Annotated in this window: 68 protein-coding genes, 1 rRNA gene, 2 pseudogenes and 2 other annotated features; all 71 genes and pseudogenes read right to left on the bottom strand. The window is 42.8% G+C overall.

The annotated features are described in order from the left end of the window. Positions 1-256: 256 nt before the first annotated feature. Positions 257-1,000 carry a tRNA pseudouridine(38-40) synthase TruA gene (truA, locus tag CZ434_RS15505; RefSeq protein ID WP_077623993.1) on the bottom strand — a complete coding sequence of 248 codons (744 nt, stop codon included), beginning with the start codon at positions 998-1,000 and terminating at the stop codon, positions 257-259. An 18-nt stretch (positions 1,001-1,018) separates the two neighbouring features. Then, a complete protein-coding gene (locus tag CZ434_RS15500; protein WP_077623992.1) occupies positions 1,019-1,816 on the bottom strand; it encodes an energy-coupling factor transporter transmembrane component T family protein in 798 nt (265 codons plus the stop codon). Further along, a complete protein-coding gene (locus CZ434_RS15495) occupies positions 1,809-2,681 on the bottom strand; it encodes an energy-coupling factor ABC transporter ATP-binding protein (RefSeq protein ID WP_077623991.1) in 873 nt (290 codons plus the stop codon). Before CZ434_RS15495 ends, CZ434_RS15500 begins: the two co-directional genes overlap by 8 nt. Then, positions 2,657-3,496 carry an energy-coupling factor ABC transporter ATP-binding protein gene (locus CZ434_RS15490; protein ID WP_077623990.1) on the bottom strand — a complete coding sequence of 280 codons (840 nt, stop codon included), beginning with the start codon at positions 3,494-3,496 and terminating at the stop codon, positions 2,657-2,659. The genes CZ434_RS15495 and CZ434_RS15490 overlap by 25 nt, the downstream gene beginning before the upstream one ends. Before the next feature lie 371 nt (positions 3,497-3,867). Next, complete coding sequence (rplQ, locus tag CZ434_RS15485) at positions 3,868-4,221, bottom strand: 50S ribosomal protein L17 (RefSeq protein WP_077623989.1); 354 nt, start codon at positions 4,219-4,221, stop codon at positions 3,868-3,870. Between the two features lie 48 nt (positions 4,222-4,269). Next, on the bottom strand, positions 4,270-5,214 hold the full coding sequence (locus CZ434_RS15480; RefSeq protein WP_077623988.1) for a DNA-directed RNA polymerase subunit alpha: 945 nt from the start codon (positions 5,212-5,214) through the stop codon (positions 4,270-4,272). 235 nt (positions 5,215-5,449) lie between these two features. Then, positions 5,450-5,839 (bottom strand): 30S ribosomal protein S11, encoded by a 390-nt coding sequence (gene rpsK / locus CZ434_RS15475; RefSeq protein ID WP_077623987.1) that lies wholly within the window; start codon positions 5,837-5,839, stop codon positions 5,450-5,452. Positions 5,840-5,861: 22 nt separating this feature from the next. Beyond that, entirely contained in the window at positions 5,862-6,227 is a 366-nt protein-coding gene (rpsM, locus tag CZ434_RS15470; RefSeq protein WP_077623986.1) for a 30S ribosomal protein S13, read from the bottom strand. Between the two features lie 23 nt (positions 6,228-6,250). After that, the gene (gene rpmJ, locus CZ434_RS15465; protein WP_003156543.1) at positions 6,251-6,364 is read right to left on the bottom strand and encodes a 50S ribosomal protein L36; all 114 of its coding nucleotides are present in this window, start codon (positions 6,362-6,364) and stop codon (positions 6,251-6,253) included. A 29-nt stretch (positions 6,365-6,393) separates the two neighbouring features. Beyond that, positions 6,394-6,612 (bottom strand): translation initiation factor IF-1, encoded by a 219-nt coding sequence (infA, locus tag CZ434_RS15460; RefSeq protein WP_003464670.1) that lies wholly within the window; start codon positions 6,610-6,612, stop codon positions 6,394-6,396. Next, complete coding sequence (locus CZ434_RS15455; RefSeq protein WP_077623985.1) at positions 6,590-6,925, bottom strand: KOW domain-containing RNA-binding protein; 336 nt, start codon at positions 6,923-6,925, stop codon at positions 6,590-6,592. The genes infA and CZ434_RS15455 overlap by 23 nt, the downstream gene beginning before the upstream one ends. A 16-nt stretch (positions 6,926-6,941) precedes the next feature. Continuing rightward, on the bottom strand, positions 6,942-7,688 hold the full coding sequence (gene map / locus CZ434_RS15450) for a type I methionyl aminopeptidase (RefSeq protein WP_077623984.1): 747 nt from the start codon (positions 7,686-7,688) through the stop codon (positions 6,942-6,944). Beyond that, a complete protein-coding gene (locus CZ434_RS15445) occupies positions 7,685-8,338 on the bottom strand; it encodes an adenylate kinase (protein ID WP_077623983.1) in 654 nt (217 codons plus the stop codon). The genes map and CZ434_RS15445 overlap by 4 nt, the downstream gene beginning before the upstream one ends. Before the next feature lie 111 nt (positions 8,339-8,449). After that, the gene (gene secY / locus CZ434_RS15440) at positions 8,450-9,745 is read right to left on the bottom strand and encodes a preprotein translocase subunit SecY (protein ID WP_077623982.1); all 1,296 of its coding nucleotides are present in this window, start codon (positions 9,743-9,745) and stop codon (positions 8,450-8,452) included. Next, entirely contained in the window at positions 9,745-10,182 is a 438-nt protein-coding gene (rplO, locus tag CZ434_RS15435) for a 50S ribosomal protein L15 (protein ID WP_077623981.1), read from the bottom strand. Before rplO ends, secY begins: the two co-directional genes overlap by 1 nt. A gap of 30 nt (positions 10,183-10,212) precedes the next feature. Then, positions 10,213-10,395 (bottom strand): 50S ribosomal protein L30, encoded by a 183-nt coding sequence (gene rpmD / locus CZ434_RS15430; protein WP_077623980.1) that lies wholly within the window; start codon positions 10,393-10,395, stop codon positions 10,213-10,215. A 13-nt stretch (positions 10,396-10,408) separates the two neighbouring features. Beyond that, a complete protein-coding gene (gene rpsE, locus CZ434_RS15425; RefSeq protein ID WP_077623979.1) occupies positions 10,409-10,912 on the bottom strand; it encodes a 30S ribosomal protein S5 in 504 nt (167 codons plus the stop codon). Between the two features lie 21 nt (positions 10,913-10,933). Beyond that, complete coding sequence (gene rplR, locus CZ434_RS15420) at positions 10,934-11,296, bottom strand: 50S ribosomal protein L18 (protein ID WP_077623978.1); 363 nt, start codon at positions 11,294-11,296, stop codon at positions 10,934-10,936. A 64-nt stretch (positions 11,297-11,360) separates the two neighbouring features. After that, entirely contained in the window at positions 11,361-11,897 is a 537-nt protein-coding gene (gene rplF, locus CZ434_RS15415) for a 50S ribosomal protein L6 (RefSeq protein WP_077623977.1), read from the bottom strand. Between the two features lie 30 nt (positions 11,898-11,927). Further along, positions 11,928-12,326 (bottom strand): 30S ribosomal protein S8, encoded by a 399-nt coding sequence (rpsH, locus tag CZ434_RS15410; protein ID WP_077623976.1) that lies wholly within the window; start codon positions 12,324-12,326, stop codon positions 11,928-11,930. Between the two features lie 29 nt (positions 12,327-12,355). After that, complete coding sequence (locus tag CZ434_RS15405) at positions 12,356-12,541, bottom strand: type Z 30S ribosomal protein S14 (RefSeq protein ID WP_026569056.1); 186 nt, start codon at positions 12,539-12,541, stop codon at positions 12,356-12,358. Positions 12,542-12,571: 30 nt separating this feature from the next. Then, positions 12,572-13,111 (bottom strand): 50S ribosomal protein L5, encoded by a 540-nt coding sequence (gene rplE, locus CZ434_RS15400; RefSeq protein ID WP_077623975.1) that lies wholly within the window; start codon positions 13,109-13,111, stop codon positions 12,572-12,574. Positions 13,112-13,136: 25 nt separating this feature from the next. Further along, a complete protein-coding gene (gene rplX, locus CZ434_RS15395) occupies positions 13,137-13,448 on the bottom strand; it encodes a 50S ribosomal protein L24 (RefSeq protein WP_077623974.1) in 312 nt (103 codons plus the stop codon). A 38-nt stretch (positions 13,449-13,486) separates the two neighbouring features. Then, positions 13,487-13,855 (bottom strand): 50S ribosomal protein L14, encoded by a 369-nt coding sequence (gene rplN / locus CZ434_RS15390; RefSeq protein ID WP_077623973.1) that lies wholly within the window; start codon positions 13,853-13,855, stop codon positions 13,487-13,489. A 43-nt stretch (positions 13,856-13,898) separates the two neighbouring features. Beyond that, positions 13,899-14,162 carry a 30S ribosomal protein S17 gene (rpsQ, locus tag CZ434_RS15385; RefSeq protein ID WP_077623972.1) on the bottom strand — a complete coding sequence of 88 codons (264 nt, stop codon included), beginning with the start codon at positions 14,160-14,162 and terminating at the stop codon, positions 13,899-13,901. Between the two features lie 24 nt (positions 14,163-14,186). Then, positions 14,187-14,387 carry a 50S ribosomal protein L29 gene (gene rpmC, locus CZ434_RS15380; RefSeq protein WP_017473656.1) on the bottom strand — a complete coding sequence of 67 codons (201 nt, stop codon included), beginning with the start codon at positions 14,385-14,387 and terminating at the stop codon, positions 14,187-14,189. After that, complete coding sequence (gene rplP, locus CZ434_RS15375; protein ID WP_077623971.1) at positions 14,377-14,811, bottom strand: 50S ribosomal protein L16; 435 nt, start codon at positions 14,809-14,811, stop codon at positions 14,377-14,379. Before rplP ends, rpmC begins: the two co-directional genes overlap by 11 nt. 17 nt (positions 14,812-14,828) lie before the next feature. Continuing rightward, positions 14,829-15,470: a 30S ribosomal protein S3 gene (gene rpsC, locus CZ434_RS15370; protein WP_077623970.1), complete on the bottom strand. Its 642-nt coding sequence runs from the start codon at positions 15,468-15,470 to the stop codon at positions 14,829-14,831. A gap of 3 nt (positions 15,471-15,473) precedes the next feature. Beyond that, positions 15,474-15,815 (bottom strand): 50S ribosomal protein L22, encoded by a 342-nt coding sequence (gene rplV, locus CZ434_RS15365; RefSeq protein ID WP_077623969.1) that lies wholly within the window; start codon positions 15,813-15,815, stop codon positions 15,474-15,476. 18 nt (positions 15,816-15,833) lie between these two features. Further along, a complete protein-coding gene (gene rpsS, locus CZ434_RS15360) occupies positions 15,834-16,112 on the bottom strand; it encodes a 30S ribosomal protein S19 (protein ID WP_077623968.1) in 279 nt (92 codons plus the stop codon). A 57-nt stretch (positions 16,113-16,169) separates the two neighbouring features. Further along, positions 16,170-17,000, bottom strand: coding sequence for a 50S ribosomal protein L2 (gene rplB, locus CZ434_RS15355; protein WP_077623967.1), 831 nt, complete (start codon positions 16,998-17,000; stop codon positions 16,170-16,172). Positions 17,001-17,031: 31 nt separating this feature from the next. After that, entirely contained in the window at positions 17,032-17,322 is a 291-nt protein-coding gene (gene rplW / locus CZ434_RS15350) for a 50S ribosomal protein L23 (protein WP_077623966.1), read from the bottom strand. Further along, positions 17,322-17,945: a 50S ribosomal protein L4 gene (gene rplD, locus CZ434_RS15345; protein ID WP_077623965.1), complete on the bottom strand. Its 624-nt coding sequence runs from the start codon at positions 17,943-17,945 to the stop codon at positions 17,322-17,324. Before rplD (CZ434_RS15345) ends, rplW begins: the two co-directional genes overlap by 1 nt. A 25-nt stretch (positions 17,946-17,970) precedes the next feature. Beyond that, positions 17,971-18,600, bottom strand: a complete 630-nt coding sequence (gene rplC / locus CZ434_RS15340; protein ID WP_077623962.1) for a 50S ribosomal protein L3 — start codon at positions 18,598-18,600, stop codon at positions 17,971-17,973. Between the two features lie 31 nt (positions 18,601-18,631). Then, positions 18,632-18,874: pseudogene (gene rpsJ / locus CZ434_RS22800) on the bottom strand (30S ribosomal protein S10); the annotation flags it as partial. 1 nt (position 18,875) lies between these two features. Then, positions 18,876-19,247, bottom strand: a pseudogene (gene rplD / locus CZ434_RS22795) (50S ribosomal protein L4); the annotation flags it as partial. A 25-nt stretch (positions 19,248-19,272) separates the two neighbouring features. Next, a complete protein-coding gene (gene rplC / locus CZ434_RS15325; protein ID WP_077623962.1) occupies positions 19,273-19,902 on the bottom strand; it encodes a 50S ribosomal protein L3 in 630 nt (209 codons plus the stop codon). Positions 19,903-19,933: 31 nt separating this feature from the next. Further along, the gene (gene rpsJ / locus CZ434_RS15320; protein WP_026569043.1) at positions 19,934-20,242 is read right to left on the bottom strand and encodes a 30S ribosomal protein S10; all 309 of its coding nucleotides are present in this window, start codon (positions 20,240-20,242) and stop codon (positions 19,934-19,936) included. Positions 20,243-20,667: 425 nt separating this feature from the next. Further along, positions 20,668-21,858: an elongation factor Tu gene (tuf, locus tag CZ434_RS15315; protein WP_077623961.1), complete on the bottom strand. Its 1,191-nt coding sequence runs from the start codon at positions 21,856-21,858 to the stop codon at positions 20,668-20,670. A 123-nt stretch (positions 21,859-21,981) separates the two neighbouring features. Beyond that, the gene (gene fusA / locus CZ434_RS15310) at positions 21,982-24,060 is read right to left on the bottom strand and encodes an elongation factor G (protein WP_077623960.1); all 2,079 of its coding nucleotides are present in this window, start codon (positions 24,058-24,060) and stop codon (positions 21,982-21,984) included. A gap of 141 nt (positions 24,061-24,201) precedes the next feature. Beyond that, complete coding sequence (rpsG, locus tag CZ434_RS15305; RefSeq protein ID WP_077623959.1) at positions 24,202-24,672, bottom strand: 30S ribosomal protein S7; 471 nt, start codon at positions 24,670-24,672, stop codon at positions 24,202-24,204. 44 nt (positions 24,673-24,716) lie between these two features. Beyond that, positions 24,717-25,130, bottom strand: a complete 414-nt coding sequence (rpsL, locus tag CZ434_RS15300) for a 30S ribosomal protein S12 (protein WP_026569040.1) — start codon at positions 25,128-25,130, stop codon at positions 24,717-24,719. A gap of 100 nt (positions 25,131-25,230) precedes the next feature. Further along, positions 25,231-25,482: a 50S ribosomal protein L7ae-like protein gene (locus tag CZ434_RS15295; protein WP_077623958.1), complete on the bottom strand. Its 252-nt coding sequence runs from the start codon at positions 25,480-25,482 to the stop codon at positions 25,231-25,233. Positions 25,483-25,680: 198 nt separating this feature from the next. Then, positions 25,681-29,295, bottom strand: a complete 3,615-nt coding sequence (gene rpoC, locus CZ434_RS15290; protein ID WP_077623957.1) for a DNA-directed RNA polymerase subunit beta' — start codon at positions 29,293-29,295, stop codon at positions 25,681-25,683. A gap of 75 nt (positions 29,296-29,370) precedes the next feature. Beyond that, positions 29,371-32,907, bottom strand: a complete 3,537-nt coding sequence (rpoB, locus tag CZ434_RS15285) for a DNA-directed RNA polymerase subunit beta (RefSeq protein ID WP_077623956.1) — start codon at positions 32,905-32,907, stop codon at positions 29,371-29,373. A gap of 510 nt (positions 32,908-33,417) precedes the next feature. After that, the gene (locus CZ434_RS15280; RefSeq protein ID WP_077623955.1) at positions 33,418-34,020 is read right to left on the bottom strand and encodes a class I SAM-dependent methyltransferase; all 603 of its coding nucleotides are present in this window, start codon (positions 34,018-34,020) and stop codon (positions 33,418-33,420) included. Positions 34,021-34,203: 183 nt separating this feature from the next. Beyond that, positions 34,204-34,566, bottom strand: coding sequence for a 50S ribosomal protein L7/L12 (rplL, locus tag CZ434_RS15275; RefSeq protein WP_077623954.1), 363 nt, complete (start codon positions 34,564-34,566; stop codon positions 34,204-34,206). A 99-nt stretch (positions 34,567-34,665) separates the two neighbouring features. Continuing rightward, the gene (rplJ, locus tag CZ434_RS15270; RefSeq protein WP_077623953.1) at positions 34,666-35,166 is read right to left on the bottom strand and encodes a 50S ribosomal protein L10; all 501 of its coding nucleotides are present in this window, start codon (positions 35,164-35,166) and stop codon (positions 34,666-34,668) included. A 54-nt stretch (positions 35,167-35,220) separates the two neighbouring features. Next, positions 35,221-35,366, bottom strand: a sequence feature (ribosomal protein L10 leader region). Between the two features lie 65 nt (positions 35,367-35,431). Beyond that, positions 35,432-36,130 (bottom strand): 50S ribosomal protein L1, encoded by a 699-nt coding sequence (gene rplA, locus CZ434_RS15265; protein ID WP_077623952.1) that lies wholly within the window; start codon positions 36,128-36,130, stop codon positions 35,432-35,434. A 160-nt stretch (positions 36,131-36,290) separates the two neighbouring features. Further along, positions 36,291-36,716 (bottom strand): 50S ribosomal protein L11, encoded by a 426-nt coding sequence (rplK, locus tag CZ434_RS15260; RefSeq protein WP_143262135.1) that lies wholly within the window; start codon positions 36,714-36,716, stop codon positions 36,291-36,293. 164 nt (positions 36,717-36,880) lie between these two features. After that, a complete protein-coding gene (nusG, locus tag CZ434_RS15255) occupies positions 36,881-37,414 on the bottom strand; it encodes a transcription termination/antitermination protein NusG (RefSeq protein ID WP_077623951.1) in 534 nt (177 codons plus the stop codon). A gap of 140 nt (positions 37,415-37,554) precedes the next feature. Then, complete coding sequence (gene secE / locus CZ434_RS15250; protein ID WP_077623950.1) at positions 37,555-37,728, bottom strand: preprotein translocase subunit SecE; 174 nt, start codon at positions 37,726-37,728, stop codon at positions 37,555-37,557. Positions 37,729-37,771: 43 nt separating this feature from the next. Continuing rightward, positions 37,772-37,921, bottom strand: a complete 150-nt coding sequence (rpmG, locus tag CZ434_RS15245) for a 50S ribosomal protein L33 (RefSeq protein ID WP_077623949.1) — start codon at positions 37,919-37,921, stop codon at positions 37,772-37,774. A 73-nt stretch (positions 37,922-37,994) separates the two neighbouring features. Further along, positions 37,995-38,642 (bottom strand): RNA polymerase sporulation sigma factor SigH, encoded by a 648-nt coding sequence (gene sigH / locus CZ434_RS15240; RefSeq protein ID WP_179107370.1) that lies wholly within the window; start codon positions 38,640-38,642, stop codon positions 37,995-37,997. 96 nt (positions 38,643-38,738) lie between these two features. Continuing rightward, positions 38,739-39,248 carry an NYN domain-containing protein gene (locus CZ434_RS15235; RefSeq protein ID WP_077623947.1) on the bottom strand — a complete coding sequence of 170 codons (510 nt, stop codon included), beginning with the start codon at positions 39,246-39,248 and terminating at the stop codon, positions 38,739-38,741. 1 nt (position 39,249) lies between these two features. After that, a complete protein-coding gene (gene rlmB / locus CZ434_RS15230) occupies positions 39,250-39,993 on the bottom strand; it encodes a 23S rRNA (guanosine(2251)-2'-O)-methyltransferase RlmB (RefSeq protein WP_077623946.1) in 744 nt (247 codons plus the stop codon). A 7-nt stretch (positions 39,994-40,000) separates the two neighbouring features. After that, entirely contained in the window at positions 40,001-40,402 is a 402-nt protein-coding gene (locus CZ434_RS15225) for a Mini-ribonuclease 3 (RefSeq protein ID WP_077623945.1), read from the bottom strand. Between the two features lie 2 nt (positions 40,403-40,404). Further along, entirely contained in the window at positions 40,405-41,805 is a 1,401-nt protein-coding gene (cysS, locus tag CZ434_RS15220; RefSeq protein WP_077623944.1) for a cysteine--tRNA ligase, read from the bottom strand. Then, on the bottom strand, positions 41,786-42,454 hold the full coding sequence (gene cysE / locus CZ434_RS15215) for a serine O-acetyltransferase (RefSeq protein ID WP_077623943.1): 669 nt from the start codon (positions 42,452-42,454) through the stop codon (positions 41,786-41,788). The genes cysS and cysE overlap by 20 nt, the downstream gene beginning before the upstream one ends. A gap of 81 nt (positions 42,455-42,535) precedes the next feature. Beyond that, positions 42,536-42,749, bottom strand: a binding site (T-box leader). Positions 42,750-42,789: 40 nt separating this feature from the next. After that, entirely contained in the window at positions 42,790-44,262 is a 1,473-nt protein-coding gene (gltX, locus tag CZ434_RS15210; RefSeq protein WP_077623942.1) for a glutamate--tRNA ligase, read from the bottom strand. A 63-nt stretch (positions 44,263-44,325) separates the two neighbouring features. Then, positions 44,326-44,808 carry a 2-C-methyl-D-erythritol 2,4-cyclodiphosphate synthase gene (gene ispF, locus CZ434_RS15205; RefSeq protein WP_077623941.1) on the bottom strand — a complete coding sequence of 161 codons (483 nt, stop codon included), beginning with the start codon at positions 44,806-44,808 and terminating at the stop codon, positions 44,326-44,328. A gap of 61 nt (positions 44,809-44,869) precedes the next feature. Next, positions 44,870-45,556: a 2-C-methyl-D-erythritol 4-phosphate cytidylyltransferase gene (ispD, locus tag CZ434_RS15200; protein ID WP_179107289.1), complete on the bottom strand. Its 687-nt coding sequence runs from the start codon at positions 45,554-45,556 to the stop codon at positions 44,870-44,872. 148 nt (positions 45,557-45,704) lie between these two features. After that, a complete protein-coding gene (locus CZ434_RS15195) occupies positions 45,705-46,799 on the bottom strand; it encodes a PIN/TRAM domain-containing protein (protein ID WP_077623940.1) in 1,095 nt (364 codons plus the stop codon). A gap of 173 nt (positions 46,800-46,972) precedes the next feature. Next, a complete protein-coding gene (gene disA / locus CZ434_RS15190) occupies positions 46,973-48,049 on the bottom strand; it encodes a DNA integrity scanning diadenylate cyclase DisA (RefSeq protein WP_077623939.1) in 1,077 nt (358 codons plus the stop codon). Further along, positions 48,050-49,429, bottom strand: coding sequence for a DNA repair protein RadA (radA, locus tag CZ434_RS15185; protein WP_077623938.1), 1,380 nt, complete (start codon positions 49,427-49,429; stop codon positions 48,050-48,052). A gap of 183 nt (positions 49,430-49,612) precedes the next feature. Beyond that, the gene (gene clpC / locus CZ434_RS15180) at positions 49,613-52,048 is read right to left on the bottom strand and encodes an ATP-dependent protease ATP-binding subunit ClpC (RefSeq protein ID WP_077623937.1); all 2,436 of its coding nucleotides are present in this window, start codon (positions 52,046-52,048) and stop codon (positions 49,613-49,615) included. Positions 52,049-52,069: 21 nt separating this feature from the next. Continuing rightward, positions 52,070-53,134, bottom strand: a complete 1,065-nt coding sequence (mcsB, locus tag CZ434_RS15175) for a protein-arginine kinase McsB (RefSeq protein WP_077623936.1) — start codon at positions 53,132-53,134, stop codon at positions 52,070-52,072. Continuing rightward, positions 53,131-53,676 carry a protein-arginine kinase activator protein McsA gene (gene mcsA / locus CZ434_RS15170; RefSeq protein WP_077623935.1) on the bottom strand — a complete coding sequence of 182 codons (546 nt, stop codon included), beginning with the start codon at positions 53,674-53,676 and terminating at the stop codon, positions 53,131-53,133. Before mcsA ends, mcsB begins: the two co-directional genes overlap by 4 nt. A 26-nt stretch (positions 53,677-53,702) precedes the next feature. Then, the gene (locus CZ434_RS15165) at positions 53,703-54,161 is read right to left on the bottom strand and encodes a CtsR family transcriptional regulator (RefSeq protein ID WP_077623934.1); all 459 of its coding nucleotides are present in this window, start codon (positions 54,159-54,161) and stop codon (positions 53,703-53,705) included. 192 nt (positions 54,162-54,353) lie between these two features. Then, positions 54,354-55,004: an MgtC/SapB family protein gene (locus tag CZ434_RS15160; protein WP_179107368.1), complete on the bottom strand. Its 651-nt coding sequence runs from the start codon at positions 55,002-55,004 to the stop codon at positions 54,354-54,356. Between the two features lie 842 nt (positions 55,005-55,846). After that, a 5S ribosomal RNA gene (gene rrf / locus CZ434_RS15150) occupies positions 55,847-55,962 on the bottom strand. Between the last annotated feature and the right edge of the window lie 9 nt (positions 55,963-55,971).

Here is a 55,971-nt window from a genome sequence, read left to right as displayed (position 1 = left end):
TCGAAATTCTTTTAATAATTTTGCTTTGCTGCAATCTATCCATAAAGCTTTGGGCGGTTATGTCTTGCAGTCAGTTGACTATAAAACAACACTCACTGTACATGCTTAAGAAAGATAGATAAACAACATCTTGATCTATTCTACACGAATTAACTTTCCGGGGCTAATCGTGGTATAGAAATAAAATGCCATTAATCATACTATAACAATTATAACCTTATGTCAAGAAAATGTTACACCAGGAACCGTTGTTTTTTTAATCATAAACAACTTCCCATAAAAACAAGCCTTGCGGCGGGGCGGTCTCTCCTGCCGCTTCCCGGTCTTTGGCCTCGATAATATTTTTCATATCGTCAGGATCTCTTTTTCCCCTGCCTATTTCCAACAAGGTTCCCACCAATATGCGGACCATATTGTACAAAAAACCGCTGCCTCTAAATACAAACACAAGCATCTCGTCTTCCTTATGACAGGAAGCGTGATAGATGGTCCGTATTTTCTCTCCCTTCAGGTCTGTTTTAGTAGAACAAAAAGAAGTGAAATCATGCTCTCCAACCAGATGTTTACAAGCAGCTTGTATAGCTTTTAAATCAACATTTCCTGTCTGATTCCAGCTGTAGTTTCGCTGGAATACATCTTTGTCCTCTGAATGGAGAACAAAGTAACGATATTCCTTCTGCCTGGCATCATACCGGGCATGAAAGTCCTGACTTGCGTTTTCTACACGCAACACTCTGACATCCTCGGGCAGCAAGGCATTGATAGCCTTCTTCCAATTAGAACAGGGAATTATCAAATCTGTATTGAAATGGAGCACCTGTCCTCTTGCATGTACTCCCGCATCTGTGCGACCGGAAGACACAACCCGGATAAGTTTACCTTTATGCATTTTAGTCAGTGCTTTTTCGACTTCTTCCTGAACAGTCCGGCCATTTGGCTGGATTTGGTAGCCAGAAAAGGCCGTGCCATCATAACTGATTATACATTTTATACGTTCCACGTTTTCAAGCCTGCCTTTTTAATTACGTGTAAGAAATAAAGCGACAATTACTGCTAGGAATAATAGGAAAACCCCTATATCCCTTTTTTCTATTTTTAACTCCCGCAGTTTCGTTCTGCCTTCACCGCCCTGATATCCTCTTGCCTCCATCGCCATCGCAAGTTCTTCAGCCCGTTTGAAGGCACTGACAAACAACGGCACAAGTAACGGTACAACCGCTTGAACCCTTTCTTTCAATGGACCCGTTCGGAAATCCACTCCTCTTGACGCCTGGGCTTTGGAAATCTTTTCCGTTTCCTGCATCAGGGTTGGTATGAACCTTAGAGAGATGGACATCATCAATGCAAGCTCATGTACAGGGAATTTAATCTTCTTTAATGGATGTAGAAGGCTTTCGATTGCATCGGTAATCTCTATAGGTGTTGTCGTCAGTGTCAACAGGGAAGTGACCATGATCAACAAAAAGAATCGTAAGGATATGGCCGTCCCTTGGGCTAATGCTCCTGAATAGATTGGATAGGAAAACACACGGAACAATACATCCCCTTCTCTTGTAACAAAGAGGTGAAGCAAAAAGGTGAACACAATTAAAAACCAGACAGGAGTCAATCCCTTTAAAATATATGGGAATCGGATACCCGTCGTCAGAGCACTAGTGATGGCAAATAAAGTCAAAACGCCATAACTCCAAAAAGAATTGGCAAAAAAGACAAAAATAACAAAAAAGAAAATAATGACCATTTTAGTGCGGGGGTCAAGACGATGAACAATCGAGTTACCGGGAACATACTGACCGATAATAAAGGAATTATTCATGTGGCTCACCCCTCTTTGCCAATTCAGCCAACTCGTCTGCGAGATCAAACAGGCTCTGTCCGTGATATGGTAACGAAATGCCGAATTTTTCTTCCGCTTTGAGAATGAATTGGATGATTTCCGGTATATCCAATTGCACTTTGTTTAATGCTTCTTTTTGGCTTAAGACAGAGGAAGGGGGTCCTTCCATATATTTAGTGCCATGGTCCATGATAATAACGTGATCTGCATAGGTAAGAGCATCTTCCATACTATGAGTAACGAGAATAGTCGTTAGCCTCTCTTTTTTGTGCAAATCATAGAACATATCCATGATATCCTTTTGCCCTCTCGGATCGAGTCCTGCCGTCGGTTCATCAAGAACCAGCACCTCCGGACGCATTGCCAGCACACCAGCTATTGCTACTCTGCGCATCTGCCCTCCGCTTAAATCAAAAGGGGAACGGCTGAGAATCTCTTCTGGAAGCTGTACAGACTGTAGAACTTCCTTAGTCCGTTTATCTATTTCCTGGTTGTCTATCCCAAAGTTCTGTGGCCCGAATGCAATATCCTTTGCTACATTTTCTTCAAAAAGCTGGTGCTCCGGATACTGAAATACGATTCCGACACGACGTCTCAGTTCCTTTATTTGTTTCAGCTTTTGATCTGGCAAGAGCTTGTATTCTCCTATTTGCACTTCGCCCTTTGTCGGACGGAGCAGGCCGTTCAAATGTTGAATCAAGGTCGATTTGCCGGAACCCGTATGGCCGACTACTGCCACAAAAGAGCCTGATTCAATATGGAAGGTAAGATCTTCAATCGCTTTGTGTTCGAATGGAGTATTGGGTTGATAAGTATATTCTACCTGTTTGAATGTAATGTCCATAGTTCCTCCAATAACTCTTCATGGTTGATTGGTTCTCCAGTCAAAACCACACCACGTTTGTTTAGTTCCTCCGCCATTTTTGCCGTAAAGGGTGTGTCCAGCCCGATTTCGCGCAATTCAGCTTTACGTTTAAAAACATCCCTTGGAGAAGCTTCAAACAAGAGTTTACCTTGGTTCATTACAATGACCCTTTCAGCCTGTACCACTTCATTCAAGTCATGTGTAATCGTTACAAGAGCCAGGTTCTTCTGTTTTTTCACTGACTGAACGGTTTTCATGATCTCCTGCCGGCCTTTAGGATCGAGCATAGCCGTAGCTTCGTCTAATATAATCACATCAGGAGAAATGGCCATCACACTCGCAATTGCTACGCGCTGCTTCTGGCCACCCGAAAGACGGTGCGGTTCATGAAGTGCATATTCTTTCATCCCGACCGCGTTCAGACTCTCTTCCATTCTCTTGAGCATTTCCTCCCGCTGTACACCTCTGTTTTCCAATCCGAATGCGACATCATCTCTTACGGTAGTACCAACAAACTGATTGTCTGGATTTTGAAAGACCATGCCGACCTTTTTACGAACTTCCCATATTGTGTTCTCATTGACAGGTAGACCATCAACTAAAATTTCGCCTTCCTGCGCAAATAAAAGTCCATTCATCAATTTGGCAATCGTGGATTTACCGGAACCATTATGCCCAATAATAGCAACCCATTCATCAGAGGCAATTTGGAAGCTTACATTTTCCAGCACCCAAGGTTGGTTTTCTCCGTATCGAAAAGATACATTCCTAAACTCAATCAAACTCTTCTCCATCTCGCTCCTCCTCTGCTGACCCGACAAATATTTCCCCGGAAATAAAAAATCTGTCGAACTTCCAGGAACACGAAAAGATAAACTAAGTTACCTTGATAGATTCGTCAGCTGCAAATATATGCAGGTCCTCGAGACCATCACAATCCACATTAGGGCTAGCAAAACAGAAGGAAACACAAATATCCTGACATAAAAAAACTTGGCGGATCGCCAAGCATTGATGGCAGAAACCTGAAGTTTTCAGCTAACCCGACAATTATATTTTGGAGACTGTTAATGACCGGAAATGTTCCCTGAAAGTACAAAAAAGGGCTGGGATTCACCTCGTGGAAGAGATTCTGTCCTGCCCTTCAAGCAATTACTTCAAAAATTTATACTAACTCGATGATCGCCATCTCTGCACCGTCACCACGACGTTGTCCTAGCTTAAGGACACGAGTATAACCGCCTTGGCGCTCCTCATAACGTGCAGCAATATCAGAGAATAACTTCTGAATTGCATCTTCGTTTTCATTAGCTTCAGCATTATAAAGGAATGCTTCAGCTTGACGACGTGCATGAAGGTCACCGCGCTTACCAAGCGTAATCATTTTATCAACAACAGAACGAAGCTCTTTTGCTTTAGCTTCAGTAGTTTCAAGTCGTTCATGAATAATCAAGTCAGTGGCAAGGTTGCGAAGTAATGCCATACGAGTATCTGTTGTACGACCTAATTTTCTAGCCATGGATTATCCCTCCCTTTTTCGGAATATCTAAAGGTGTCTATTCTTATATCAGTCTTCTTTGCGTAAACCTAGACCAAGATCCTCTAGTTTATGTTTTACTTCTTCTAATGATTTGCGACCAAGGTTGCGAACCTTCATCATATCTTCTTCAGACTTGTGAGCAAGTTCTTGTACTGTATTGATGCCAGCACGTTTCAGACAATTGTATGAACGGACAGACAAGTCCAATTCTTCAATGGTCATTTCTAGAACTTTCTCTTTTTGATCTTCTTCTTTCTCGATCATGATTTCCGCATTTTGTGCTTCATCAGTCAATCCTACGAAGATATTAAGATGTTCGGTATAAATCTTGGCGCCCAAAGACACAGCCTCTTCCGGTCTGATACTGCCATCTGTCCAAACATCCAAAGTCAGTTTGTCGAAGTTGGTAATTTGACCGACACGTGTGTTTTCCACTTGGTATGTTACACGTGATACTGGTGTGAATATAGAATCCACCGGAATCACACCAATTGGCTGATCCTCATGATTATTTACATCGGCAGGACGATATCCTCGACCACGTTCTGCAGTAATTTTCATTCGCAAATGAGCATTACTACCCAATGTTGCTATATGAAGCTCAGGATTCAACACTTCAACATCACTATCATAAGTGATATCGGCAGCTGTAACTTTCCCTTCACCCTGTACATCTATTTCTAATGTTTTTTCTTCATCGGAATAGATTTTAAGAGCCAGCTTCTTCAGGTTTAAGATAATAGTAGTTACATCTTCCACTACGCCCTCAATTGTTGAAAACTCATGAAGCACCCCATCGATTTGGATAGAGGTTACAGCAGCGCCTGGAAGTGAAGATAAGAGGATACGACGCAAGGAGTTACCTAGTGTTGTACCATATCCACGTTCTAGTGGTTCCACGACGAACTTGCCAAACTTGGCATCATCGCTAACCTCAACCGTTTCAATCTTTGGCTTTTCAATTTCGATCATTAATTAAAACCCTCCTTCAAAACGTCGAAACCCCGGTTAGACTTAACTGGTCTAACCGAAATTCCCCAGGTAGGCAGTTCCCGTTCTCTGCACTATGCAACTAAACGTTGACTTTTGTCATAACTGATGCTGCGTGAGCATTCAAGACTACAGGCAACGCTTTAGGCTTGAACGCTTTTGACTTTTAGCTATCATAACCCATTATAGACAGGGTGACAAATTATATACAGATAAATTAAACTCGACGACGTTTTGGCGGGCGGCAACCATTGTGAGGAACTGGTGTTACGTCACGAATGGCTGTAACTTCCAATCCTGCTGCTTGAAGTGAACGAATTGCTGCTTCACGTCCAGCTCCAGGGCCTTTAACAGTTACTTCCAAAGTTTTCAAGCCGTGTTCCATCCCTGCTTTTGCTGCAGATTCAGCGGCCATTTGCGCAGCAAAAGGAGTAGATTTACGAGAACCCTTGAAACCAAGTGCTCCAGCGCTGCTCCAGCTTACTACGTTACCTTGGACATCAGTGATAGTAACGATCGTATTGTTGAAAGTTGAACGGATATGAGCAACACCAGTATCAATATTCTTTTTCACACGACGTTTACGTGTATTCGTTTTACGTGCCATGGATTAATTAACCTCCTTTATCTTATTTCTTTTTGTTAGCCATTGTCTTACGCGGGCCTTTACGAGTACGAGAGTTGTTCTTCGTTTTTTGACCACGTAATGGAAGTCCTCTACGATGACGGATGCCACGGTAAGAACCAATTTCAATCAAACGTTTTACGTTTAGGGAAATCTCACGACGAAGATCACCTTCAACTGAATATTGCTCAAGCGCTTGACGAATTCTTGCAAGTTCGTCTTCTGTTAGATCACGAACACGAGTATCCTCAGATACTTCAGCTTGTTTTAAAACTTCTTGTGCAGTAGATTTTCCGATACCATAAACATAAGTAAGGGAAATGACTACACGCTTGTCACGAGGAATATCTACACCAGCAATACGTGCCATTTGGTATGCGCACCTCCTTCAAATTAACCTTGTTTTTGTTTGTGTTTAGGGTTTTCACAAATAACCATAACTTTGCCTTTACGGCGGATTACTTTACATTTTTCACAAATTGGTTTTACAGATGGTCTTACCTTCATCATCCATACCTCCTTTTGGATCGGAGCATTTATTTATAACGGTACGTGATACGTCCTCTTGTTAAATCATATGGGGAAAGTTCAACCGTCACTTTATCACCAGGCAAGATTCGAATGAAATGCATACGAATTTTACCGGAAACATGAGCTAAAACAGTATGACCGTTTTCCAGCTCAACTTTAAACATTGCATTTGGCAATGTGTCTGTAACGGTACCTTCCACTTCAATTGCATCGTCTTTCGCCATCGAGTTGATCTCCCTTCTTCAAATCAGTCACTACTTCATTGACAAATTTAGATATAGCAAAACGCAGCTTACCATTTGTTACGCGACCAGTTTCTAGAAGGCTGTTCTGGACTTCTGGAGAAATATAGTTAAATAGCTCGATATGATTCAAGTTTTTCTTCTTGGGTCGATCATATTTTCTCTTTTCTCCGTCTGCAAGCAAGACAAAACGATCATCAAGGATTTTGATGATAATCGCAAACTGACCTGCCTCACGCCCTTGTTCAATACGAACAATTTGACCTATTCGCGGACTCGACTCAGATTCATTCAACCACGATCACCTGCACTTAGGCTTTTGTTAATATTTTGTAACCTTCTTCTGTTATAGCAACTGTGTGTTCAAAGTGAGCACACATTTTACCATCTTGGGTGACAACTGTCCAATTATCTGCAAGAGTTTTTACAAACCGTTCTCCTGCATTTACCATTGGCTCAATGGCAAGGACCATGCCCGGTTTCAAGCGCGGACCTTTATTGGGAGGACCGTAATGAGGAATATTGGGATCTTCATGGAGTTCACGACCGACTCCGTGACCCACATATTCTCTTACAATGTTGAACCCCTTTGGTTCCACGTAGCTTTGAATGGCATGCGATATATTTGAAAGGCGGACACCTGGTTTTGCTTCTTCAAGCCCCTTAAATAATGAGGCCTCTGTGACCTCAAGCAAATTCATTGTATCCTCGTCAACATTCCCGACTGGATATGTCCATGCCGAGTCACCATGAAATGAATTATATTTTGCGCCAATATCAATGCTGATAATGTCGCCATCCTTCAACTCCCGGTCACCCGGAATGCCATGAACCAGTTCATCGTTGACAGATGCACAAATACTTCCACGAAATCCATTATAACCTTTAAAAGATGGAATTGCACCCCTGCTGCGTATGAACTTTTCGGCAATGTTATCCAATTCTTTTGTTGTTATGCCAGGCTGGATGTGCTCCTTGAGTTTTTGGTGGGTCAAAGCTACAATCTCGCCTGCCTCAGCCATTATCTCAAGTTCTCGTGGTGTTTTGCAAATTATCATTCAGAAAGGCCTCGAAGCTTTTTATCAATATCTTCGAAAACTTGATCAATATCCTGATCACCATCAATTTTAGCCAAGTAGCCTTTGTCTTGATAGAAGTCAAGCATCGGCTGAGTTTGTTCAATATTGACTTCCAACCGTTTTTTCACTGTGGCTGGCTTGTCATCATCACGCTGGATCAATGCTGAACCATCTTTGTCGCAAATCCCTTCCTGTTTAGGAGGATTATATTTGACATGGTAAGTAGCTCCGCATGTTGGACAAACGCGTCGTCCTGTCAAACGCTCGATAAGTTGTTCTTGTGGCACATCTACATGAAGGACATAGTCCAATGACTTATCCATATCACCAAGAAGTTCTTCTAAAGCTTTTGCTTGGGCAATTGTCCTTGGGAAACCATCCAATAGGAAGCCTTCCTGAGCGTCCCCTTTGCTAAGCCGCTCGCGAACAATACCAATTGTCACTTCGTCTGGAACGAGTTCACCTTGATCCATGTATGATTTAGCCTGTTTACCGAGCTCCGTTCCTTCTTTGATTGCTAACCGGAACATATCCCCTGTTGAGATATGAGGGATTTGGTACTTATCAACTATTTTTTCTGCCTGTGTTCCTTTACCGGCTCCAGGCAGTCCCATCAGGATTAGATTCAACGACTTTCCCCTCGCTCTCATTTCTACTGATCTGTTCAAAAAGTATGGTAAAAACAACCCTCGGTTCGTTTATGCCTCCTTTTTGAACAAACCCTTCTATCAAACATAACCTTACTTGATGAAACCTTTGTAATGTCGTTTTACCAATTGGCTTTCCAGTTGTTTCATTGTCTGTAATGCAACACCGACAACGATCAAGAGGCTAGTTCCTCCAACCTGTACAGATTGTGGCAGATTGGCTGCACTTCCCAGAATCAAAGGCAATACAGAAACAGCCGCAAGGAAAAGGGCTCCAACAAAAGTTAAACGATACATTACACGGGTAAGATACGTTTCTGTATTCTTTCCAGGTCTGATGCCCGGTACGTATCCACCTTGTTTTTTCAGATTTTCAGCCATTTGTTCGGGATTGACCTGAACAAAAGAATAGAAATAGGTGAAAGCGATAATAAGGGCTACATAAATCACCATTCCGATTGGCTGTGTATAATCAAATATTGTTTCGATTGTTTGTGCGACTGCATTACCTTCGAAGAAACCCGCGATTGTTCTTGGCGCGATAATAAATGATATTGCGAAGATAACCGGGATAACTCCAGCTGCATTCACTTTTAAAGGTAAATGCGTTGACTGACCGCCTACCGGTGAACGGTTCACTAGTCGCTTGGCATACTGTACAGGTATCTTTCTCAGTGCTTGCTGAATAAAGATAACTCCTACTACAACAGCAAGGATTACCAATACGATCAATGCGACTATGACTATGTTGATGAACAATTCATCCCCAACATCACCGCCGAAATACTGTTCGTATAATTGATTGACCCCATTTGGTATAGCAGCCACGATTCCGGCAAATATCAGAATCGAAATCCCATTTCCTACGCCGTGGGCTGTGATTTGTTCACCTAACCACATAAGGAAAGCTGTTCCACTTGTTAACACAAGGGCAATCACAGCAAATTTCCCGAACCCAGGATCGGTTATCAATTGTCCGCCGGTCATAGCATTGAATCCGACAGACATGGTAGCAGCCTGGATGAAAGCAAGAACAATCGTTCCATAGCGGGTAAACTGAGCTAATTTCTTGCGCCCTACTTCCCCTTGCTTCTTCCATTCAGCAAACTTTGGTACAACATCCATCTGCAGTAATTGCATGATGATGGAGGCAGTAATATAAGGCATGATCCCCATCGCGAAAATCGAGAAGTTCTGCAATGCCCCGCCTCCAAATGTATTCAGAAATCCAAATACACTTTGTTGGTTCATAAAGTCGATGGCGTCCCTGTCCGTAAACGGCACTGGAATGAATGTACCAAGTCTAAAAACGATCAACATCAATAAAGTGAAGACGATTTTTTGCCGAATGTCACCCACGCGTACAAAATTGGAGATTGTACGAAACATTAAATCACCTCAGTTTGACCGCCCGCTGCCTCGATAGCTTCTTTAGCCGAAGCAGAGAACTTGTGAGCTTTTACTGTAAGTTTCTTTTCAACATTACCATTTCCAAGAATCTTAACTCCTGCTTTTAGCTTGCTGACAAGACCAGTTTCAAGTAAAAGCTCAGGTGTTACTTCTGTGCCTTCTTCAAATTGGTTTAAAGCATCCAAATTTACAATCGCGAACTCCCTGCGATGAATGTTAGTAAATCCACGTTTTGGCAAACGTTGGAATAATGGCATCTGGCCGCCTTCGAACCCTGGACGTGTTCCACCGCCTGAACGGGCTTTTTGTCCTTTATGTCCGCGCCCAGCTGTTTTTCCATTACCTGAAGACATTCCTCGTCCTACACGATTACGTTCTTTGCGAGCTTGTGATGGCTTCAATTCATGAAGTTTCATGCGAGCACCTCCTCTTTGCGCTTTCGTTAATTATACTTCTTTGACCGCTACTAAGTGTGATACTTTCTCGACCATGCCGCGTAGGGCTGGAGTATCTTCACGGACTACTGTTTGACGAATTTTGTTCAAGCCTAGTGTTTTGACTGTAGCTTTTTGAGCTTCCGATCTGCCAATAACACTGCGCGTGAGGGTAATTTCTAACTTTTTAGCCATATGATTTCCCTCCTTATCCTAACAGTTCTTCTACTGACTTCCCACGTAATTTAGCAACATCTTCAGCGCGTTTCAGTTCATCCAAACCGTTGATAGTGGCACGAACCATGTTGATTGGTGTATTGGATCCCAATGATTTAGAAAGAATATCACCAACACCAGCAAGTTCCAATACCGCACGGACCGGTCCACCGGCGATGACTCCGGTACCTTCAGCAGCCGGCTTCATCAAAATGCTTCCTGCGCCAAATCCACCAGTGATTTCGTGTGGGATAGTTGTACCTACGATTGGTACATTAATTAGATTTTTCTTTGCATCATCAATTGCTTTTTTGATAGCATCCGGTACTTCTTGTGCTTTACCAGTACCGAAACCTACATGACCATTTTTATCACCGACAACTACTAATGCAGCAAAACGGAAACGACGTCCACCTTTTACTACTTTCGCAACACGGTTGATTGTTACTACGCGTTCTTCAAGATCTAATTTGTTCGGGTCAATGTTTGTACGCAATATATGTCCCTCCTTTAACGATTAAAATTCAAGACCTGCTTCGCGGGCAGCATCTGCCAATGCTTTCACACGTCCATGATATAGGTAACCACCGCGGTCGAACACCACGTTTTTGTATCCATTTTCGATTGCACGGTTAGCAAGCAATTCGCCAACTTTTTGAGCGGCTTCTACGTTACCTGTAGCATCCAAGCTAAGCTCGTTGTCTACAGTAGAAGCACTGGCCAATGTTTTGCTGTTCAAATCATCAATAAGTTGTGCGTAGATGTGTTTGTTTGAACGATATACGTTAAGACGTGGACGTTCTGCAGTTCCGAATAGGTTCTTGCGGATACGAGAATGTCTTTTCTTACGTACTGCATTCTTATCAAGCTTTGTGATCATCTAGGTCACTCCTTTCTGTTCCCTAACTAACCTTTTAAATAAGTGAAATAACTTTTCACCTATTTTACTTAGCTGTCTTACCTTCTTTACGACGTACATATTCGCCTTCATAACGGATTCCTTTACCTTTGTAAGGTTCAGGCGGGCGAATGGCTCTGATATTAGCTGCAACAGCGCCGACTAATTCTTTATCGATTCCCTTTACAGTCACTTTCGTGTTAGAAGGAACCTCGATTTCGATTCCGTCACGGTGTTCGATTTCTACTGGATGAGAATAACCTGCATTAATGATGACTTTATCGCCTTGTTTTTGTGCACGGTAACCAACACCAGTGATCTCAAGGCTTTTTTCGAAGCCTTTATGAACGCCTTCCACCATGTTTCCAAGGATACTACGAGTAGTTCCATGTAGTGAACGGTGTTCTTTATTATCACTTGGACGTTCTACGCTAAGAACGTTATCTTCGATTTTGATTGTGATGTCCTCATGGAAAGTACGAGTTAGCTCTCCTTTAGGACCTTTAACTGTAGCAGTGTTTCCATCAAGCTTGATTTCCACACCTTCTGGGATTTCCAAAATTTTTAATCCTACACGAGACATTCAAAGCACCTCCTATCTTGTCTATATAAATTACCAAACGTATGCGAGCACTTCGCCGCCTACAGCTTGCTCACGTGCTTCTTTATCGGATAAAACACCTTTAGAAGTAGAAACGATTGCAATGCCTAGTCCGTTTAATACTTTTGGTATTTCATCTGCTTTCGCGTAAACGCGCAATCCTGGTTTACTGATTCGTTTCAGGCCAGTGATTACTCTTTCTTCGTTAGTGCCGTACTTAAGGAATATACGTAAAACACCTTGTTTGTTATCTTCAATGAATTCGTAGTCGCGTACAAAGCCTTCACGCTTCAAAATGTCCGCTACCTCTTTTTTCAATTGAGACGCAGGAAGCTCAAGCTTCTCATGACGTACCATGTTTGCGTTACGAATACGAGTAAGCATATCTGCGATTGGATCTGTCATAACCATTATTCATTACCTCCTTCCCTGATCGGGGATTACCAGCTTGCTTTTTTGACACCAGGAATTTGACCTTTATAGGCAAGTTCACGGAAACAAATACGGCAAAGTTTAAATTTGCGCAATACTGAATGCGGGCGTCCGCAGCGTTCACATCTTGTGTACTCTTGCACTTTAAACTTTTGTTTGCGTTTTTGTTTCGCAATCATAGATTTTTTAGCCACTATTTTCCCTCCTTGTGTTAGCTCAAATGCTTATTTTTGGAAAGGCATGCCAAGCTGAGCTAAAAGTTCACGTGCTTCTTCGTCAGTATTGGATGTTGTGACCACAACGATGTCCATACCACGAACTTTGCTTACTTTATCGTAATTAATTTCTGGGAAAATCAATTGCTCTTTAACACCAAGAGTATAGTTACCGCGTCCGTCAAAAGCTTTTTTTGAAATACCACGGAAGTCACGAACTCGTGGAAGTGATACTGCTATAAGTTTTTGAAGGAATTCATACATACGCTCTCCACGCAAGGTTACTTTTGCCCCGATAGGCATTCCCTCACGCAAACGGAAACCTGCAATTGATTTTTTCGCTTTCGTAACTACTGGCTGTTGTCCTGAGATCAAAGCTAGTTCTTCAACTGCGTTGTCTAAGGCTTTGGAGTTTTGAACTGCATCACCAACACCCATATTGATTACGATTTTTTCTACTTTTGGTACCTGCATTACTGATTCATAATTAAATTTTTCAACCAAAGATGGAACGATTTCCTTTTGGTATCTCTGTTTTAATTCGTTCATCGAGTAGCCCTCCTTTCGTCGCTAATTATTTATCTAAAGCTTCACCGGATTTTTTAGCGATACGGACTTTTTTACCGTCGCGTTCTTCAAAACCAACACGTGTTGGCTCTCCTGTTTTAGGATCAATCGGCATAACATTGGAAACATGGATAGATGCTTCCTGGTTAAGAATTCCGCCCTGCGGGTTATCTTGAGAAGGTTTAGCGTGTTTTTTCACAATGTTGATGCCTTCTACTAATACACGATCTTTTTTAGGATATGCTTCAAGAATAGTGCCCTGCTTGCCTTTATCCTTGCCTGCTATAACCTGAACTTTATCACCTTTTTTAACATGCATGCTTGCTGCACCTCCTTACAAGGCTATCATTACAAATCTTATAGTACTTCCGGAGCTAGAGAAACGATCTTCATGAACTTGGCATCGCGCAATTCACGTGCAACTGGTCCAAAGATACGAGTACCACGTGGACTCTTGTCTTCACGAACAATTACGGCTGCATTTTCATCAAATCGAATGTAGGAACCGTCTTTACGGCGAACACCGCTTTTAGAACGGACAACAACAGCTCTAACAACTTCACCTTTTTTAACAACGCCTCCAGGTGTTGCTTGTTTCACCGTACAAACGATCACATCACCGATATTCGCTGTTTTGCGTCCTGAGCCGCCTAAAACTTTAATGGCAAGCACTTCACGTGCACCTGAGTTATCTGCAACTTTTAAACGAGTCTCTTGTTGAATCATAACGCTGTAACCTCCCTTCGGAATCCTTCCGAGCGAACTTTAATTAAATAATTACCGCTTCTTCCACAACTTCTACCAAACGGAAACGTTTTGTAGCGGAAAGTGGACGGGTTTCCATGATGCGGACAATATCGCCGATTTTAGCTTGGTTGTTCTCATCATGTGCCTTGAACTTTTTGGAATACTTAACACGTTTACCGTAAAGTTTATGGAACTTATAAGTCTCAACTAATACTGTAATCGTCTTATCCATTTTATCTGATACTACACGGCCGTTATAGACCTTACGATTATTACGCTCACTCATTTGAGGCTAACCTCCTCTCGATTATCAGTTATTAACGCTTAGTTCTCTTTCACGTACAACTGTTTTCATACGTGCGATCGACTTGCGGACTTCGCGAAGACGTGCAGTGTTTTCCAGCTGGCCAGTTGCCAGTTGGAAGCGCAAGTTGAATAATTCTTCTTTTAAAGATTTAACTTTTTGTTCAATTTCGGCAGTGGTTAGTTCTCTGATTTCGTTAGCCTTCATTGATTTCACCACCAATTTCTTCACGTTTTACAAACTTTGTTTTGATCGGTAGTTTATGAGAAGCAAGACGCAATGCTTCGCGTGCAACTTCCTCAGAAACACCAGCAATTTCAAACATGATTTTTCCAGGCTTTACTACTGCAACCCATCCTTCTGGAGCACCTTTACCGGAACCCATACGAACCTCTAGGGGCTTAGCAGTATAAGGTTTGTCTGGGAAAATTTTAATCCAAACTTTACCGCCACGTTTCATGTAACGAGTCATTGCGATACGCGCAGCCTCGATTTGACGGCTTGTAATCCATGAAGCTTCTACAGCTTGCAATCCATATTCACCAAATGCAACAGACGTTCCACCTTTAGCTTGACCACGCATGCGGCCACGGTGTTGTTTACGATATTTCACACGTTTAGGCATTAACATAATGCGTTCCCCCTTCCTTATTGATTGTTTTTAGTTGGAAGGACTTCTCCACGGTAGATCCACACTTTGACACCCAATTTACCATAAGTAGTATCTGCTTCCGCAGTACCATAGTCGATGTCAGCACGAAGAGTGTGTAGTGGTACAGTTCCTTCGCTGTAATGTTCTGCACGAGCGATGTCAGCTCCGCCAAGACGACCTGAAACTTGTGTACGGATACCTTTTGCTCCTGCACGCATAGCGCGTTGAATTGTTTGTTTTTGTGCACGACGGAAAGAAATACGGTTTTCCAATTGACGAGCAATGTTTTCAGCAACAAGAGTAGCATCCAAATCAGCTTTTTTCACTTCAACGATGTTGATGTGAACTCTTTTACCAGTCAATGCGTTAAGAGACTTACGAAGTGCTTCTACTTCAGAACCGCCCTTACCGATAACCATACCTGGCTTAGCAGTTGAGATAGAAATGTTTACTCGGTTAGCTGCACGCTCGATTTCCACACTGGAAACAGCCGCATCCTTTAGACGTTGTTCAATATATTCACGAATTTTAATGTCTTCATGTAATAGATCTGCATAATCTTTGCCAGCGTACCATTTGGATTCCCAATCACGGATGACGCCGACACGAAGTCCTACAGGATTAACTTTTTGACCCACTGATTATCCCTCCTTCTTTTCTGATACAACCACTGTGATGTGGCTGGTTCTTTTGTTAATTTGACTAGCACGACCCATAGCACGTGGACGGAAACGTTTCAAAGTAACACCTTCGTTCACGAATGCTTCGGATACTACTAAGTCGTCTGGATTCATTTCATAATTGTGTTCTGCATTAGCAATAGCAGATTTTAAAACTTTTTCTACAACTGGTGATGCACCGCGTTGTGTATGCTTTAAAATTGCAACGGCCTCTCCAACATTTTTTCCTCGAATCAAATCGACTACTAAACGGACTTTACGAGGAGCAATACGAACAGATTTCGCAACGGCTTTAGCTTGCATCAAGAGTGCCTCCTCTCATTAGCGTTTTGTTTTCTTGTCATCGCCTGCATGTCCCTTGAACGTGCGGGTAGGCGCGAATTCACCTAGTTTATGTCCAACCATATCTTCAGTGATATAAACAGGCACGTGTTTACGGCCGTCATATACAGCGATGGTATGTCCGACAAAATTAGGGAATATAGTAGAACGACGAGACCAAGTTCTTACAACTTGCTTCTTATCATCTTCGTTCAATTTTTCAACTTTCTTCATTAAATGGTCATCTGCGAAAGGTCCTTTTTTTAAGCTGCGACCCATACATAAACCTCCCTTCGCGATTGACAGACGGGCGTTTCTTCCCGCCGTTCAACCCCGTTATTTTTTACGTTTACGAACGATGAATTTGTCACTAGGTTTGTTGCGTTTACGCGTTTTGTAACCAAGTGTCGGTTTGCCCCAAGGTGACATTGGTGATTTACGTCCGATTGGAGCGCGTCCTTCACCACCACCGTGTGGATGATCGTTAGGGTTCATTACAGAACCACGTACTGTAGGGCGCTTGCCTTGCCAACGAGAGCGTCCGGCTTTACCTACATTGATAAGTTCGTGTTCCAAGTTACCCACTTGACCAACAGTTGCGCGGCAAGTACCTAGAACCAAACGTACTTCACCAGAAACCAAGCGTACTAGTACGTACTTGTCTTCACGGCCAAGGATCTGAGCTTGAGCACCTGCAGAGCGGGCAAGTTGTCCTCCGCGTCCTGGTTTTAGTTCTACATTATGAATGATAGTACCTACAGGGATATTTTGTAGTGGAAGAGCGTTCCCTACTTTAATATCAGCATCTGTTCCAGAGTTGATTTCGTTACCTACTTGCAAACCTTTTGGTGCAAGGATATAACGTTTTTCTCCATCTGCATAGTTGATTAATGCGATGTTAGCGGAACGGTTCGGGTCGTACTCGATAGTAGCAACGCGTCCAGGTATTCCATCTTTGTCACGCTTGAAGTCGATGACACGATACTGGCGCTTATGACCGCCGCCTTGATGACGAACTGTTAGTCTGCCCTGGTTGTTACGTCCTCCGCGTTTGTGGATAGGACTTAACAGGGATTTTTCTGGCTGATCAGTAGTGATTTCGCTGAAATCAGAACCGGACATGCCACGTCTACCATTAGAAGTTGGTTTATACTTTTTAATCGCCATCTTTTTTCCCTCCTTTTTAGTTGAGTTTTATTTATACACTTTCAAAGAATTCTAGTTCTTTGCTGTCTTCAGTAAGTTGAACAATTGCTTTCTTACGGTCAGCACGGTAACCACCGTAACGTCCCATACGCTTGAATTTACCTTTAAGGTTCATCGTGTTCACTTTAGCCACTTTCACACCAAAGATTAATTCTACTGCATCTTTGATTTCTGTTTTGTTAGCTTTGGTACTTACTTCGAACGTATATTTCTTTTCTGCCATCAAATCAGCAGAGTTTTCTGTAATAACCGGGCGCTTAATAATATCACGTGGGTCTTTCATTATGCAAGCACCTCCCCTGCTTTTTCAGCTGCTTCTTTAGTCAAAATCAGCTTGTCATGCGTAAGCAAGTCTAATACATTCACTTCGCTTACAGTTAAAACTTTTACATTAGGCAAGTTGTTAGCAGAACGAGCTACTACTTCATCTTTGTCAGCAGTAACGATCAATGCTTTTCCGTCAACATTAAGCGCAGCAAGCATGCTTACTACCTCTTTTGTTTTCGGAGCATCGAAAGTCAAGCTTTCAAGCACTAATAGGCTTTCTTCTTTCACTTTGGAAGAAAGAGCAGATTTAAGAGCAAGTCTACGTACCTTTTTCGGTAGTTTGTAGCTGTAGCTACGTGGTGTAGGACCGAAAACAGTTCCACCGCCTACCCATTGTGGAGAACGGATGGACCCTTGACGTGCACGTCCTGTACCCTTTTGGCGCCATGGCTTGCGTCCACCACCGCTAACTTCCGAACGATTTTTTACAGCATGTGTTCCTTGACGCAAAGATGCTTGCTGCATTACTACAGCATCGTGTAATACATGTGTGTTTGGTTCAATTCCAAATACGGAGTCATTCAGTTCCAAATCGCCAACTTGTGATCCGCCTTGGTTAAAAAGTGCTACTTTAGGCATGACATATCCTCCCTTCGTTTATTGATTAGTTAGCCTTTACTGCACTCGTAACTTTAACGAATGATTTTTTAGATCCAGGGACATTACCTTTTACTAGGATAAGGTTGCGTTCTGCATCTACTTTTACGATCTCAAGGTTTTGAAGAGTGACTTGCTCTCCACCCATTTGACCTGGTAGTTTCTTACCTTTGAAAACATGCATAGGGTCGATCGCACCCATTGTACCTGGTCTTCTGTGATAACGAGAACCGTGAGTCATTGGTCCGCGGGATTGGTTGTGACGCTTGATCGCACCTTGGAATCCTTTCCCTTTAGAAGTTCCAGTTACATCAATTTTATCTCCAGCTTGAAAAATCTCAACACTAACCTCTTGACCGATTTCATATTCATCAAGGTTAGCATTACGGATTTCACGAATGAAGCGCTTAGGGGTTGTGTTTGCTTTTTCAGCATGACCCTTTTGCGGCTTATTAGCATTTGATTCTTTTTGATCTGCAAAACCCAACTGCACTGCTTCATATCCATCATTTTCTAACGTTCTTTTTTGAAGAACGACGTTTGGCTCAGCCTGAATTACAGTTACTGGAGTCAACTCGCCATTTTCAGAGAATAATTGAGTCATGCCGATTTTACGACCTAAGATTCCTTTCGCCATCCGTTACACCTCCTATTTTCTAAATGTACTTTTATAATTTAATTTCAATGTCCACACCAGATGGTAAGTCAAGACGCATTAGTGAGTCGACTGTTTGTGGTGTTGGACTAACGATGTCGATAAGACGTTTATGCGTGCGCATTTCGAACTGCTCACGAGAATCTTTGTATTTGTGCACCGCACGTAGAACTGTGTACACTGATTTTTCTGTAGGCAACGGGATCGGACCGGATACATTCGCACCAGAACGCTTAGCCGTGTCTACGATTTTTTCNTAATAGGCTTTCTTCTTTCACTTTGGAAGAAAGAGCAGATTTAAGAGCAAGTCTACGTACCTTTTTCGGTAGTTTGTAGCTGTAGCTACGTGGTGTAGGACCGAAAACAGTTCCACCGCCTACCCATTGTGGAGAACGGATGGACCCTTGACGTGCACGTCCTGTACCCTTTTGGCGCCATGGCTTGCGTCCACCACCGCTAACTTCCGAACGATTTTTTACAGCATGTGTTCCTTGACGCAAAGATGCTTGCTGCATTACTACAGCATCGTGTAATACATGTGTGTTTGGTTCAATTCCAAATACGGAGTCATTCAGTTCCAAATCGCCAACTTGTGATCCGCCTTGGTTAAAAAGTGCTACTTTAGGCATGACATATCCTCCCTTCGTTTATTGATTAGTTAGCCTTTACTGCACTCGTAACTTTAACGAATGATTTTTTAGATCCAGGGACATTACCTTTTACTAGGATAAGGTTGCGTTCTGCATCTACTTTTACGATCTCAAGGTTTTGAAGAGTGACTTGCTCTCCACCCATTTGACCTGGTAGTTTCTTACCTTTGAAAACATGCATAGGGTCGATCGCACCCATTGTACCTGGTCTTCTGTGATAACGAGAACCGTGAGTCATTGGTCCGCGGGATTGGTTGTGACGCTTGATCGCACCTTGGAATCCTTTCCCTTTAGAAGTTCCAGTTACATCAATTTTATCTCCAGCTTGAAAAATCTCAACACTAACCTCTTGACCGATTTCATATTCATCAAGGTTAGCATTACGGATTTCACGAATGAAGCGCTTAGGGGTTGTGTTTGCTTTTTCAGCATGACCCTTTTGCGGCTTATTAGCATTTGATTCTTTTTGATCTGCAAAACCCAACTGCACTGCTTCATATCCATCATTTTCTAACGTTCTTTTTTGAAGAACGACGTTTGGCTCAGCCTGAATTACAGTTACTGGAGTCAACTCGCCATTTTCAGAGAATAATTGAGTCATGCCGATTTTACGACCTAAGATTCCTTTCGCCATCCGTTACACCTCCTATTTTCTAAATGTACTTTTATAATTTAATTTCAATGTCCACACCAGATGGTAAGTCAAGACGCATTAGTGAGTCGACTGTTTGTGGTGTTGGACTAACGATGTCGATAAGACGTTTATGCGTGCGCATTTCGAACTGCTCACGAGAATCTTTGTATTTGTGCACCGCACGTAGAACTGTGTACACTGATTTTTCTGTAGGCAACGGGATCGGACCGGATACATTCGCACCAGAACGCTTAGCCGTGTCTACGATTTTTTCAGCTGACTGATCAAGAATACGGTGATCGTAAGCTTTTAAACGGATTCTAATCTTTTCTTTTGCCATTATTTTCCCTCCTTTTTTCGCCCATTTTATAATAGACATTCTCCGCGAAAATTCCTTGACCACCCGCCATGGCAAAGGGGCCGGGTGTGCCAACAACCTTCCGCATCATCGCCTTTAATGACCAACATTATTAATTATATAGAATATCTGCGGTCATTGCAACAATAAATTAGAAATAATTTATTTACAGCACTTTTCGTATTATACATGAGTTCTGCCCATGTTTTCAAGTTTTTGTGGTATTTTTTTTGTGGGAAATTATGTGAGACAGTTCAGGGCTATTTTAGAGGATCGAATAAGTGTTTTCGAAGAGTCTTTCATATTTTTCAGGCTGAAGGAATATGGATAAGATAGAATAGTTACTTAATAAATAGAAATAAAAAAACAGACAGTGCAAGTATACACTGTCTGTTTGATTTTTAAGATTACTCTACGATAGTAGCAACAACGCCAGCGCCTACTGTACGGCCACCTTCACGGATAGAGAACTTAGTTCCATCTTCGATAGCGATTGGAGAAATAAGTTCAACTGTCATTTCTACGTTGTCACCAGGCATTACCATTTCTACTCCTTCAGGAAGAGTGATAACACCAGTTACGTCAGTTGTACGGAAGTAGAACTGCGGACGGTAGTTACCAAAGAATGGAGTGTGACGTCCACCTTCTTCTTTAGAAAGAACATAAACTTCTGCTTTAAACTTAGTGTGTGGAGTAATAGTACCAGGCTTTGCAAGTACTTGACCACGGTTGATGTCTTCACGTGCAACACCACGAAGAAGTGCACCGATGTTGTCTCCAGCTTCTGCATAGTCAAGAAGCTTACGGAACATTTCTACACCAGTAACAGTTGTTTTCTTAGCTTCATCAGCAAGACCGATGATATCAACTTCGTCACCGACTTTGATAACGCCACGCTCAACACGGCCTGTAGCAACAGTACCACGACCAGTGATAGAGAATACGTCCTCAACTGGCATCATGAATGGCTTTTCAGTGTCACGGTCTGGTCTTGGGATGTATTCGTCAACAGCATCCATCAATTCAAAGATTTTGTTTGCATACTCTTCGTCACCCTCAAGTGCTTTAAGAGCAGAACCTTTGATTACTGGTACGTCATCACCAGGGAAGTCGTACTCAGAAAGAAGATCGCGAACTTCCATTTCTACTAGTTCAAGAAGTTCTTCGTCATCTACCATGTCAGTTTTGTTAAGGAATACTACGATTGCAGGTACCCCAACCTGACGAGATAGAAGGATGTGCTCACGAGTTTGTGGCATTGGACCATCTGCAGCAGATACTACAAGGATAGCTCCGTCCATTTGAGCAGCACCAGTGATCATGTTTTTAACGTAGTCAGCGTGACCTGGGCAGTCAACGTGAGCATAGTGACGGTTTTCAGTTTCGTACTCAACGTGAGAAGTAGCGATTGTGATTCCACGCTCTTTCTCTTCTGGAGCACCGTCGATTTGATCATATGCCATTGCAGTACCAGAACCAGAACGGCTGTGTAGTACTGTTGTGATAGCAGCAGTTAGAGTTGTTTTACCATGGTCAACGTGACCGATTGTACCAATATTGACGTGGTCTTTGGAGCGGTCGAATTTTTCTTTAGCCATTTATATTTCCTCCTTAAAAGTAAGTAACTATATTTTAAATGTATTTGTTGCTTAGAAACAACTAATAGACGTTGTTTCTAAGCCTACAATACAAGTTATACTTGATGCTTGGCAAAAAATCAATTATTCACCAGCATTTTTCTTAATAATTTCTTCAGAAATGCTTTTCGGTACTTCTTCGTAATGATCGAAGTGCATGGTGTATTGTCCTCTGCCTTGTGTATTAGAACGCAATGCAGTTGCATAACCGAACATTTCAGAAAGTGGTACAAACGCATTAACTACCTGCGTATTACCGCGGGCTCCCATACCTTCTACACGTCCACGACGGGAAGTTACGTCACCCATGATGTCTCCCATGTATTCTTCCGGAATGACAACTTCTACTTTCATCATTGGCTCTAGAAGAACTGGTTGACATTTACCTTTTGCTGCTTTAAGCGCCATTGATGCGGCAACTTTAAACGCAGTTTCGTTGGAGTCCACATCGTGGTAACTTCCATCGAACAAGGTAGCTTTAACATCGATTAATGGGTATCCAGCCAATACACCATTTTCCATAGACTCAGCAATACCTGCTTCTACAGATGGGATGTATTCACGTGGTACAGTACCACCAACGATTTTGTTTACGAATTCGAAGCCAGCGCCTTCTTCGTTCGGTTCAAATTTAACCCAAACGTGACCATATTGTCCACGACCACCAGACTGACGTACGAACTTACCTTCAACTTCTGCTGAACCACGGAAAGTTTCACGATACGCAACTTGAGGCGCGCCAACATTTGCTTCAACTTTGAATTCGCGTTTCAAACGGTCAACAATGATGTCAAGGTGAAGTTCACCCATACCAGAGATGATCGTTTGCCCTGTTTCAGGGTTTGTTTCTGTTTTGAATGTTGGATCTTCTTCTGCAAGCTTACCTAAAGCAACAGCCATTTTGTCCTGGTCTGCTTTTGTTTTAGGCTCGATAGCAACAGAGATAACTGGTTCCGGGAATTCCATTGATTCGAGGATAACAAGTGATTTCTCATCGCATAGAGTATCACCAGTTCCTGTATCTTTAAGACCCACCGCACCAGCGATGTCACCGGCATATACAGTCGAAATTTCTTCACGGGAATTCGCGTGCATTTGCAGGATACGTCCTACACGTTCACGTTTATCCTTCGTGGAGTTTCTTACATATGAACCGGAATCCAAGGTACCGGAGTACACACGGAAGAATGTAAGCTTACCAACATAAGGGTCAGTGGCCACTTTAAATGCCAAAGCTGAGAATGGTTCGTTATCGTCAGCTTTACGAACTACTTGTTCTTCTGTTCTTGGAACATGACCTTCAATTGGAGGTACGTCAGTTGGAGCAGGAAGGTAGTCAATAACACCATCGATTAACAACTGTACACCCTTGTTTTTGAAGGCAGAACCACAGAATACTGGGTAGAATTCAACGCTTAGAGTAGCTTTACGCACTGCCGCTTTAAGTTCTTCGTTGGAGATTTCTTCTCCTTCAAGATACTTCATCATTAAGTCTTCATCAAGCTCAGCAACCGCTTCTAACAAATTAGTGCGGTATTCCTCAGCTTGTTCTTTATACTCATCCGGGATTGGACGCGCTTCTGCACGTGTTCCAAGATCATCCAGATAGAAGAATGCTTCCATCGAGATTAGGTCAATGATTCCTTCGAAGTCATCTTCCGCACCGATTGGAAGTTGTACCGGATGTGCGTTAGCACCAAGACGATCTCCGAGTGTTCCTACTGAATAAAGGAAGTCTGCTCCTATTTTATCCATTTTGTTTACGAACACGATACGAGGAACGCCGTAAGTAGTAGCCTGGCGCCAAACAGTTTCTGTTTGAGGCTCAACACCTGATTGAGCATCAAGAACGGCAACAGATCCATCAAGTACACGAAGAGAACGTTCAACCTCAACTGTGAAGTCCACGTGTCCTGGTGTGTCGATGATATTGATGCGGTGACCCTTCCATTGTGCTGTCGTTGCAGCAGAAGTGATCGTAATACCACGTTCTTGTTCTTGCTCCATCCAGTCCATTTGGGAAGCACCTTCGTGTGTTTCACCAATTTTATGGATACGTCCTGTGTAGAAAAGAATACGCTCGGTAGCAGTCGTTTTACCCGCATCAATGTGCGCCATGATACCGATGTTACGAGTCTTTTCCAAGGAGAATTCTCTAGCCATGCATATTTCTCCTTCCTGTTACGAAGTTATTTTTTAGATAGTTGTCGTAAAGCACCTGAACGAGAACTTAAGTCAGCCCTCCATGCGGCAAATAAGCCACAAAGAGGATTTTTCTTAAGTTAAGATGCCTCAACAAGGATCTTACCAGCGGTAGTGAGCAAATGCTTTGTTGGCTTCTGCCATTTTGTGCATGTCTTCTCTTTTCTTCACTGATGCACCAGTGTTGTTGGAAGCATCAAGAATTTCGTTCGCTAGACGCTCTTCCATTGTTTTTTCACCGCGAGTACGGGAATAGTTAACAATGTAGCGCAAGCCTAGTGCCTGGCGGCGTTCAGGGCGAACTTCTACCGGTACTTGGTAGTTAGATCCACCAACACGACGGGCGCGAACTTCAAGTACAGGCATTACATTCTTCATTGCTTGTTCGAAAACTTCCATAGCATCTTGGCCACTGCGTTCTTGAACAAGTTCGAATGCTCTATAAAGAATTTTTTGCGCTTTTCCACGTTGTCCGTCAACCATGATTTGGTTGATTAAACGTGTTACAAGCTTGGAGTTGTGCAGCGGATCTGGTAATACATCACGCTTAGCTACTGGTCCTTTACGTGGCATTTGAGATCCTCCTTTCTATGCTTTGATATTTTATATCAATCCGTTTATTTCTTAGGTCTTTTTGTACCGTATTTAGAACGGCCTTGAGCACGACCTTCAACACCTGCAGTATCAAGCGCTCCACGAACAATGTGATAACGCACACCCGGCAAGTCTTTTACACGACCTCCACGGATAAGAACAACACTGTGCTCTTGAAGGTTGTGGCCGATTCCAGGGATATAAGCTGTTACTTCGATTCCGTTAGTCAAACGCACACGAGCATATTTACGAAGTGCAGAGTTTGGTTTCTTCGGAGTCAAAGTACCAACACGTGTACACACTCCACGTTTTTGAGGAGAAGATTGGTCAGTCAAAGTTTTCTTGAAACTGTTGTAACCTTTGTTAAGTGCCGGTGAGTCGGATTTTTTACCTTTGCTCACACGTCCTTTACGTACTAGTTGGTTAATAGTTGGCATGTTTTTTTCCTCCTTCCTGACTTTTTTGTAATACCACATATCCAGGTGGTTCATAACAAGGCAAAAAACAAAGCCTTCGCGTATAATTCCCGCCAAAACTTTATTGCTTTATCGCCACTGTCGCCGTACCTACATCTATACCACATACATCTCCGAGCTTCTTCATAGAATCCACTCTGCTGCATGGGATGTCTAATTCTTTTGCAAGACGCGACACTTTGTTCGTTATCTGCTGATCAGCATCATCAGCCACGACAACTTCACTAACTTCGCCATTTTTCATGGCTTTTAATGTCTGCTTCGTTCCAATAATTAAACCAGTTTTAACCTGTGCTACTTTTTCATAAGACATTATCTATCCTCCAAAGCAACAAGGATAAACGGAAGCACCTAAAATATAGTATCATCCCCAGTAATCAATGTCAACGTATTATCAAAGGATTTTTACCTGAAATTTAGGGGCGGCCTTTTCCATTATCCGGCAAAAGGCCGTTCCTCCCCAAAGTGCTTCCAAAATTATACCTTGTTTGGACAAAGTAATTAAGCTTAGTTATTGAGTAATTTCTTCTGTTTCCTGCATCTCAATGACGTCTTCTTCAGTCTCTTCCAAATCTGCCTCTATCTTACGGTATTTCTGCATGCCTGTTCCTGCTGGGACAAGCTTACCGATGATGACATTTTCTTTCAAGCCAAGAAGTTCGTCTCTCTTACCTTTGATTGCTGCATCAGTCAAGACACGAGTGGTCTCCTGGAAGGATGCTGCAGATAAGAAGGAATCTGTTTCAAGAGATGCTTTTGTAATACCCAATATGACTGGTCTTCCGACAGCAGGTTGGTTGCCTTCGACGAGCACCTGCCTGTTGGCTTCCCTGAACTGATGGATTTCAAGCAGGGATCCAGGCAGCACTTCGGTATCTCCAGCATCGGCTACGCGGACTTTACGGAGCATTTGGCGCACCATAACTTCAACGTGTTTATCACCGATTTCAACACCCTGCATACGGTAAACTTTTTGTACTTCTTTCAGCAAGTATTCTTGTACACCGTCGATTCCTTGGACTTTCAATAATTCTTTCGGATCGACAGAACCCTCTGTCAACTCTTGTCCGGCAATTACCTCATCGCCAATAGTCACTTTCAAACGGGCTCCATATGGGGCGGTGTAAGATCTGCTCTCGACCTCTCCCTGAACAACAATTTCTTGTTTGTCCTTCACTTCATTGATGTCTTGAACCGTACCTTTTATCTCACTAATAACCGCTTGCCCTTTTGGATTTCTTGCTTCAAACAACTCTTGGATACGCGGTAGACCTTGCGTAATATCGTCACCTGCTACCCCGCCTGTATGGAAGGTACGCATTGTAAGCTGTGTACCTGGTTCACCGATTGACTGGGCTGCAATGATTCCGACTGCTTCGCCGACTTCGACTTCATCACCTGTTGCAAGGTTTCTGCCGTAACATTTTTTACAAGCACCGTGCTTCGTGTTACAAGTGAAGACAGAACGGATATTCACTTTTTCCACTCCGGCATCCACAATCTGCTTGGCAACGTCCTCTGAAATCACTTCATTTCTGTCCACAAGTACTTCACCTGTTTCCGGATGACGTACTGCTTGGAAGGATGTCCTTCCGATCAAGCGGTCAATTAACGGCTCGATCATTTCTGTACCCTCGGTAATGGATTGAACAGTCAATCCTTTATCTGTACCGCAATCCTCTTCACGGATAATGACATCTTGCGCAACATCGACCAGGCGTCGAGTCAGATAACCTGAGTCGGCAGTCTTCAAGGCTGTATCGGCAAGACCTTTACGTGCACCGTGGGTAGAAATAAAGTATTCAAGTACTGTTAATCCTTCGCGGAAACTTGATTTGATCGGCAACTCGATAATACGACCAGCCGGGTTGGCCATCAGTCCACGCATACCAGCAAGCTGAGTGAAGTTAGATGCATTACCACGGGCTCCGGAGTCACTCATCATGAAGATCGGGTTACGCGGGTTCAATGTTTTCATCAATTTATCTTGAATGTTGTCTTTCGCCTGAGACCAGATAGAAATAACTCGGTCATATCTTTCTTCTTCTGTAATCAGACCTCGGCGGAACTGTTTCAATACTTTATCTACTCTACCTTGCGCTTCCTCCAGAATCTCTTCTTTTTCAGCCAATACTACGATATCAGAAACACCGACGGTTATACCGGCTTTTGTAGAATAACTGAAACCGAGATCCTTCATGCGGTCAAGCATTTTAGAAGTTTCACTGATTTTGAAACGTTTGAATACTTCTGCAATGATATCTCCCAAAATCCCTTTTTTGAACGGTGGGATGATTTCACGCTCGGAAATGATTTCTTTTACATTCGCACCCTTTTCGACGAAATATTTCTCAGGTGTGCGGATTTCCAGATTTTCCTGTGTAGGCTCATTCAAGTACGGGAATGAGGTTGGAAGCATATCGTTGAAGATCAATTTACCAACTGTTGTAATCAACAACTGGTTTGTCTGCTCTTCCGTGAAATCTTCCTTGCCAAGAGAAGAGGCTGCTACCGCTACTCTTGTATGAAGGTGGACATAACCGTTTTGGTAAGCGATGAGTGCTTCACTCAGGTCTTTAAAGACCATGCCTTCACCTACGGCATCTTCTCTTTCCATTGTTACGTAATAGTTACCAAGAACCATGTCCTGTGATGGTGTAACTACTGGTTTACCATCTTTAGGGTTCAAGATGTTTTGAGCGGCTAACATTAAAATTCTAGCTTCCGCTTGAGCTTCTGCTGACAATGGAACGTGAACAGCCATCTGGTCACCATCGAAGTCAGCGTTATATGCTGTACACACAAGTGGATGGAGTCTGATCGCACGTCCTTCAACAAGTGTCGGCTCAAATGCCTGAATACCAAGACGGTGCAATGTAGGAGCACGGTTAAGCAGAACTGGATGTTCTTTGATCACTTCTTCCAGTACATCCCACACTTCAGGGTGCAGTCGTTCGATTTTCCGCTTAGCGGACTTAATGTTATGCGCCAAGCCCTTTTCCACAAGCTCTTTCATGATGAATGGCTTGAACAATTCTACTGCCATTTCTTTTGGAAGACCACACTGGTACATCTTTAAATGAGGTCCTACAACGATAACCGAACGGCCGGAATAGTCAACACGTTTACCAAGCAAGTTTTGACGGAAACGTCCTTGCTTACCTTTCAGCATGTGTGACAAGGACTTGAGCGGACGGTTACCCGGTCCTGTAACCGGTCTGCCACGACGGCCGTTATCGATAAGCGCATCGACCGCTTCTTGAAGCATCCGTTTTTCGTTTTGAACGATAATGCTTGGAGCACCTAAGTCGAGCAGGCGCTTCAAACGGTTGTTCCGGTTGATTACACGACGGTAAAGATCATTCAAATCGGAAGTAGCAAAACGTCCGCCATCCAATTGAACCATTGGACGAAGTTCCGGCGGGATAATCGGAAGAACATCCAGAATCATCCACGATGGTTCGTTTCCGGAATTACGGAATGCTTCCAGTACTTCCAATCGTTTGATTGCACGTGTCCTTCTTTGACCTTGAGCCGTTTTTAGTTCTTCTTTCAATTGATCGACTTCTTTATCAAGGTCGATGTCTTGCAGTAACTTTCTGATAGCTTCTGCACCCATTTGGGCTTGGAATGTCTGCCCGTATTTATCACGGTATGCACGGTATTCCTTTTCGGATAGCAGCTGTTTCTTCTCAAGAGCTGTGTCCCCTGCATCTGTGACGATATATGCAGCAAAATAAATGACTTCTTCCAAAGCTCTTGGAGACATGTCTAAAACAAGTCCCATCCGGCTCGGAATGCCTTTGAAATACCAGATGTGAGAAACAGGAGCAGCCAATTCAATATGCCCCATACGCTCACGACGGACTTTCGCTTTAGTTACTTCTACACCACAACGGTCACAAACTACGCCTTTATAGCGGACACGTTTGTATTTACCACAGTGACATTCCCAGTCTTTCTGCGGACCGAAGATTCTTTCACAAAACAAGCCGTCTTTCTCTGGTTTCAATGTACGATAGTTAATAGTTTCTGGTTTCTTAACCTCACCAAAAGACCATGAACGAATTTTATCAGGCGAAGCTAAACCGATTTTCATAAACTCAAAGTTGTTAACATCTAGCAAGGGGCCTACCTCCCTTTTAGTATCCAGGTTTTACCCTAAGCATAGAACTTAGTGGATAGAATCAGAGGGAGAGCTTTAGCTCTCCTCTACTTCTATGTTTAAATTATCTGCTGATTGTGTTTCATCTTCTTCAATATCCCGAAGTTCTATCTCTTGTTCATCTGCCGAAAGCATCTTTACATCCATACCAAGACTTTGCAATTCTTTAATTAACACTTTAAAGGATTCAGGAATGCCTGGTTCAGGCACATTGTCACCTTTAACGATAGCTTCGTACGTTTTCACACGACCGACAACATCATCCGATTTGACGGTTAAAATTTCTTGAAGGGTGTAAGCTGCACCATAAGCCTCCAATGCCCAAACTTCCATCTCACCAAAACGCTGTCCACCGAACTGAGCTTTACCACCCAGAGGCTGCTGCGTTACAAGGGAATATGGTCCAGTTGAACGGGCGTGAAGTTTATCGTCAACCATATGGGCAAGTTTGATCATATACATGACACCTACCGATACTCGGTTGTCGAACGGCTCCCCGGTTCTTCCGTCATAGAGCACTGTTTTTGCATCTCTTGGCATTCCAGCTTCTTCAAGAGTTTCCCAAACATCTTCTTCTCTGGCACCGTCAAATACTGGTGTTGCTACATGCAAGCCCAGTTGTCTTGCAGCCATGCCCAAATGAAGTTCCAATACCTGTCCGATGTTCATACGGGAAGGTACACCCAATGGGTTCAACATGATATCAATCGGTGTTCCATCTGGAAGATACGGCATATCTTCTTCTGGAAGGATCTTGGAAATTACACCTTTGTTACCATGACGTCCGGCCATTTTATCTCCTTCAGAAATCTTACGCTTCTGAACGATATATACACGGACAAGCTGGTTTACACCTGGTGGTAGTTCATCTCCATCTTCCCGATTGAAGATTTTAACATCCAATACTATTCCACCGGCACCATGAGGCACCCTAAGTGAAGTGTCTCTGACTTCACGAGCCTTTTCGCCGAAGATGGCGTGAAGCAAACGTTCTTCTGCGGATAATTCCGTAACACCTTTTGGCGTAACTTTACCGACAAGCAAATCTCCGTCGCCCACTTCTGCACCGACACGGATTATGCCGCGCTCATCCAGATCACGAAGGGCATCTTCCCCTACGTTCGGAATGTCTCTGGTGATTTCTTCAGGTCCGAGCTTCGTATCACGAGCTTCGGCTTCATATTCTTCAATATGAACAGAAGTATATACATCATCTTTAACCAATCGTTCACTCATGATGATGGCATCCTCATAGTTATAACCTTCCCATGTCATAAAGCCGACTAACACGTTTCGGCCAAGAGCAAGTTCCCCATCTTCCATGGAAGGACCATCAGCTAATACTTCGCCTTTCACGACCCGGTTGCCAACACTGACAATCGGACGTTGGTTATAACAAGTTCCTTGGTTGGAACGGATAAATTTTTGCAGCTTATATCTGTCTAAGTCGCCTTCAACTTCTCTTCCGTCCACTTCAGAGATGCGGCGGACAAATATTTGTTTCGCTTCGACTCTTTCTACGATACCTTCGTATTTACAAATAACCGCAGCACCGGAATCTTTACCATTCACATATTCCATACCAGTACCCACTACAGGAGCTTCCGGCTGCAACAATGGCACTGCCTGCCTCTGCATGTTCGCACCCATCAACGCACGGTTGGAGTCATCGTTCTCCAAGAATGGAATACATGCAGTCGCCGCAGAAACTACCTGTTTAGGAGATACGTCCATGTAGTCAATGCGATCTCTGGCTACGATGGTGTTTTCCCCACGGAAACGGGCAATTACTTCTTCATCAGTGAAGGACCAGTCTTCGTTCAGCCTGGCATTCGCCTGTGCTACAACATAGTTGTCTTCTTCATCCGCAGTCAAGTAATCAATGTGTTCCGTTACTCTTCCGGTTTCGTGATCCACACGACGGTATGGTGTTTCGATGAATCCGAACTTATTCACCTTCGCATAGGAAGATAAGGAGTTGATCAACCCGATATTCGGACCCTCCGGTGTCTCGATTGGACACATACGGCCATAATGCGAGTAGTGAACGTCACGTACTTCAAAACCTGCACGTTCTCTAGTCAGACCACCTGGTCCGAGAGCAGAAAGACGACGTTTATGAGTTAACTCAGCCAACGGGTTGGTCTGGTCCATGAACTGAGACAACTGAGAGCTTCCGAAGAACTCTTTTATAGAAGCAATGACCGGCCTGATATTGATCAATTGCTGCGGGGTGATGGATGACGTATCCTGGATAGACATCCGTTCACGTACCACACGTTCCATCCGGGACAGCCCGATCCGGAATTGGTTTTGAAGCAATTCCCCGACTGAACGGAGACGGCGGTTACCCAAATGGTCGATATCATCTGTTCCCCCGACTTGGTGAAGGAGGTTAAAGAAATAACTGATAGCGGACAAGATGTCAGCAGGTGCAATGTTTTTCACACTGTCATCGACACTTCCGTTACCAATCACGTTCAATGTTCTTTCACCTTCAGGATCAGTTGGATCGACAATCTTGATTGTTTGAAGCTTGATAGGGTCTTCCAATACTCCTTCATGAGGCTCAAAGAAATCATCACCAAGGTTTTCTTCCTGTCCGTCTAAGTACGGAAGAAGCTTATCAAGAAGACGACGGTCGATTTTGTCACCTTTCTCCGCCAAGACTTCTCCAGTTTCTTGATCTACAAGTGTCTCTGCCAGCACTTGATTGAACAGGCGATTCTTTATATGAAGTTTCTTGTTCATTTTATAACGGCCCACATGAGCCAGATCATATCGTTTTGGATCAAAGAAACGGGAAATCAACAAGCTTTTAGCATTCTCTACAGTAGGCGGTTCACCAGGTCGTAGACGCTCATAAATTTCGAGCAATGCTTTTTCGCTGTTTTCCGTATTGTCTTTTTCCAATGTATTCTTTAAGTATTCGTTTTCGCCAAGCAAATCGATGATTTCTTGATCAGTTCCGAACCCAAGCGCACGCAAAAGAACCGTGATAGGCAGCTTTCTTGTACGGTCGATCCGAACATGAACAACATCTTTAGCATCTGTTTCAAATTCCAACCAAGCTCCACGGTTTGGTATTACAGTGGCTGTAAAGCCTTTTTTACCATTTTTGTCATGCTTTTCGCTGTAGTAAACACTAGGTGAACGAACCAGCTGAGAAACAATGACACGCTCTGCACCGTTGATGACAAATGTCCCGGTATCGGTCATTAGCGGGAAGTCTCCCATGAACACTTCCTGCTCTTTCACTTCGCCAGTTTCATTATTCAACAAACGAACTTTGACACGAAGAGGAGCGTTGTACGTTACATCTCTTTCTTTCGACTCATCAACAGGGTATTTTGGCTCTCCTAGACTATAATCTACGAATTCCAATGATAAATTACCTGTAAAGTCCTCAATTGGAGAAATATCCTGGAACATTTCCCGCAAACCTTCTTCTAGAAACCAATCATAGGAAGCGGTTTGTATCTCGATTAGATTTGGCAATTCGAGTACTTCACTAATGCGTGCATAACTTCTACGTTGGCGGTGTCGTCCATACTGAACTAGTTGACCTGTCAACTGATTCACCCCTCAAATCAAGAATTAGAAATACCGGGTTTAATATCTTAATACAATCCCAGAATTCCTCTAAAAGTACACCGAGCCACACCTTAACCAAAGATGCGGTTCTATAAGCGCAAAAACTGTCCGGCAAACATACCGAACAAACTTGTGAATCAGTAATCTTCTATCACAAGTTTATATTTAGACACTTGCAAATTTGCAAATGTTTTTTCACCTCTTCTAGCCCTCTAACGTTAGAATGAATTTTTTCAGGGATAGATTTGTATGACTGCCACAACAGCAGCCTTCATTTAAAAAAATTTAAATTTTTTTAAACAGCAAACCGGATAATTAGACCGATTTTACCATTCTTGCCTTTATGACAAGGATTATACATAAAATAATAAAATTAACCCTTGACAAAGGCAACTGCCTATTGGCATTTTTTAATATTATCACACCAAAAACACCGAGTCAACAACAAGGATTCAACAAATGGCAATTAATAGGAAACGGGACTTTCCCCTACCCTTTTACAGAACGAAAGATGTAATAGCCTTTGTTCTTCAAGACTGTTTCACAGTTTCCAAACAACTCTTCCATCTTTTTCTGAGCTGAAGGGGCTCCTTGTTTTTTCTGTATTACCACCCATAACTCACCCTCGGAGCTCAATGCTTCATAACTTTGCTCAAACATCTGGTGGACTACTTTTTTGCCGGCACGAATAGGGGGATTTGTTAGTATTGCTGAGAATTTTTCATTTTGGAGGGATTCCAGCCGGTCGCTTATTTTAAACTCAACGTTCGTGATTTGGTTTTGTTCTGCATTTAACTCAGCCAAACCTAACGCCCGTTCGTTCACATCGCTCAATACAACTTGACGATGAGGATAAGCTTTAGCAAGTGACAAGCCAACAGGGCCATAGCCGCACCCTAAGTCAAGCAATTTCCCTTCAGTTCCCGGATCCACAAAAGCTTCAATCAGCGTTCGCGAGCCAAAATCCACTTCATTTCTCGAGAACACACCATGATCAGTGGTAAATGAAAAATGATTCCCTTTCAATTCATACTCCCATGTAACGGGATTGCTTTGGGACTGTGGCTGATTTGAATAATAATGGTCTGACATGTTAAACACCCACTTTTATCATAATTTCCTGCACATATTATTTCTAATATGGACGACCATTAACATTTTATGTCACATACTAAACCTGACTCCATCCGTTCTTCAGGAGGGTTTGAATGTTTTTCCCCTTAAGTCGAAAGGAAAAGCCCGCCTATGAGGCGGGCTTATTGGATCCATTCAATACTACTTCAATTCTACAGAAGCGCCTGCTTCTTCAAGCTTAGATTTCATTTCTTCAGCTTCTTCTTTAGAAACGCCTTCTTTGATTGCTCCAGGAGCGTTATCTACAAGATCTTTTGCATCTTTAAGGCCAAGACCTGTGATTTCACGAACTGCTTTAACAACTTTGATTTTAGAAGATCCAGCACTTTCTAGTACTACATCAAATTCAGTTTGCTCTTCAGCAGCTTCTCCACCTGCAGCTCCTGCAGCGGCAACTGGTGCAGCAGCAGTTACTCCGAATTCTTCTTCGATTGCTTTTACAAGGTCGTTCAATTCTAGAACGGTCATTTCTTTGATTTGCTCAATGATTTGCTCTTTAGACATGTTTAGTTCCTCCTTGGAATTTTTCATATTATTTATAATAAACTGTCGTTGTGGCTCTTTTTCCTATCCCTTCAACACAAGTTGTGTGATGGATGTCGATTAAGCGCCTTGCTCTTCTTTTTGCTCTGCAATTGCTTTAGTAGCGTATGCAAAGTTACGTACAGGAGCTTGAAGTACGCTAAGCAACATAGATAGCATTCCTTCGTAGTTCGGAAGGTCCGCAAGTTCCTTGATTTGTTCAAGAGAAGCTACATTGCCTTCAATGACTCCGCCTTTGATTTCAAGAGCTTCGTGATCTTTAGCGAAGTTGTTAAGGATTTTAGCAGGAGCTACTACATCATCGGCACTAAACGCGATTGCAGTCGGACCTACCAATGTATCGTTAAGGGCAGTAAAATCAGCTTCTTCTACCGCACGGCGAGTCATTGTGTTTTTATAAACTTTGAAATCCACACCAGCTTCGCGAAGCTGCGTACGAAGTTCTGTTACTTCAGCTACGTCAAGGCCGCGGTAATCCACAAGGATCGTAGATTTACTTTCGCGGAACTTGTCGGCGATTTCTGTAACGACTTGTTTTTTGAGCTCGATTGTTTTGGACATTGTTCCACCTCCTATTGACTTATCATCATACCGTTTAGATGTCATTGTCTTCTAAGTGACAAGAAAAAACCTCCATGCAGACATGGAGGTTTTGTTTTCGACATAGATAATCATACGGGATTATCTTTTCTATTCACACACCTCGGCAGGAAATTAAGCATTCATGCACCTGCTGTCTACGGTATAACGTATATAATTTAAAATTAACTTTTTGCAACATTGACTATTATATAGGAATGTTAACTGAAAGTCAATAGCTTATTTATTAGCGACGCGCAAGTTCTGAAACATCCACTTTAACACCAGGGCCCATAGTGGAAGCGATAGAAGCATTACGCATGTAGATGCCTTTAGAAGCTTGTGGCTTAGCTTTTACCAAAGCGTCAGTAATAGCTTCAAAGTTTTCGACAAGTTTAGTGTCATCGAAAGAAACTTTACCAATCGGTACATGGACGTTAGAAGATTTATCTACACGATATTCCACTTTACCAGCTTTGATTTCTTGAATTGCTTTTTCCACTTCGAAAGTCACTGTTCCAGTCTTAGGGTTTGGCATTAGGCCTTTCGGTCCCAACACACGACCAAGTTTACCAACTTCCGCCATCATGTCAGGAGTGGCTACAACAACATCAAAGTCGAACCATCCTTGATTGATTTTAGAAATAAGGTCTTGTTCTCCAACAAAGTCTGCTCCAGCATTTTCTGCTTCTTTTGCTTTGTCGCCTTTAGCGAAAACCAACACACGTTGTGTTTTACCAGTTCCGTGAGGCAATACCATTGCTCCGCGGATTTGCTGGTCAGCTTTCTTAGGATCTACTCCTAAACGGAATGCAGCTTCTACAGTTTCGTCGAAGTTTGCTTTTGCAGTTTGTTTTACTAATTCAACTGCTTCTTTTACATCGTAAGCTTTAGTACGATCAACAAGTTTAACTGCTTCTTGTTGCTTTTTAGTCTTTTTTGCCATTTCTATTTCCTCCTTGATTGTGGTTTTAACGGTTATACCTCCCACTTGAAAAAGCGGAGCGGGCATGCGCCCGCACAGCCAGCCTGCAATAATAAAGGTTGCGAAAAGGCTATACCGCCAACATCGCAACCTTCCCTCTAGTTAGAGTGCCGCTGTGGGATTAGTCTTCGATAACAATACCCATACTACGCGCAGTTCCTTCGACCATACGCATAGCCGCGTCAACATCAGCAGCGTTCAAATCAGGCATTTTTGTTTCCGCAATTTCTTTTACCTTGTCACGCTTAACAGTCGCAACTTTATTACGGTTTGGTTCGCCTGATCCGGATTCGATTCCAGCTGCTTTCTTAAGTAGAACTGCAGCAGGCGGAGTTTTTGTAATAAATGTAAATGAACGGTCTTCAAAAACCGTGATTTCTACCGGAATAATCATACCAGCTTGATCTTGAGTACGGGCATTAAATTCCTTACAGAATCCCATGATATTAACACCTGCTTGACCCAATGCTGGTCCAACTGGCGGTGCCGGGTTTGCTTTCCCTGCAGGGATTTGAAGTTTAACTACTTTAATTACTTTTTTAGCCACGAGACACACCTCCTTAAAGTCCGTGATGTGGTAATAGGGTTTTCCCCTCCCACTCCATATATAACTTTATACATCACGCATAAAGAACATAAAAATTCTAGCATCTTTACAGATAAATTGCAAGGGCTTGTTCAAAATGCTTTGTATTTCTCCCTTGACCGGGATTAAAGCTTTTCGATTTGAGAGAATTCCAACTCGACCGGTGTTTCTCTCCCGAACATGTTCACGTGTACTTTCACCTTTTGTTTGTCGAGATCGATGGATTCGATTGATCCGGTGAAATTGGTGAACGGTCCATCTGTCACCCGGACACTCTCATTCACTTCAAAATCAATTTCTGTAACTTGTTCCTGCATACCCATCCGCTTCAAGATGAATTCCGCTTCTTCCGGCAAGAGAGGGGTTGGTTTTGATCCTGAACCAGCAGAGCCAACAAACCCAGTGACACCCGGCGTGTTACGGACTACATACCAGGAATCATCAGTCATAACCATTTCCGCCAATACATAACCAGGAAACACCTTTTTCTTAGCGACTTTCTTCTTTCCGTTCTTTATTTCTGTTTCTTCGTCTTCCGGGACAAGCACTCTGAAGATCTTATCTTCCATCCCCATCGACTCTAACCGTTTCTCCAAATTTGTTTTCACCTTATTTTCGTAACCGGAATAGGTGTGGACAACATACCAATTTTTTTCCATGTTCACAGGACAACTCTTTGCCCTTCCCTCCCTTGTCAAATCTTCTCCAATTTTTTTGGAATATTAAAAAACCCGCCAAAACGGGTTTTTACAGGCAAAAAAATCATATTTATTTTTATTATAGCATAAACTAGGTATTATTATTCAAAGAATATATTAAGAATTTGAGTGATTCCAAGATCGACTAACGCAAAAAATATAGTAACAAATGCAACTGTGCTCACTACTGTAATCGTATAGCGAGTCAATTCCTGTCCTTTAGGCCAGCTGACTTTTTTCATTTCCCTTGAAACATTTTTGAAAAATGTAATCACGCTTGTACTACCCCCAAACTTAGCCCACTTGACGGCTTCTCTCTCATTTAGTCTCTCGATGCAGGGTATGAGCTCCACATCTCTTGCAGTATTTACGTACTTCCAATCGCCCGGATTGGTTTGATTTATTTTTATCTGTACTATAATTTCTACTTAAACATGTGACACATGCCAACACTACTTTATTTCTCAACTTTTTCACCCCAAATCAGGGTTTTATTCACTTCCACTAATGTAGCACGGTTGCACAGGCATGTCAACGTGCGTTAAAGCGTGATTTCACTGATTTCCAAGTAACGTTCCAGCTTCCGTTTCACCCTCTGCAGCGCATTGTCGATTGATTTCACATGCCTCTGCAATTCTTCGGAAATCTCCTGATAGGTACGTCCATCCAGATAAAGGCTGAGAACCTGTCTTTCCAAGTCGCTCAACAATTCTGACATTTTGCATTCCATGTCCCCGAACTTTTCCCTGTTGAGGAGAAGTTCCTGAGGATCAACAGCCTTAGACCCGGCTATTACATCAAGCAGCGTGCGGTCGGATTCCTCATCATATATCGGCTTGTCCAGTGAAACGTATGAATTTAACGGGATGTGCTTTTGCCTTGTCGCTGTTTTAATGGCAGTAATAATCTGCCTTGTAACACACAATTCAGCAAACGCTTTAAATGATGATAATTTATCGCCCTTATAATCCCGGATTGCTTTGTATAAACCAATCATGCCCTCTTGTACAATGTCCTCTCGATCAGCGCCAATTAAGAAATAGGTCCTTGCTTTAGCCCGGACAAAATTCTTGTACTTGTGAATTAGATGGTCCAATGCATAGCTTTGACCTTTTTGGACCAGCTCCAGAATTTCATCATCCTCAAGAATTTCAAAATCTATTTCCTGATTGTTTGTCTCCTTTTGCATGGTGGTCACCCAGGATTCCCCCCGACTCTTATGCCGTTGAATATATAGAAATATTATACAGTAAGCGTTTTAATATAGTCAACAACACTTGGCAGGCTATTTATCTCCTCTTCTCCATTTCTCGAACACTTCCAGGACTTCTTTTTTTATTGGAATCTTACTTGCAGACTGAATTTTTTTGTGGTTTTCCAGCTCTTCTTCTATTTGTTTTTCAATATTATTTGTCTCTATATATAACTCTCGGGCTGACTTACGAAGTGCCCCTTGGGCGAAAATCGTCCTCTGTTCTGTATAGTCGGAAGTCGCTACATAAACTTGTGTTTTGACATTCTTCAAATCTTTTATCAGTCTCTCTATGCATTCGTCCGCCGTTTCCTTCTCCTTGGTATATATTACTTCGACTTTATAGTCCTTGTGTTTATGTTCCAGGCCCCTCACGTAATAAGCATCAAATACAACAATGACCCGGTTTCCGGTGTACGCCTGGTACTCTGCCATTTTTTCAACCAAAAGATCACGAGCCTGGGCAAGGTCGTGATCCTTTAAGATTTTCAACTCATCCCAGGCACCGATGATGTTGTATCCGTCCACCAATAATACGTTCATATCATTCACCAATCGCATGCCGTTTTCTAAAGACTTCGTACATCAGGAGGCTTGCAGCAACAGAAGCATTAAGAGAAGTTACTTTTCCTTTCATCGCAAGCCGGACCGTCCAGTCGCATTTGTCTTTTACCAACCGACTCATTCCCTTTCCTTCGTTGCCGATCACAAGTGCTATCGGCATACCTCCGTCAAGTTCACGATAATCCTCCGAACCATCCGCAGCGGTGCCGACTATCCAGACGTTCCTTTCTTTCAGTTCATCAATGGTATGCGCAATGTTCGTCACCCTCGCAACTGGAATATACTCGATTGCCCCGGCAGAAGTTTTGGCCACTGTGGCTGTCAGACCCACAGATCTGCGTTTGGGAATGATTACTCCGTGAACTCCCACTGCATCCGCCGTCCTAAGGATCGAGCCCAGATTGTGCGGATCTTCTATTTCATCCAAGATCATGAAGAACGGCGCCTCGCCACGCTCCTCCGCAACCTTGAACAGATCATCCAAATCACTATACTCATAGGCAGCCACCGCTGCAGCGACGCCTTGGTGGTTCCCTTCCACCATTTGATCTATTTTTCGTTTCGGGACCTGCTGGACAGTCGTTCCTGCCTGTTTTGCAAGTGATTGTATCTTTTGGGCGGACTGTCGTTGTAATTGATCGGAAATCCATACTTTATTGATTGAACGCCCCGACTTCAGCGCTTCTGTGACTGGGTTTTTACCAATTATCCATTCTTCGCTCATTATTCATTCAACTCCTTTCCTCAACAAGCTCAATGGCTGAGTGAACTAATTCTTCCAGCCTGCCCACATCTTCTTTTAAGTACAAAAAACCAATCAGTGCTTCAAAAGCCGTGCTGTATCTGTAAGTTTGCACATCCGTATTCTTGGGGATGGTACCGGATTTAGCATTTCTTCCACGTCTGACGACACTCTCTTCATCATCAGACAGCACTCCTTGTTCCAACCATTCCAAGATCACTTTCGCCTGGGATTTGGCTGAAACAAATTCGACCGCTGAACGATGCAGTTGATTTGTTTTAACCGTCCCTTTTGCAATCAAATGGCGGCGCACGTAAATTTCATAGACAGCATCACCCATATAGGCAAGTGTCAAACTCTTCATCTGCCTTACATCATCTGGTGTCGCCATAGTCAGCCTCTCTTCCAGCGGGTGCCCTGTGGCGTATCTTCCAGGATGATGTCCTTCTCTTTTAGATCATCCCGTATTTTATCTGCTAGAGCAAAGTCCCTGTTTTCTCTGGCTTTGTCTCGTTGTCTCAACAAGTCTTCAATCTCCTCGTCAAGCAGCCCTTCTTCCTGCACCAACTCGATTCCGAGCACCTTTGTCAGTTGATCCAGCAACTCCTGAAGTCCCTCAATCACTTTGACAGAAGTATGACGGGCTTGCAGGTACACATTGGCGTCTTTCGTGATATCAAATAATACGGAGATAGCATTGGCGGTGTTGAAGTCATCATCCATTTCAGCGATGAAACGGTCTTTATACTGACCGATTTTCTCCAGCCACTCCGCTTCGTGCTCGTCTAAATCCGTACTCGACTGCTTTCTGTGATCAAGATTCTGATAGGCATTTCTAATGCGCTCCAGACTGTTTTTTGCGCTTTCCAACAACGATTCACTGAAATTGATAGGGTTTCGATAATGGACGCTCAACATGAAGAACCGGACTACCTGCGGATCGTGCTGTTCCACTAAATCATGCGCAAGGACAAAATTGCCAAGTGATTTGGACATTTTCTCATTATCAATATTAATATAACCATTATGCATCCAATAATTTGCAAACGGGCGGCCATTGCCGGCTTCCGATTGGGCAATTTCATTTTCGTGGTGAGGGAAGGTTAAATCCTGTCCGCCTGCATGGATATCAATCGTTTCTCCTAAATACTTCTTTGCCATTGCGGAACATTCGATATGCCAACCCGGTCGTCCTTTGCCCCAAGGTGAATCCCAGGAGATCTCTCCCGGTTTCGCTTCTTTCCATAACGTGAAATCCAACGGATCTTCTTTCTTCTCTCCAATTTGGATACGCGCTCCGGATCTTAACTCATCAATAGACTGATGGGATAGTTTTCCATACCCTTCAAATGACCTGGTTTTAAAATACACATCTCCATCCGCTTCATACGCATGCCCTTTGTCGATCAGGGCGGAAATGAATGCGATAATGTCATCCATCGTTTCCGTCACCCTCGGATGATGAACTGCCTGCTTCACACCCAAAGCTCCCACATCTTCTTTGTAGGCATCAATAAAACGCTGGGATATGGCCGGAACGTCTTCTCCCAATTCGTTTGCGGCTTTGATAATTTTGTCGTCCACATCTGTGAAGTTCAGTACATAGTTGACTTCATAACCTCTGAATTCCAAATATCTTCTGACTGTATCAAAGACGATTGCCGGTCTCGCATTTCCGATATGGATATAGTTATAAACCGTCGGACCGCAGACATACATCCGCACTTTCCCCTCTTCAATCGTCTCAAATGCCTCTTTTTGCCGAGTTAATGTATTATAAAGTTTTATTGCCATGCTCTTTCACTCCTTTAAGTTCCGTAACTTCCCGCTTCAAGCTTTCTATTTCCCTTTCCATGTCTTTGAGCAGCACCGATACAGGATCAGGCAGTTTATGGTGGTCCAAATCTCTTCTTACTCTTTCCCCATTCTGAATTACTACACGCCCCGGGATGCCCACCACCGTGGAGTGGTCCGGAACATCATGCAGCACGACTGATCCGGCGCCCACCTTTGAGCTCTCCCCAATCTCAATGGAACCAAGCACTTTCGCCCCACTCGCTATCAGGGCATTATCCTTGATAGTAGGATGCCTTTTCCCTTTTTCTTTTCCAGTACCACCAAGAGTGACCCCTTGGAATATCGTTACATTGTCACCGATTTCGCATGTCTCCCCAATCACCACTCCCATTCCATGATCGATGAAAAACCTGCGTCCGATTTTAGCTCCGGGGTGGATCTCAATACCAGTAAAAAAGCGGCTGATTTGCGAGATGACCCTTGCAATAAAGTAAAACTTCCGCTTGTAAAAAGCATGCGCTATCCGGTGTGACCATACTGCATGAAGCCCAGAGTATGTCAAAATCACTTCGATATAGGTGCGGGCTGCCGGATCCTGATCAAACACAACACTTATATCCTGTTTTAGCATCTTAAAAAAACCCATCCAAGATCACTCTCCTCTACTGGTATTTGCCAATATTTACACATGGAATTTGATACAAAAAAAGCGCCTCTGTGCATAACACACAGAGACGCTTTGGCGCGGTCCCACTCTGTTTAGGGATAAACCCTCTACTCGGACTCTCTGTAACGGGAGAGAACCGCCCTTGTCTACTGTTAATTCGACAAGGGACTCTGAGGTGCATTTCAAAAGCGTAGTCTTAGAATCACTTTCAGCCGGTGGTGATTCTCTCTGTTTAAGCTTTCCGCTTTTTACTTCTCCTCTTCGACGTTCGTGTTTGTAATAATACTATATTACATAATTTAACTAATGTGAAATTATTCAGCTGTTATTTGATCAACCGCTGCACGCAGTCTGCTTAAGACTGTTTCTTTTCCGAGTAAATGAATGGCATTCGGGAGTTCCGGCCCATGGACTTGTCCAGTAGTAGCGACCCGGATCGGCATAAACAGCTTTTTCCCTTTTTGTTTTGTCTCTTTTTGCGTGGCCTTGATTTCCGCCTTTATAGCATCCGGACTGAATTCTTCGATTGCAGACAACTTCTCCGCATATACAGTCAACACTTCCGGTACTTGTTCCTCTCTAAGTACTGCCAAAGCTTCCGGACTATATTGAATTTCTCTCTGGAAGAAAAGCTCTGTCAATTCGACAATTTCAGCTCCATAGCTTAATTGTTCTTTGTATAAACCAATCAACTCAAGCGCCCACTCTTCCTGTGTTTCATCCATGTTGGCAGGAAGTTTTTCCGCATGAATAAGATGTGGCAGGCTTAATTTGACCACCTGATCAAAATCAGCAGCCTTGATGTATTGGTTGTTCATCCATTTTAATTTCTGAGGGTCGAAAATTGCCGGAGAAGTAGACAAACGTTCCGGGTCGAAAATCTCGATAAAATCTTCTTTCGTGAAAATTTCTTCTTCTCCTACCGGCGACCATCCAAGTAATGTAATGAAATTGAACAAGGCTTCCGGTAAATAACCCAAGTTTTTGTATTGTTCAATGAATTGCAAGATGTGCTCATCACGTTTACTCAATTTTTTACGGTTTTCATTCAAAATAAGCGTCATATGACCAAACTGTGGTGCTTCCCATTGAAAAGCATCATAAATCATCATTTGCTTCGGAGTATTGGAAATGTGTTCTTCCCCACGCATGACATGAGAGATTTTCATTAAATAGTCATCAATCACTACCGCAAAGTTATAAGTCGGCATACCATTCTTCTTCACAATAACCCAATCGCCGAAATCGCCGGACTCAAAAGTAATTTCTCCACGGACGATATCTTGAAATTTATATGTGACGTCTTTTGGAACACGGAATCGTATACTTGGCTTACGGCCCTCCGCTTCAAAACTTTCAATTTCCTCTGCAGAGAGATTGCTGTGAGCTCCTGAATATTTTGGTACTTGACCTTGAGCCCGTTGTTCTTCCCGTTCTTGTTCCAGTTCTTCTTCTGTCATGTAACATTTGTAGGCAAGGCCTTTTTCCAGCAACTCATCCACATACTTGTTATAAAGTTCCAAACGTTCTGTCTGACGGTACGGACCGTATTCTCCGCCGATGTCTGGTCCTTCATCCCATTCGATTCCAAGCCATTTAAGATAGCTTAGCTGACTTTCCTCTCCACCAGCTACATTTCGCTTGTCATCCGTGTCTTCGGTCCTGATAATGAACTTTCCGCCTAAATGACGCGCATATAGGTAATTAAACAAAGCCGTCCGGGCATTTCCTATATGCAGATGGCCAGTCGGACTTGGTGCATACCGCACCCTTACTTCATTCGTCATGTTATGAACCTCCTATTATTCGAGTCCGTTCGTTGTTTTCTATCAGTTTAACATTTCCGGTTTTCATTGTGGATTGTTATGCAATAAAACCACTGCCTGGGCGGCAATGCCTTCTTTTCTGCCGGTAAATCCTAGTTTTTCTGTTGTAGTCGCCTTGACGTTCACCCGGGAAGGTTCCGCTTGAAGGATCCTGGCGACATTTTGGTTAATTTCCTCTATATATGGAGCCATCTTAGGAGCCTGAGCGATCACTGTGCAGTCAAGATTGCCAAGTGCATAACCTTTTTCCCGTACAATCGCCCATACTTCTTCAAGCAATTTGACCGAATCGGCATCCTTATAGGCCGGATCTGTGTCCGGAAAGTGTTTGCCTATATCGCCTTCCCCGATGGCTCCCAGACAAGCGTCGGCAATAGTATGTAATAGTACATCTGCATCTGAATGCCCCAGAAGTCCCTTCTCATAAGGTATTTCAATTCCGCCGATGATACACGGTCGTCCTTCGGCAAACTGGTGTACATCAAAGCCTTGTCCAATACGAAACATATCAAGCAAACCCCTTTACTTTGATTCACTTTATTCGATTAAAGAAAATCCTTAATATTCTTTATTCCTGTTTATAATCTAAATAAGCTCTGGCTTTACCGAGGTCTTCGGGAGTTGTGATTTTTATATTATCATAACTTCCCTGGACAATTTCCACAGGTTCGCCGTACCTTTCAACCAGAGAGGAATCATCTGTACCGATATAACCTTCTTCAGCGGCCTTTTCATGAGCATTCATGATTAATGAATAGTCGAAACACTGAGGAGTCTGGGCAGCCCAGAGTGTCTTTCTATCGAGCGTTTTCAACTGATTCCCGCTCTTCTGTTTGATTGTATCGGTCACCGGGACTGCAAGTAAAGCCGCCCGCTTGACGTCGGTCACTTCCGCCAGCGTGTGAAGAGTGTCTGGTGAAATGAACGGACGCGCACCATCATGAATGAATACGGGACCTTCGTAGGAAGACAAGCTTTTCAGGCCTTCAAACACGCTTTGCTGCCGTTCAGCTCCACCTTTTACCAGGTCCACCTGTTTTCTGAAGGATGCACTTCCGACCAGTTCATTCATCCTCGCCTCTTCTTTAGGATTTATGACCAGCGTGATAGCCGAACACCAATCATCTGTGTCAAAAACATCCAGTGTATGTAAAATAAGCGGCTTGTCCTGGATAGTGATGAATTGCTTATTTTCCCCAGTCCTCATTCGTTTACCCTGCCCGGCAGCCAATACGATCGCATGATATTTTATCATTAGTCAATCCATCCTAAACATAAAATGGGATTATACATGAGGTGTAGGACTCCGATTTACCCGTTGTCCGATTTGACCCATATAAGCAACAAAAGCGATAACAGTCGACAGTTATCACTTTTGTTTTCCACTATATGTTATACCCTTTTTACAATGCTTTTTCAAGTAATTTCGGCTTCGCAAATATCATCCGCCCTGCCGATGTTTGTAACACACTTGTTATGAGAACTTCAATTGTCTTTCCGATATAGTCTTTTCCTTCTTCGACGACAATCATTGTCCCGTCATCCAGATAAGCGACACCCTGGTTATGTTCTTTACCGTCTTTTATCACCTGTACAGTCAGCTCTTCACCAGGAAGGACTACAGGTTTTACGGCGTTTGCCAAGTCATTGATATTCAATACTTGCACATTTTGAAACTCACAGACTTTATTTAGGTTGAAATCATTTGTCACGACAATACCATTAATCACCTTAGCCAGCTTCACCAGTTTGCTGTCCACTTCCTGGATTTCCTCAAAATCGCCTTCATAAATCTCTACATTAACCGGCAGGTCTTTTTGCATCCTGTTGAGCACATCAAGACCGCGACGACCCCTGTTTCGTTTCAACACATCCGACGAGTCGGCGATATGCTGCAACTCCTCGAGCACAAACTGTGGAATAAGGATGGTTCCTTCGAGGAAACTGGTCTGACAGATATCGGCTATCCTGCCGTCGATAATGACACTCGTATCCAAAATTTTCACCTTTGGATTGTCGGGTGACTGTGTTGTTTCTTCCTGTACCGGTTTATCTTTTTCTTTCTTGGCCAGGGTTAGAAGATTCAAAAATTCATCACGCCGTTTAAAGCCAACCTGGAAACCAAAATATCCGAGCAGGAATGTCACAAAAATAGGTAGAACCTGTGACACGAGCTTGATTTCTATGTCCAGGATAGGAATAGTTATCAAAAAAGCGATAACCAGCCCTAAAATTAAACCAAGACTACCAAACAAAAGATCTCCGACGGGTATTTTTATCAACGTCTCTTCGACCCATCTCAAGAAGTCCACAATAAAATCGACAAGCCAGAATGTAAGTAAATATAAAATGATAGCACCTATTACCAAACCTACATACGGAGATTCCATCCAATTTCCGTTAGTGAAACCTACCAATCTGAGAACGTCAGGAATATATAGATACCCTATTGTACCACCAGCAATGACAATAAATAACTGCACAAATTTTTTCAGCACTCTGGTCACCTCCTAACAGACAGTATTTCCTGACAAATAAAAAATAACCTCATTTTTTTAAAGATATTTATAATAAAATAACACACTTGACAAAAACAGTCAAACTTGTAAAATTTTAATTTTATCAAAAAAAATCGACAAAGTCAATTATACAGCATTCGACAAAACTTTCATTATATATGCCGATCGATAAATAACTGTTCCTGGATTCTGTTCAAGCCGTCCTTTATCTTCTCTGCCCTCACCTGACCAACTCCGTTTACTGCAACCAGCTCTTCGGTGGACGCTTTGAGGACTTCATTTAATAATCCAAATTTTTCAATCATGTATTCCACAATGATATGGGGCAGTCTTGGAATCTTACTCAACACTCTGTAGCCCCTCGGATAAATAATGTCATCGAGTTTTACATCGATGGGATAACCGAGCATTTTCACGACTTGATCATCATTCATTAATTTCGTTGAAGATATCTCCTGCATTTTCGAAAGAATCTCTTCCGGATCTGCCAAAGTGGTATTGCTGTAATCCTTGATGATCAGAGCTGCTTCTAACTCTATATCAGAAACTAGTTCTGTCAGTTGAAGCTGAATCAGCCTTCCTTCGGTTCCTAGTTCATTGATATAATTGTGTATTTCTGTTTTGATCCTCATCACCATATCGATCCTGTGCATGACCTGGATTACTTCATTCAGAGTGACCAGATCTTCGAATTCCAGTGCACCGAGATTGGTAAGACTCTGATCCAGCACAATTTTATATTTTTCCAAAGTCTGCATTGCCTGATTAGCTTTCGTAAGGATTACTCCCATTTCTTTGAGGGCATACCTTATCGGGCCTTTATAAAGTGTGATGACATTTCTTCTTTCAGATATGGCTATTACCAATGTTCCGGTTTGCTTTGCAACCCTTTCAGCAGTGCGGTGGCGCATGCCGGTTTCCTTCGAAGGGATAGAAGATTCAGGAGTGAGTTGGACATTCGCGAACAAAATTTCGGATGCGTCGGGACTTAAAATAATGGCTCCATCCATCTTAGCCAACTCATACAGATTAGCAGGTGAAAAAGGAGCATCAATAGTAAATCCCCCGTCAACCAAGCCTTTCATTTTGTCACTATAGCCGACAACGATTAATCCACCTGTCTTTGCTCTCAATACATTATCAATTCCATCTCTCATCGGGGATCCCGGTGCCACAAATTTCAACATTTCTCCAATTGTCGAAGACTTGTCTCTGTCCTGCCACTCCATTTAATTTCCTCCCAGCGTAGCTTTTAGTGCGTCATGAACTGTATTCACTCCAAGAATTTCAATCGAGTCGGGCGGTGTCCAGCCATCCAGGTTCTTTTGGGGGATAATTGCGCGTTTGAACCCCAGTTTGGCGGCTTCCTTCACCCTCTGATCAATTCTTGCCACTCTTCTCACTTCTCCAGTAAGCCCTACTTCGCCGATCAATATATCATCCGGTCTAGAGGGCTGATCCCTGAAGCTCGAAGCTACACTAACCGCTACGGCAAGGTCAATGGCAGGCTCATCTAATTTCACTCCACCGGCCACTTTTACATAAGCATCCTGGTTTTGGAGCATTAAACCCACTCTTTTTTCCAGGACGGCCATCAAGAGAGGTACTCTATTATGGTCGATACCTGTAGCCATTCTTCTTGGATTACCATAACTTGTCGGTGAAATCAGCGCTTGTATCTCCACTAATACCGGCCTGCTGCCTTCCATAGAAGCCACTACCGTGGAACCAGCCGCACCCTGCGACCGCTCTTCCAGAAAGATTTCCGAAGGGTTGCTTACCTCCCTCAATCCTTCTTCTTTCATTTCAAAGATACCCATTTCATTTGTACTTCCGAACCGGTTCTTTACTCCACGCAAAATACGAAAAGTATGGTGCCTTTCTCCTTCGAAATACAAAACCGCATCAACCATGTGTTCCAATAAACGCGGACCAGCTATAGATCCTTCCTTTGTCACATGGCCTACTATGAAAATGGGAATTCCCTTACTCTTAGCTATACGCATTAATTCGCTTGTACATTCCCGTACTTGAGAAACACTTCCAGGGGCACTCGAAACTTCTTCCCGATAAATGGTCTGGATGGAATCGATGACGACAAAGCCCGGGTTTAGCTGCTCTATTTGATTTCCGATATCCACTAAGTTTGTCTCAGATAGCACATATAAATTGTCAGATGTGACTCCTAACCGATCTGCCCTCAACTTTGTCTGTCTGGCAGATTCTTCTCCGGAGATATACAGGACATTCAACTTCTTGTCTGCCAGCTGCGAGGAAACTTGCAACAAAAGAGTGGACTTCCCGATACCAGGATCGCCGCCAATTAAAACTAATGACCCGGGGACTATCCCACCTCCAAGTACACGGTTGAATTCCGGCATCATGGTAGTGACTCTTGGTTCTCTCTCCGATTGAATCGCAGTAATCTTTTCCGGCTTTCCCTTTAACGAACCTTCCACTTGGAAGGTATGCCTCGCACCAGAGGTTTGGGAAGCCACGACTTCTTCTACAAACGTGTTCCAATTATGACAGCCAGGGCATTTCCCCATCCACTTAGGAGTCTCATACCCACATTCCTGGCAAACATATTTTGTCTTTCTTTTTGCCAAATTAATCTCTCCTCGTGCCTGTCTCTATTATATACGAATGACATATCGAACAAGTTACAGACTTCTATCAATTTTTTTAAAAATCCATTTACAATTTCTTTTTCAACGATCATATCGAAATTAACTAAAAAACGGAAGGAACATACCTTCCGTTTTTAAATCCAAGCTGATAGAAAAACTTGATTATTCAGCTGTTACACTGAATTGGTCTTTTTGATCAACATCTATTGTTACATTCTGGCCTTTTTGGATATTTTCTTTTAGCAGCTCTTCGGAAAGAAGATCTTCTACGTTCTTTTGGATAGACCTGCGCAATGGACGAGCGCCATATTCCGGGTCAAATCCTTCATTTGCTATCTTTTCAATCGCTTTGTCCGTCACAGTGAAGTTAATTTCTTGTTCAGTCAGACGTTTTTGTAATTGTTCCACCATCAATGTCACAATTTCATTCATATGTTTACGCTCAAGAGAATGGAAGACAATCGTCTCATCGATCCTGTTAAGAAATTCCGGACGGAAGGCTTTTTTCAATTCGCCGATCACTTTATCGCGCATGTCTTTATGATCTGCTTCGCCATCGCTTAAGTTGAAACCAACATATTTATTGCGTTTCAACTCACTTGCACCCACGTTGGAAGTCATGATCAAAACGGTGTTCCGGAAGTCTACGACACGGCCTTTCGAGTCTGTGAGCCTTCCATCTTCCAGGACTTGGAGTAAGATGTTGAACACTTCCGGGTGAGCTTTTTCAACCTCATCCAATAGGACGACAGAATAAGGCTTTCTTCTTACCTTTTCAGTCAGTTGTCCGCCTTCTTCATACCCAACATATCCCGGAGGAGAACCTACTAATCGAGAAGTCGAGTGTTTCTCCATATACTCGGACATATCGATTCGGATCATGGCCTCTTCATCACCAAACATGGTGTCTGCAAGAGCCCTTGCAAGTTCAGTCTTACCTACACCAGTAGGTCCTAAGAAGATAAACGAACCGATTGGGCGTTTTGGATCTTTCAAGCCTGCTCTGGCACGGCGAATTGCTTTAGAAACTGCTTTGACTGCTTCTTCCTGTCCGATGACACGATCGTGAAGCACATCCTCCATGTTCAGTAGACGCTCGCTTTCATCTTTCGTTAACTTAGACACTGGGACACCTGTCCAAGTGGATACAACGCTGGCGATATCTTCTACTGTCACCTCAGAGCTCTCCTGACCCTGTTGCTCTTTCCATTCATCTTTGGTTTGTTCTAACTCGTCTCTCAGGCGCTGCTCGCTGTCTCTTAAAGAAGCTGCCTTTTCAAATTCCTGACTTTGAACAGCTGCATCTTTTTCTTTGCGGACTTCTTCCAACTTCTGCTCTAAATCCTTTAAGTTCGGAGGAGCAGTATAAGACCGTAAACGGACCTTGGAAGCAGCTTCATCTATCAAGTCAATCGCTTTGTCCGGAAGGAAGCGGTCAGTAATATAACGATCCGAGAGTCTTGCAGCAGCGTCAATTGCTTCATCTGTGATTGTTACACGATGATGCGCTTCATACCGGTCACGGAGACCTCTTAAAATTTGGATGGATTGATCCAGTGTCGGCTCATCTACTTGGATTGGCTGGAATCTGCGTTCAAGGGCAGCATCTTTTTCGATGTATTTTCTGTATTCATCCAGTGTGGTTGCACCGATACATTGCAGCTCACCGCGGGCAAGAGAAGGCTTAAGAATGTTAGATGCATCAATAGCACCTTCAGCTCCCCCTGCACCAATCAATGTGTGAAGTTCATCGATAAACAGGATGATGTTGCCTGCCTGGCGAATCTCCTCCATCACTTTCTTCAATCGGTCTTCAAATTCTCCACGGTATTTCGTACCCGCTACAACGGTACCCATATCTAATGTCATTACCCGCTTATCACGAAGGATTTCCGGAATCTCATTATTGACAATTTGTTGAGCAAGGCCTTCAGCAACAGCTGTCTTACCTACACCAGGCTCTCCAATAAGTACCGGGTTATTCTTTGTACGGCGGCTCAGCACTTGAATTACACGTTCTATCTCTTTCCCTCTTCCGATGACTGGGTCTACATTTCCTTCTTTTGCAATAGCAGTCAAGTCCCTGGCAAGAGAGTCAAGCGTCGGTGTATTAGCCGCTGTAGATTGGGAACCGCCACGGCCATGTTGACCCGAGGAAGATTCATTGCTTCCTAGTAATTGAAGCACTTGCTGGCGGGCTTTATTCAGGCTGACTCCTAAATTATTCAATACCCTTGCAGCAACGCCTTCTCCTTCCCTGATTAAGCCAAGGAGGATATGTTCTGTACCAACATAAGAATGGCCAAGTTTTCTCGCTTCATCCATCGATAGCTCGATTACCTTCTTTGCCCTTGGAGTGTAATGGATTGTTTGCGATACTTTTTGTCCTCTTCCGATAAGCTGCTCGACTTCCTCCTGAATTTTTTCCGTTTCTAAACCAAGCGAACTCAGTGCTTTTGCAGCAATCCCTTCTCCTTCACTTACCAAACCTAATAAAATATGTTCTGTACCTATATTATTATGGCCCAATCTCACTGCTTCTTCTTGTGATAAGGCTAAAACTTTCTGAGCCCTTTCTGTAAATCGACCAAACATCATAAAGCTTTCCTCCCTACATGGTTATTTTTCTAATTTAAACCGCTCCCGTATCAATGATGCTCTAAGAACGTCCCTTTCTTGTGGAGAGAGGATTCTCTTAGCATATTGTTGCAAAAAGCCGGGCTGCGTTAAAATCATCAGTTCATTCAAAATCGTTTTGGAGATATCCTCTATGAAGCCGACATCAATACCAAGCCGGACGTCGGACAAACATTTCGCAGCCTCTTTTGATTCAATGATCCTGCTGTACTTTAAAGTACCGTAAGATCTGAAGATTCGGTCTTCCAGCTGCAGTTCTGATTGTTCCACCAATACCTTGCGTTCTTTTCGCTCTTGTTCTATTAATTGGTTGACAACACTCTGTAAATCTTGCACAATATCTTGCTCCGATTTACCTAGAGTGATTTGGTTGGATATTTGGAATATATTTCCTATAGCTTCACTACCTTCTCCATATATACCTCTTACCACAAGACCGAGCTGGTTAATCGCAGGAATCATCCGATTAATTTTTTGAGTTATTGCCAGTGCAGGCAAATGCATCATAACGGAAGCCCGCATACCGGTCCCCACATTTGTCGGACAGCTGGTTAGATATCCTCTCGTTTCATCAAATGCATAGTTCACTTTTTCCTCTAGCCAATCATCGAATGTGAATGCTTGTTCTAAAGCTTTATTCAATTGAAATCCAGGAAAATACAATTGAATTCTTATATGGTCTTCCTCGTTGACCATAACGGAAACCTGCTCATTTGAAGAAATCAATGCAGCAGATTCCTCCTGGTTTTCAGCCAGATGAGGACTTATTAAATGCTTCTCCACCAAGACTCTTTTTTCTATTGGCTGTAAATCTTTCATTTTCAATAATGAGAAGTCTGTATAATTCTTGAAGGATTTTTCTTCATAGTTTTTTTCCATGAAATCCAGCACTTCATTGAGTTCTCCCTCTTTGGCGATAATCGGAAAAGGAATTTGATCAAAATTTCGAGCCAGGCGTATTCGGCTGCTCATAACAATGTCGCTGTCAGGACCCTCTTCTTTCATCCAAGGGCTGATTGCTTCATTCATAAACTGCTGCAAGCTCACTCCTTCTCCTCCTCTCCGCCATTATGAAGGTCTTTCTCCAATGCTTTTATTTGGTCTCGTATCTGCGCTGCTTTCTCAAATTCCTCATCGTTAATTAATTGCTTAAGGTGGTCACGGTATTCATTCAGCTTTTTCTTCTGTTGAATACTGCTCCCCACACGTTTTGGAACCTTGCCATCATGAATAGTATTCCCGCTGTGGACCCTTCTGAAAATTGGGTTCAGGCGATCAGCGAATGTCTGATAACATTCGTAACAGCCAAATTTCCCTATCCGGGTGAACTCTTGGTAAGTAAGCCCGCACTTTGGACACTTCACCACTTGTTTAGAAGATACATTGTTTGCTTGCTGTCCTCCGATTGTTGTTTCAAAATTAAATAGTCCGGACAACAAATTATGCAAGGAGTAAGCTTCATCTTCATATCCCATATAACCCTTTTCTTTGGCACAACGTTCACATACATGAATCTCTGTTTTGTTTCCATTCACCACTTTAGTAAAGTGAAGTGTTGCCGGGCGTTCATGGCATTCCTGGCATTCCATACCAATCTCTCCCTTCTCCGGCTCTTTTAATATTTCAAGGTAGATAGCATAGCTGTCATTATTTTAGCCCGAACTTCATCCCGTATAGGAAGTTGGAAGGGCAGTGTATTTCTGTCGATTGCACTTGCCATTATTTTTGCTTCCCGTTTGGAAATTAACTCTTCTTCCATCATTCTCTCCAGTATGTCGATAGCTGCTTGTTGGGTAACAGTAGGCTGGATCATCTGGATTATTTCGTCAATCAACTTGGCCTTCTCTTCATGCTTTATTCTCGCAATTCTTATATAGCCACCGCCGCCACGCTTGCTTTCGACTATATAACCTCTTTCTACAGTAAATCGGGTATTAATTACATAGTTGATTTGAGAAGGAACACATTGAAATTGATCTGCTATTTCGCTCCGTTTGATCTCAACGATGTTTTTCTGGTTGGCTTGAAGAATTTCTTTCAAATAACGTTCAATTACATCAGAAATATTGCTCACCTTGCGCTCCTCCTCTCTTTTTGACTTTGACTATCTTTGACTTTACTTTCATTATACCCAACTTTTTTTATGTTGCAAACAATTCGTTTTTATTATCATTGCCTGAAAAACACAAGATAAACTTACACAAGTTCACTATAGTATCTATTATCTAAAAAGAGGATAAATCCCTGCCTTTAAGCAGGGATTTTTTTATTGTTCATTGACTTTTTTCACATGATTCAATGTCGATATATCATCAAGCAATCGAAATTTATCGATCTTCATTGTACTTTCAACCTGAATCAAGTAAATCCTGTCTTTATTTTCTTCTTTTTCCACCTCCAGCTTACGAAGCTTTACGTTGTATATTTCGAACAAACGGATGAGGCTTTCCATTCGGAGTTCCTCGCTGACAACTAACTTAAAGTGGATATTTGATCTTTTGTTCATGAAAAAATTTTCTACATGATGCAGTAATACAAGGCTAAGCAAGATGACAAAAGTCGTTAACACAGCAGCACTGTACATGCCTGCTCCTACTACCAGCCCCAGGCCGGCTACCGTCCAAATGGAGGCTGCTGTGGTCAACCCTCTAATCGTCATCCCATGGACCATTATAGTGCCAGCCCCTAAAAACCCAATACCGCTGATCACGTAAGAGGGAATACGCGCTGGATCGAAGCGGACATTATCATATTCTTCTATAAAGGACTCAAATCCATAAAGTGACAACAACATCATTAAACATGAACCCACTCCTACGAGAATATGAGTTCTGAAACCAGCGGAATGGTTTTTCAGTTCTCTTTCAAAGCCAATCAGACCGGACAGTATTAATGCAATAAATATTCTTAATACCATTAAGGAAAAGTCCTCATTTAAATATTGCTGAATGTTTTCGATGAAGTCCAATATCCCTTCCCCCTCGTATTCTTTTGTTTTCTTTTTTTGTCTTTTTACCCTGAATAGCATAAAGGATAGCTTATTAGATCAAATTTCCCTCTTTATTGTGTTATGAAGCGGGCAGAGATAATATCCCTAGTAGAATTGGATGGAATATCTTTTTGTTCTTCTGTTTTCTTTTGTCTAAATATACAAGTTTTGTTATTTGATTGTTTTTCTGTACTCCTACTAATATTATAGAGCCTAATAAAAAAAACCTTCAAAAGAAAGACTTTCTTTTGAAGGTTTTCAATCTTACCTGGGGTCCTCGACTCCCACTTGGTCTTACAGGACAAGAAAAGTTCCTTGGATTCGCATCGCACGAAGAAAAGGCGACCTTCTTTTACAAGGATATAGGTCAGTTCGACGTTGCCACAGGACGTGGCGTTCTTAGTCGAACTTCCTTGCCCTTCTTCATGTTTTTTCTTCTCTTTCATCTATCCTCTAAGCAACTATTTTCTCATAAAAAGAACCCCTGAGATGATGTTTCTTCTCAGGGGTTCTCTCTTTGCCTGGCGGCGTCCTACTCTCGCAGGGGCAATACCCCAACTACCATGGGCGCTGGAAAGCTTAACTGCTGTGTTCGGCATGGGGGCCTACAGGATGTAGGTCAGTTCGACGTTGCCACAGGACGTGGCGTTCTTAGTCGAACTTCCTTGCCCTTCTTCATGTTTTTTCTTCTCTTTCATTTATCCTCTAAGCAACTATTTTCTCTTAAAAAAACCCCTGAGATTATGTTTCTTCTCAGGGGTTCTCTCTTTGCCTGGCGGCGTCCTACTCTCGCAGGGGCAATGCCCCAACTACCATGGGCGCTGGAAAGCTTAACTGCTGTGTTCGGCATGGGAACAGGTGTGACCTTTCCGCTATTGCCACCAGACAATGTCTT

Origin of the sequence: Sediminibacillus massiliensis (assembly GCF_900156915.1) — a bacterium.
Classification (GTDB): domain Bacteria; phylum Bacillota; class Bacilli; order Bacillales; family Amphibacillaceae; genus Sediminibacillus_A; species Sediminibacillus_A massiliensis.
The sequence above is the reverse complement of the archived record's forward strand: the minus strand, read 5'-3'. Positions and strand labels throughout refer to the sequence as shown.

What these genes read in the sequence shown, in the direction of transcription:
- sigH (WP_179107370.1), bottom strand. Translation starts at nt 38,642, where the DNA reads ATGCAAAAGGAGACAAACAATCAGGAAATAGATTTTGAAATTCTTGAG.
- rpsS (WP_077623968.1), bottom strand. Translation starts at nt 16,112, where the DNA reads ATGGGTCGCAGCTTAAAAAAAGGACCTTTCGCAGATGACCATTTAATG.
- rplA (WP_077623952.1), bottom strand. Translation starts at nt 36,130, where the DNA reads ATGGCAAAAAAGACTAAAAAGCAACAAGAAGCAGTTAAACTTGTTGAT.
- rpsJ (WP_026569043.1), bottom strand. Translation starts at nt 20,242, where the DNA reads ATGGCAAAAGAAAAGATTAGAATCCGTTTAAAAGCTTACGATCACCGT.
- rplD (WP_077623965.1), bottom strand. Translation starts at nt 17,945, where the DNA reads ATGCCTAAAGTAGCACTTTTTAACCAAGGCGGATCACAAGTTGGCGAT.
- cysS (WP_077623944.1), bottom strand. Translation starts at nt 41,805, where the DNA reads ATGGCAATAAAACTTTATAATACATTAACTCGGCAAAAAGAGGCATTT.
- rplN (WP_077623973.1), bottom strand. Translation starts at nt 13,855, where the DNA reads ATGATTCAACAAGAGACTCGTTTAAAAGTTGCAGATAACTCAGGTGCA.
- disA (WP_077623939.1), bottom strand. Translation starts at nt 48,049, where the DNA reads ATGGAGTGGCAGGACAGAGACAAGTCTTCGACAATTGGAGAAATGTTG.
- ispD (WP_179107289.1), bottom strand. Translation starts at nt 45,556, where the DNA reads ATGATAAAATATCATGCGATCGTATTGGCTGCCGGGCAGGGTAAACGA.
- rpmJ (WP_003156543.1), bottom strand. Translation starts at nt 6,364, where the DNA reads ATGAAGGTAAGACCATCTGTAAAACCAATTTGTGAAAAATGTAAAGTA.
- rlmB (WP_077623946.1), bottom strand. Translation starts at nt 39,993, where the DNA reads ATGAGCGAAGAATGGATAATTGGTAAAAACCCAGTCACAGAAGCGCTG.
- secY (WP_077623982.1), bottom strand. Translation starts at nt 9,745, where the DNA reads ATGTTTCGTACAATCTCCAATTTTGTACGCGTGGGTGACATTCGGCAA.
- cysE (WP_077623943.1), bottom strand. Translation starts at nt 42,454, where the DNA reads ATGGGTTTTTTTAAGATGCTAAAACAGGATATAAGTGTTGTGTTTGAT.
- CZ434_RS15490 (WP_077623990.1), bottom strand. Translation starts at nt 3,496, where the DNA reads ATGGAGAAGAGTTTGATTGAGTTTAGGAATGTATCTTTTCGATACGGA.
- CZ434_RS15160 (WP_179107368.1), bottom strand. Translation starts at nt 55,004, where the DNA reads ATGGTATTAAGAATATTTATTGCATTAATACTGTCCGGTCTGATTGGC.
- rplC (WP_077623962.1), bottom strand. Translation starts at nt 19,902, where the DNA reads ATGGCGAAAGGAATCTTAGGTCGTAAAATCGGCATGACTCAATTATTC.
- rplE (WP_077623975.1), bottom strand. Translation starts at nt 13,111, where the DNA reads ATGAACGAATTAAAACAGAGATACCAAAAGGAAATCGTTCCATCTTTG.
- CZ434_RS15500 (WP_077623992.1), bottom strand. Translation starts at nt 1,816, where the DNA reads ATGAATAATTCCTTTATTATCGGTCAGTATGTTCCCGGTAACTCGATT.
- rplV (WP_077623969.1), bottom strand. Translation starts at nt 15,815, where the DNA reads ATGCAAGCTAAAGCCGTTGCGAAATCTGTTCGTATTGCTCCTCGTAAA.
- rpsK (WP_077623987.1), bottom strand. Translation starts at nt 5,839, where the DNA reads ATGGCACGTAAAACGAATACACGTAAACGTCGTGTGAAAAAGAATATT.
- rplC (WP_077623962.1), bottom strand. Translation starts at nt 18,600, where the DNA reads ATGGCGAAAGGAATCTTAGGTCGTAAAATCGGCATGACTCAATTATTC.
- rpsQ (WP_077623972.1), bottom strand. Translation starts at nt 14,162, where the DNA reads ATGAGTGAGCGTAATAATCGTAAGGTCTATAACGGCCGTGTAGTATCA.
- CZ434_RS15225 (WP_077623945.1), bottom strand. Translation starts at nt 40,402, where the DNA reads ATGGCGACACCAGATGATGTAAGGCAGATGAAGAGTTTGACACTTGCC.
- CZ434_RS15280 (WP_077623955.1), bottom strand. Translation starts at nt 34,020, where the DNA reads ATGTCAGACCATTATTATTCAAATCAGCCACAGTCCCAAAGCAATCCC.
- rplP (WP_077623971.1), bottom strand. Translation starts at nt 14,811, where the DNA reads ATGTTAATGCCTAAACGTGTGAAATATCGTAAACAACACCGTGGCCGC.
- rplQ (WP_077623989.1), bottom strand. Translation starts at nt 4,221, where the DNA reads ATGGCTAGAAAATTAGGTCGTACAACAGATACTCGTATGGCATTACTT.
- rpsG (WP_077623959.1), bottom strand. Translation starts at nt 24,672, where the DNA reads ATGCCACGTAAAGGACCAGTAGCTAAGCGTGATGTATTACCAGATCCG.
- mcsA (WP_077623935.1), bottom strand. Translation starts at nt 53,676, where the DNA reads ATGGAATGCCAGGAATGCCATGAACGCCCGGCAACACTTCACTTTACT.
- rpmD (WP_077623980.1), bottom strand. Translation starts at nt 10,395, where the DNA reads ATGGCTAAAAAGTTAGAAATTACCCTCACGCGCAGTGTTATTGGCAGA.
- rplW (WP_077623966.1), bottom strand. Translation starts at nt 17,322, where the DNA reads ATGAAAGACCCACGTGATATTATTAAGCGCCCGGTTATTACAGAAAAC.
- CZ434_RS15295 (WP_077623958.1), bottom strand. Translation starts at nt 25,482, where the DNA reads ATGTCTTATGAAAAAGTAGCACAGGTTAAAACTGGTTTAATTATTGGA.
- rpsH (WP_077623976.1), bottom strand. Translation starts at nt 12,326, where the DNA reads ATGGTTATGACAGATCCAATCGCAGATATGCTTACTCGTATTCGTAAC.
- rplB (WP_077623967.1), bottom strand. Translation starts at nt 17,000, where the DNA reads ATGGCGATTAAAAAGTATAAACCAACTTCTAATGGTAGACGTGGCATG.
- rplO (WP_077623981.1), bottom strand. Translation starts at nt 10,182, where the DNA reads ATGAAACTTCATGAATTGAAGCCATCACAAGCTCGCAAAGAACGTAAT.
- CZ434_RS15495 (WP_077623991.1), bottom strand. Translation starts at nt 2,681, where the DNA reads ATGGACATTACATTCAAACAGGTAGAATATACTTATCAACCCAATACT.
- rpmC (WP_017473656.1), bottom strand. Translation starts at nt 14,387, where the DNA reads ATGAAGGCTAACGAAATCAGAGAACTAACCACTGCCGAAATTGAACAA.
- infA (WP_003464670.1), bottom strand. Translation starts at nt 6,612, where the DNA reads ATGGCGAAAGACGATGCAATTGAAGTGGAAGGTACCGTTACAGACACA.
- nusG (WP_077623951.1), bottom strand. Translation starts at nt 37,414, where the DNA reads ATGGAAAAAAATTGGTATGTTGTCCACACCTATTCCGGTTACGAAAAT.
- clpC (WP_077623937.1), bottom strand. Translation starts at nt 52,048, where the DNA reads ATGATGTTTGGTCGATTTACAGAAAGGGCTCAGAAAGTTTTAGCCTTA.
- gltX (WP_077623942.1), bottom strand. Translation starts at nt 44,262, where the DNA reads ATGACGAATGAAGTAAGGGTGCGGTATGCACCAAGTCCGACTGGCCAT.
- tuf (WP_077623961.1), bottom strand. Translation starts at nt 21,858, where the DNA reads ATGGCTAAAGAAAAATTCGACCGCTCCAAAGACCACGTCAATATTGGT.
- rplJ (WP_077623953.1), bottom strand. Translation starts at nt 35,166, where the DNA reads ATGTCCAAAACAATCGAGCTCAAAAAACAAGTCGTTACAGAAATCGCC.
- rplF (WP_077623977.1), bottom strand. Translation starts at nt 11,897, where the DNA reads ATGTCTCGTGTAGGATTAAAAATTTTGGAAATCCCAGAAGGTGTGGAA.
- rpsM (WP_077623986.1), bottom strand. Translation starts at nt 6,227, where the DNA reads ATGGCACGTATTGCTGGTGTAGATATTCCTCGTGACAAGCGTGTAGTC.
- CZ434_RS15480 (WP_077623988.1), bottom strand. Translation starts at nt 5,214, where the DNA reads ATGATCGAAATTGAAAAGCCAAAGATTGAAACGGTTGAGGTTAGCGAT.
- rpsL (WP_026569040.1), bottom strand. Translation starts at nt 25,130, where the DNA reads ATGCCAACTATTAACCAACTAGTACGTAAAGGACGTGTGAGCAAAGGT.
- rplR (WP_077623978.1), bottom strand. Translation starts at nt 11,296, where the DNA reads ATGATCACAAAGCTTGATAAGAATGCAGTACGTAAGAAAAGACATTCT.
- ispF (WP_077623941.1), bottom strand. Translation starts at nt 44,808, where the DNA reads ATGTTTCGTATTGGACAAGGCTTTGATGTACACCAGTTTGCCGAAGGA.
- CZ434_RS15235 (WP_077623947.1), bottom strand. Translation starts at nt 39,248, where the DNA reads ATGAACGTATTATTGGTGGACGGATACAACATCATCGGTGCCTGGGAT.
- map (WP_077623984.1), bottom strand. Translation starts at nt 7,688, where the DNA reads ATGATAATTTGCAAAACACCACGAGAACTTGAGATAATGGCTGAGGCA.
- fusA (WP_077623960.1), bottom strand. Translation starts at nt 24,060, where the DNA reads ATGGCTAGAGAATTCTCCTTGGAAAAGACTCGTAACATCGGTATCATG.
- rplX (WP_077623974.1), bottom strand. Translation starts at nt 13,448, where the DNA reads ATGCATGTTAAAAAAGGTGATAAAGTTCAGGTTATAGCAGGCAAGGAT.
- rplL (WP_077623954.1), bottom strand. Translation starts at nt 34,566, where the DNA reads ATGTCTAAAGAGCAAATCATTGAGCAAATCAAAGAAATGACCGTTCTA.